The organism is Thiobacillus sp., assembly GCF_018780105.1.
Lineage (GTDB): Bacteria > Pseudomonadota > Gammaproteobacteria > Burkholderiales > Thiobacillaceae > Thiobacillus.
This window is the reverse complement of the sequence record NZ_JADMKC010000005.1, coordinates 283,046-338,690: the sequence shown is the minus strand read 5'-3', so window position 1 is coordinate 338,690 and position 55,645 is coordinate 283,046. Positions and strand designations below refer to the sequence as shown.

The window sequence follows — 55,645 nt, the reverse complement described above, 5'->3', positions numbered from 1 at the left end:
ATCATCCGCAAGGGCTCGATCACCGTGAACGGCGTGTCGCTGACGGTCAATGCCGTGGAGGGCGCGCGTTTCACGCTCAACCTGATCCCGCATACGCTGCAGATGACCACGCTCAAACATTTACAAGCCGGCAGCCGGGTCAACCTCGAAGTCGACATGATCGCGCGCTATGTCGAGCGCCTTTCGCTATTCACCCAAACAACGGACAAAGACTGATGAGCCTCGCCTCCACCCTGGAAATCGTCGAAGAACTCAAGGCCGGCCGCATGGTCGTGCTGGTGGACGAAGAAGACCGCGAAAACGAAGGCGATCTGGTGATGGCTGCCGAGTTCGCCACCCCGGACGCGATCAACTTCATGGCCAAATACGGCCGCGGCCTGATCTGCCTGACGCTGACCGACGCGCGCTGCCGCCAGCTCGGCCTCAAGCAGATGGTCTCCGACAACCAGACGCCGCACGGCACGGCGTTCACGGTCTCGATCGAAGCCGCGACAGGCGTGACCACCGGCATTTCGGCGGCCGACCGCGCCGTCACCATCCAGGCTGCGGTCAAACGCGACGCCAAAGCCACCGACATCATCCAGCCCGGCCACATCTTCCCGCTGCGCGCGCAGCCCGGCGGCGTGCTGGTACGCGCCGGCCACACCGAAGCCGGCTGCGACCTGGCCGGTCTCGCCGGGCTGGAGCCGGCCTCGGTGATCTGTGAGATCCTCAAGGACGACGGCACCATGGCGCGCCTGCCCGATCTGGTGCCGTTCGCGCTGGAACACGGCCTAAAGATCGGCGCCATCGCCGACCTCATCCATTACCGCAACCAGACCGAAAGCCTGGTCGAACGCGTGGCCGACCGCCTGATCCAGACCGTGTACGGCGCGTTCCGCCTGATCGCCTACCGCGACAGCAGCGCACGCGAAACCCACCTCGCGCTGGTCAAGGGCGAAATCCACGCCGACCAGGAAACCCTGGTGCGCGTGCACGAACCCCTGAGCGTGATGGATTTTCTCGACGTCACCGGCGGCGGCCACTCGTGGCCGATCATGGGCGCGATGGAACGCATTGCCGAATCGCAGTCCGGCGTCATCGTATTGCTGCATCGGCCCGAAACGGCCGATGCGCTGCTGCACCGCATCAACCCGGCGCCGGTTGCCGACCGCAAAGTCGACCTGCGCGACTACGGTATCGGCGCGCAAATCCTGCGCGACCTCGGCGTCGGCAAAATGAAACTGCTGGCCAGCCCGCGCAAAATGCCGGCGATGGATGGCTTCGGCCTCGAAGTCACCGGCTATCTCGACAAAGCTTAAAAGGACACGAATATGGGAACCAGCAGCGACATCTCCGAACTCGACCCGGTCTATCAGGGGGCGGGCCTCAAAATCGGTATCGTCATGAGCCGGTTCAACAAGGACATTTGCGAAGGCCTGCTGTCGTCGTGCGAAACCGAACTGGACCGGCTTGGCGTTGCCCGCGACGACGTGTTGCTGGTCGATGTGCCCGGCGCGCTCGAGCATCCGCTGGTGCTGCAGAAAATGGCGCAGTCGGGCAAGTTCGATGCGCTGGTCGCCATCGGTGCCGTGGTGCGCGGCGACACGTATCATTTTGAAATCGTCTGCAACGAATCCGCCCGCGGCATCCTCGACGTGCAGCTGGAAACCGGCGTACCGATTGCCAACGTCATCCTCACCGTCGACACCATCGAGCAGGCGCATGTGCGAATGGCCGAAAAGGGCCGCGACGCTGCGCGCGTGGCCATCGAAATGGCCAACCTGCTGAAGCGGATCTGAAATGGCCGGCTCCCGCAAACTTGCCCGCTCGTTCACCCTGCAAGGCCTGTATGCCTGGCTGGTGGGCGGCGCCGACGTCACCCTGATCGCGGCCAACCTGGCCGAAGACGAACAGTTCAAACGCGCCGACGAAGCCTATTTCCGCACCCTGCTCTACGGCGTGCTGAAGGAGGAAGACCTGCTCGGCAGCCACATCGCCCGCTTTACCGACCGCACCCTCGACGAACTGTCGCCGGTCGAGCGCAGCATCCTGTTGATTGGCGCGTATGAACTGCTGAACTGCCCCGACGTGCCGATGCGCGTCGTCATCAACGAAAGCGTCGAGCTGGCCAAATCCTTTGGCGGCACCGACGGTCACAAATACATCAATGGCGTGCTCGACAAACTGGCGCAGGAAATGCGCGTAGTAGAAGCAGGCCAGGCCAGAAAAAAGTAGGGGATAGGGGTCAGGATTCAGGGGTCAGGGAATGCTGCTTCGCGTTTCTCTATCAAGTCAACGCGGCCAAAGGCCGCACAATGTCCCCTGAATCCTGGCCCCTGAATCCTGACCCCTAAAAATGGAATTCTCCCTCATCGCCAAACACTTCACCCGTGCCACCCCCGGTGCGGTGCTGGGCGTGGGCGATGACTGTGCGCTGCTGGCGCCGACGCCCGGCATGCAGCTGGCGGTATCGTCCGACATGCTGCTCGAAGGCCGCCACTTTTCGCCGCAGGACAGCCCCGCCGGAATCGGTCACAAGTCGCTGGCGGTGAACCTGTCCGACCTCGCCGCGATGGGTGCTACGCCACGCTGGGCGACACTGGCCATCGCCCTGCCAGAAGAAAACGACGCCTGGCTCACCGCCTTTGCCCGCGGCTTTTTTCGCATGGCCGACCAGCACGGCATCGAACTGGTCGGCGGCGACACCACGCGCGGCGCGCTCACCCTCAGCATCACGGTGATGGGCGAAATCCCGCCCGGCCAGGCACTGCGCCGCGATGGTGCACAGGCGGGCGACGACATCTGGGTTTCCGGCGTGCTCGGCTCGGCGGCGATGGCGCTGGCGTATCGCCAGGGGCGGCTGCTCATGGACCAGATCGATGCTGCCAAAGTGCTGCCCGCGCTGTATCTGCCGACACCGCGCGTGGCGCTCGGCATCGCGCTGCGCGGACTGGCCCACAGCGCCATCGACATTTCGGACGGCCTGCTGGCCGACCTGGGCCATATCCTCGAACGCTCGGGCAAGGGTGCTCACCTGGCGTTCAACGCGCTGCCGACCTTGCCCGTAGTGCAAACCTATCTGCACGAAACCGTGGCGCGCGAATGCGTGCTGGCGGGGGGCGACGACTACGAACTCTGTTTCACCGCGCCCGCCGGGCGGCGCGATGCCATCCTCGCTGCCGCGGCCAGCGCAAACGTGAGCATCAGCCGCATCGGCCAGATCACGGCCGAGCCGGGCCTCAGCGTGTTGGCGGCCGACGGCCAGCCGCTCCCTTACGACAAAACCGGCTATGACCACTTTGCGGCCTGATCACAAATTCCTCCTCGCGCACCCGGCCCACCTGATCGCCTTCGGCTTCGGCAGCGGGCTCGCGCCCAAAGCCCCCGGCACGGTCGGCACCCTGCTCGGCTGGCCGCTGTACTGGCTGGTTGTCGCCGTTGTGCCGGACCTGCCGAACCAGCTCATCCTGCTGATTGCCGGCTTTCTGCTCGGCGTCTGGGCCTGCGGCAAAACCGGCCGCGCGCTCGGCGTCGCCGATCACGGCGGCATGGTGTGGGACGAGATCGTCGCGTTTGCGCTGGTGCTGCTGTTCACGCCACCCGGCTGGCTGTGGGCCGGCATCGCCTTCCTGCTGTTCCGCTTTTTTGACATCATCAAACCCTGGCCGATCCGGCTGGCCGACCGCCATCTCAAAAACGGCTTCGGCGTCATGTTCGACGACCTTCTGGCAGCGGGCTACGCGCTGGCCCTGATTAAAGGATTGCAATGGCTCGTGTAAACGACGAAGAACTCCAGCAACTCGCCGGTGAACTGGGCGCCGCGCTGCTCGCCCGCGGCTGGATGGTCGCCACCGCCGAATCCTGCACCGGCGGCTGGATCGGGCAATTGCTCACCGCCATACCCGGCAGTTCGGCCTGGTACGAACGCGGCTTCATTACCTACGCCAATGCGGCCAAGCAGGAAATGCTCGGCGTGCCGGCCGCCACGCTGGATACCTACGGTGCCGTATCCGAAGAAACCGCCAGCGCCATGGCGGCAGGTGCTCTTGCACACAGCCACGCGCAGGCCTCGCTCGCCATTTCCGGCATCGCCGGACCCGGCGGCGGCACCCCGCAAAAACCGGTCGGACTGGTGTGCTACGGCTGGGCGCTGGCAGACGGCACGGTCATGTCGTCTACCTGCCGTCTCGACGGCGACCGCGAGGAAATCCGCTCGCGTGCCGTCGCGGCGGCCTTGCGCGGACTGCTTGAGTTGATCGGCGGAAAGCCCTGAGCGGGTATCAACTGTAGAAGTTCAGACTTGGGCTGACTGAGCGTTCATGCTCAGGTCGTGCTTATCAGGCAGGAACCGGCCATGAGCGGTCATCTGGGCGTGTCTCCCACAGCAGACATTTTGTCCGGATTATCAATACATATACGGACAGACAGCCTCGACAGACCGACCATGGATCAAGCAGTTACGGCTTATCAACATGTTCTGCGAATTTCAATAATTCGGGCTGACCGTCCGGTGAATAACTATTAGGTCTCTGTGCCATGTCGTATTTCTACTTTGACGAGACAATTCGGGAGCGAGGGAACTTCATTATTGGAGCGCTCGTAGTGTCTGAGCACGACCTCTCGCCAATCGTTAGCGAGCAATGGCGTCGGCTAGGGCTAAACCCAGAATCAGCTGAATACAAAAGCTCCGACCCAAAAGAGAATAGCAATTTAGGAGTGGTGCAGCGCCAGGTTATGGCCGAATTGCTACAACGTTCAAAGCTCGCACTAACTGTCGCACCAGTGTCAGAAAGGCTGCGGCTCGGGGAATACTGCACCGATCTTCTCGTTCAACTTACCGATACAGGCTTCTTGCAAGAAGGCGAGCACGTCCTGTACCTAGATCAAAATATCAGGCTAGGGATCGGCGACTTGGAACGACTAAGGGATCTAAACATTTCTTCGTTCCCCGGCTCCGACTCGAAAATGATCGGTGGCATCCAAGCCGCCGACCACGCTGCTCATGCTCTAGGCGGAATGCTTCTTGAAGAAATGGGTTTAATAACAAAGCAAGTACGAGCAGGTGTGAACTCGGGTTACCCACCTGACGACCTATTAGAACTAGGTTTTGAGCTATGGGCATCATTACGCTACGCCCTGATAGGCCGAAACGAGCACATCGAAGGGCTATCCCCACATCCTGATGATCCGGCGAATCCATACTTTTGTATCGACGGCGTAGGATTGCACGTTGCTTCAGCATGTTCCGAAACACTCGCACAACAGGCAAGGTCAAGGTTCGGAGTCAACTATCTTGGCTGCATTCATTAAAGTAAAAAGACGACCTAACAAACGCTTCGAGTGCTCGGCTCCGACAGCAAGTGGAACTTGCTACCGGAGCCCCCTCAAACTGAAAGTTAGGCGCTAAAGGCCCACTACATGTTCTCGGAAAAAGAATTCAAGCTGCTCGCCGTTCTAAAAGAAACGCCCTTCATCAAGCGGGAAAATTTTGCTTCCGACGAAGAGTTCGACTTTTCCTGCGAACTGGCTAGGGAGCTTTTCGCTAATAATGTCATTGTGTCATCGGCAAATAAGCCATTCAGGCGAAACTTCACGGGTCATGGTGCGCAATACGCAATCGTTGGTCCGTTTTCCCTCTCGGCTATAGCACGTGAAGGCCTTGCATTGGAAAGCTATTCGGCCTACAAGAAAGCACAACCTCGAGAATCACAGTGGGGGCTTTCTAATAGACTGGTGGTGTGGTCAATCGTGGCGGCGCTTCTGGGTACGGCAGTGACAATCGTGATCTCGCAAATGGGCGGCATCTAACCATGGCTGACACGTTCGAAGTGACCACCTCGCCGGGACTGAAGTTGAGTGGAGTCTTGCGCCGTTACATGGACTTGGCTAAATACATTGATCTACTGCGGACTGAATCCCTTTACTTCCGTCGAGCTGATAAATTTTCGGACCGGTTTGAGGGGGCACTTACGCCAGTTATTCGGCGCTCTATCGATGAAGCTCATCGCGATGGGCACACGAATGAAAACTCTGAAACCTTCTATCGCCGCGCACGTGTGGGATCACTTGTTTCGTGCTGGAGCATTGGAGCCCGCGACAATATGGCCCTTTGGAAACTGTACGGTGGTGCGGCGACCTCCATCGCTGTCACTACAATGATTGAGCGCCTACTTACCGTTGCATCCACCTGGCCCGATCTGACATACATCTCGAAGGTTAGATATATCAATCATTTCGCGAATCCGGACATGGTTATTGGGCACTACACAGACCCTCTCGAATTCAAACACGAAGCATATTCGTATGAGCGCGAACTTCGGATACTAATATCACGCCACCGTGGCGATTGGGAGAGAACGCCAGAGAGCATCCATCTTCCAATTGCCGACCTCAACTCTTTCGTGCGAAGTGTGGTTGTGGGACCCGAAGCACCGGACTGGTTTTACAATCTGATTGTGGACATCACCAAGCGGTATGGTGTCAATAGTCCTGTAAGGCGCTCAACGTTGACTAATGTGCCAATTTAACCTAGCTAAACAATCAACCGAACCATCCAACAGTTGCACTGCTGGGTTCACTCCACGCTACATGCTCCGGTGGCTGGTTATCTCAAAAGTTGAATGTCGGCTTTCAGAATCGGCCAACTTCCGCTTTGGGTCGATTTGAGACTACCGAACGAAGAATCAGACACGTGCTGTCAGATCAAGCCGGAACCTCTACACATCAGCTCAATCCCGAATAAAACGCCCACGCCGCGAACGGTTCGATCTCGTCGCGGTTCAACAGCATCAACTGATAGGCATTCGGGTTCATCGCGTGGTCCGGCGTGGTGTCGACGTTCATGCGTTGCAGCACGTAGCCCAGCAGGGCGCGCCGCACGTCCACCTCGATCACCCCGTCACTCGCCACGCCGTAATCCAGCAACAGGCTTTCGCGCTTCAGCACATCGAGCCCGCTGTGCGGCGCAAGCTGCAGGCTGACCGTTTCCGTCCAGTCTTCGTCGTACTGCCCGCCGGATTCGGCGGGCGTATCCAGGCATTCGGCATGCGTAATGCGCGACAGCACGAAATCGCGGAAGTCGCAGCTCTCTTCGTGATAGGCACGCACGTGCCAGCGGGTGCCGGTATCGACCAGGGTGTGGGGCTCGAGCATGCGTTGCGCCGGGCTGTCCTGGCCGGTGCGATCCTCGCGGTCGGACAGCGAACGGTAACGAATCCGCAATTTGCGGCGACCGCGAATGGCACGCGTGATCTGCGCCAGGATCTGCGGACTCGGCAGGCGCACCGGCAGGGGCAATGACGCACTCGCCAATCCGTAGATCAGTTCCACCCCGTAGGGCCCGTTCGCGACCGCCAGATTGGCTGCGATGATGGGCAAGGCCCGGGCCGGCGCCAGGTCGGCAAACACCGCAGCGAAATGTTCATTCGGCACGAATCCGAACACGCCGTGCTGGTACACCAGGTTGCCGGGTGCCAGGTCGCTGTAAAGCTTGAGGTCCTTGGTGGCGGCCGCATCCGAAATGCCAAAGGCTTTCGCGACATCGCCACGCGTGACCACGCCCCCATACCAGGCCATCATTTCGATGTACTGCAGACGCTGGCGCGTCGCCCACTTCACATCCAGCCACATTTTTTCTTTTGAAATCATATCGCTTGCTCCGAACAAGCCTGAGACTCGGACGATTATAGGCGCGCGCCCGCCAAATAAAACAACATGATTAGTATTTTATAGTTAGGTGATATTTTTTATTGACATGAATAAATGTATGGCCTAAAGTCACCCCATCGCAACCCACTCTGGAGAGACACCATGGCCACCCCCGCAATGACCGAAGACAAAATGAAGGCACTTGCCGCCGCCCTCGGGCAAATCGAAAAGCAGTTCGGTAAGGGCTCCGTCATGCGCCTGGGCGACCACGATGTCGCGCGCGACATTCAGGCAGTGTCGACCGGATCGCTGGGCCTCGATATCGCGCTGGGGATTGGCGGCCTGCCGCGTGGCCGGGTGGTCGAAATCTACGGCCCGGAGTCGAGCGGCAAAACGACCCTCACGCTGCAGGTCATTGCCGAAATGCAGAAACTCGGCGGTACCGCGGCCTTCATCGACGCCGAGCACGCGCTTGATCCCTCGTATGCGCAAAAACTCGGCGTCGACGTCGACAACCTGCTGGTCTCGCAGCCCGATACCGGCGAACAGGCGCTGGAAATCGCCGACATGCTGGTGCGTTCCGGCAGCGTTGACGTGGTGGTGGTCGACTCGGTCGCCGCGTTGACGCCGAAAGCCGAAATCGAAGGCGAAATGGGCGATTCGCACATGGGTCTGCAAGCCCGCCTGATGAGCCAGGCGTTGCGCAAGCTCACCGCCAACATCAAGCGCACCAACACCCTGGTGATTTTCATCAACCAGATCCGCATGAAAATCGGCGTCATGTTCGGCAGCCCCGAAACCACCACCGGCGGCAACGCGCTGAAGTTCTACGCCTCGGTTCGCCTCGACATCCGCCGCATCGGCGCGATCAAGAAAGGCGACGAAATCATCGGCAACGAAACCAAGGTCAAGGTCGTCAAGAACAAGGTCTCGCCGCCGTTCAAGGAAGCCTTCTTCGACATCCTCTACGGCCAGGGCATCTCGCGCGAAGGCGAAATCATCGAACTCGGCGTCCTCCACAAGTTCGTCGACAAGTCCGGCGCCTGGTACGCCTACAACGGCGAGAAAATCGGCCAGGGCAAGGACAATGCGCGCGAATACCTGAAGGAGCATCCGGAAATCGCCGCCGAAATCGAAGCCAAGGTCCGCGTGGCCGTGGGCGTCAACAGCCAGGCCATGGCGCCCGCCGAAGCCGATGCCTGAACCCGGCGCCAACGTAGCGCAAGCTAACAAGCTGCGCGAACGCGCGCTGGGCTTGCTGGCACGGCGCGAACACAGCCGCGTTGAACTCAGTCGCAAGCTGGAACAGGCGGGTTATCCAGTCGAGGAAATCCGCCCCCTGCTGGACGCATTCGAAGATAAAAAGTGGCTGTCGGATCAGCGTTTCGCCGAAAGCTATGTGGCCGACCACCGCGCGCGCGCGGGCAGCGTCAAGTTGGCCTACGACCTGCGCCAGCGCGGAGTGAGCGACGCCATCATTGCCTGCGTGCTGGGTGACAACCGCGACACCGAACTCGAACGCGCGCGCAGTGTGTGGCAAAAGAAGTTCGGCACACCGCCGAACGATGCTGCTGAAACCGCCCGCCACATCCGTTTCCTGCAGAGCCGGGGATTCACGCCGGACATCATCCGGCGCGTCATCCGGCAAAGCGACGATGCAATCAGCTAAAACCGTGACGACACAGGGGTTTCAGCCATGGCCCGACGCTATCTTTCGTAAAAATCCGCAGCTAGAATGGCTTATCGCGTCATTCTGACGTTCGTTATTTCTGGAGGTCGCATGAACACGCAATACACCACCCTTGATCGCAGCCAGTCTGCTGCCGTATCGACCAACAAGGTCGTTCGCAACACCTACATGCTGCTGTCGATGACGCTGGCCTTCGCCGCGCTCACCGCCGGCGTGACCATGTCGCTCAACCTGCCCTCGCCCGGCTTCATCATCACCCTGGTCGGCTACTTTGGCCTGTTGTTCCTCACCACCAAGTTCCGCAACAGCGGTGCAGGCCTCGGCTTCGTGTTCGCCCTCACCGGCTTCATGGGCTATACCCTCGGCCCCATCCTCAACGCCTACCTGTCGCTGCCCAACGGCACCCAGACCGTGATGATGGCGATGGGCGGCACGGCTGCGATCTTCCTCGCCCTGTCGGCCTACGTGATGACCACCCGCAAGGATTTCAGCTTCATGGGCGGCTTCCTCGCGGTCGGCATCCTGGTCGGTTTCCTCGCCAGCATCGGCGCGTTCTTCTTCGAACTGCCCGGCCTGTCGCTGGCGGTATCGGCCATGTTCGTGCTGCTGATGTCCGGCCTGATCCTGTACGAGACCAGCAACATCATCCACGGCGGCGAAACCAACTACATCATGGCGACCGTCACCCTGTTCGTGGCGATCTTCAACCTGTTTACCAGCCTGCTGCAGCTGCTGGGTTTTGCCAACAGCGATTGAGCCTGCATGTCCGATGCAAGCAAAACGGCGTCTTCCAGGACGCCGTTTTTCATTGACACCCACAGCCACTTCGACGCGGCTGAATTCGACGCCGACCGCGACGCCGAGTACGGGCGCGCCCAGGCTGCCGGCGTCGCCCTGCAGATCGTGCCCTCGATCACCCGCGACAATTTTGCCGCCGTTGCCGCCACCTGCACGGGCTATCCGGGCTGCCTGCCGGCATGGGGGCTGCACCCGATGTACATCGCGACTCACCGGCCCGAGCACCTGGTAGATCTGCGCGCGCAAATCGCGGCGCACCGTCCGGTGGCGATCGGCGAAATCGGTCTGGATTTTTTCGTGCGCGGACTCGACCCGGCCACGCAAACGCATTACTACGTCGAGCAGCTGAAAATTGCGCGTGATTTCGACTTGCCGGTACTGCTGCACTGCCGCAAGTCGAGCGACGAACTATTGAAACACCTGCGCCAGATCAAGCTGCCCGGCGGCATCGCGCATGCCTTCAACGGCAGCGCGCAGCAGGCGGCGGAATTCATCAAGCTCGGATTCAAGCTGGGATTCGGCGGTGCCTTCACCTGGCCGCGCGCCAATCATCTGCGCAGGCTGGCAGCCGAGCTGCCGCTCGAGTCCATCGTGCTGGAAACCGACAGCCCCGACATGCCCCCCGTGTGGATCGGCCAGGGCCGCAACGCCCCGGGCGAGCTGCCGCGCATTGCAGCGGAACTGGCCCTGCTGCGTGGCATGACGGTCGAAGACATCGCCGCAGCCACCACCCGCAACGCCCGCGAGCGCCTCAAGCTGGCTTGAGACGGCTTCAGTTGGGTAGCCGAAGCCCCCCCTACCGTTGCGGAAGTCAATCGTCAGCCAGTTAGGGACATCGAGACGCGGGGGGGTTGGCGATGGGGAAATCATCGGAAGGCGGCGCTTCGCCTCCGCCGTCTCAAAAATCGCGCTCGACCTTGAAGCCATTGATCAGGATGTCGGCCGCCACCATACGCGCGCCGTGGTTGACTGCATCCAGAATGTCGCCATCCGTCCAGCCCGCTTCGCGCGCACCCTGAACGTCCAGCGCGGTGACGCTGTTGGAATCGCGGGTTGCCTTCAGCACCAGTCCCAGCAGCATCTTTTCATCCCCGGACAGCGGACTGTTCCTGAAATCGGCCCGCGTTGCGGCCACCTGCTCGGGTGTCCAGCCGGCCATGTTGATCAGCATGCCTGCATTCATATCGATGCAATACGCGCACTGACCGCCCTGCGACACCAGCATGCGGATGCACGCGGTCAGCGGAAAAGACAGCCGCGGATGTTGCATCATGCTGCTGTAGTACTCCCACTGATGACGGAGCAGGAACGGATTGGCGCTGAACACCTGGATCGCCGTCGGCACATGTCCCCATGCCTGCTTGATCTGCGCATAAATCTCGGCCACTTCACCCGTTGCGGTCTCGGGCGTCATCGTTTGCAAAATACTCATTGAACTCTCCTTGGGGTTTAGATCCAGCGTCTGACACGGCGTTTGTATTGCCGGTAAGCCTCGCCGAATTTCGCTTCGAGATGGGCTTCTTCATGCCGGATCACGCCGAAGCGCAACATGACCCAGATCAGGGGCGCGAACAGCAACGGCCACAGCGTGTTGAGCAGCAAGGCCACGCCGACCAGAATGAACCAGTCGCCCAGGTAGATGGGATTGCGGCTAAAGCGGAACGGGCCGTCCGTGCAGAGCGCGGATGCGCCTGCATAGGGATTGACCGTGGTGTGATGGCGGTAAAACGTCCACAGCGTCCAGCTGAACAACATCAGGCCGACGGCCAGCCACAGCCAGCCAAGCGGACGCGAGGCGGCCCCGCCATCGAAGGCCAGCGGCAGCACATGGCGATCCAGCCACCAGCCGCCCAGAAGGGCAGCCGCGTAAGGCGCGGGCGGCAGGATCAGCGTACGCGGACGTTGCAGTTCACTTTTCATGCGCATCCCCTCCGGTTGCGAAATTCATGATTTCAGGGTGTCCAGATAGTGGCTCAACTGCCCGAGGCAGCCTCGATACGCCGCGACCGACTGCGTGTTCTTGCTCATCCCGATACAGCCTTCGAGCGCGGACACAATGAAAAATGCGGTATCGCCAGGCTTGACCGCTGCATTCACTTCGCCCGATTTGAGGCCGCGCTTCAGCGCCGCCGTCACCACGCCCACCCACGCCTCGAACAGGCTGTTCAGCTGCAGCCGAAAGGCTTCGTCGACCGGGCTCATTTCCTGCATCAGATTGTTGAGCGGACAGCCCAGCGTCACCACCCAGGGGTCGGGCTCGCTCGCCTTGCCTTTGAGCAACGCCTGCATCGCTGCCAGCGGCTGTTGAGTATCGGCCAGCGGCGCGAACATCATTGCCGCCAGTTGTGGCCGGATCACCTCCTCGATGACCGCCAGCCCCAGCGCTTTCTTGTCGGGAAAATGGTGGTACAGCGCACCTTTGGTCAAGCCGGTATCCGCGAGGATATGCGTCAGTGATGCCGCCTGAAAGCCGTTGCGATGAATTTCAGCGAAGGCCGCTTCCAGCAGTTTTTGCCGGGTCAGGTCGGGGGTTTTGATCGATGCGTTCATGAACCTGATCATACATACCGGTTGGTATGTGTCAAGACAAAGAATCAGGGCGGATCAGCACGGCGACGCGTCGAGCTTCTGGCAGACCCCGGCCGCAGGCTCTCCCCGGGTCAGCGTATCCAGGGTCTGAGCCAGCGCGGTCGGGTACGTCCAGCCGGTCGATTCGATCGACCCGAACGGCGGCACCCCGACCAGCAGGTTCTGCACCGCCACGGCACAGAACAGCGGCGCCGTAAAGCCGCTGGCCTGGATGCGCTGTTCGATCAGGGCGAACGCATCGGGCTGCAGGCGAAACCGATAGAGGCGGATGTTGGGGCCGTCGACTGTCTGATAGCGCGCGTAGTCCGCCAGGCTCGGCCCCGGCCAGTCCTTGTCTTCACTGCGCACCCCCACATAGCTGCCCGCCGGATCGAGCAGCCGCTTGCCGGCAAACAGGCCGGCATGGTTGCCGCCCAGGGCGTTGTCGTTGATCACCACCACCACTTCGTCGGCAGCCGGCTCGCTCAGGTTGACTAGCACGCTGGGTGCAGGTTCGGTATTCCAGTTGGGGGCTTCGGCGGCCTGCGCGGGCGTGGCCGCCAGCAAGGCAAGCGACAGGACGGCAGACTTCATGCGGGTACGAGGCGCAGGGACAATCAAAACCAGACCGCTGCGATCAGCGCAAATCTGAGTGCGACACCGCGCGCAGAAACTCGTTGCGCTGCTGATCGCTGCTGCGGAAGCAGCCGGTGAACGCCTGCGTCACCACGCGTTCGTCGCCGCGCCGGTCTTCGCCCAGCAGCAGGCATAGTTGCTCGGCCTCGATGATGCACGCAGCGCCCTGCGCCAGACCGTGCGTCACCAGGGCTTCCGCGATGTCGCGCGTCATCCATTCCTGGTAGGTGAAGCGATGGCCGATCGCATCGACCATGCGCGCGATGCGCCCGAAGCCATGCAGCCGGCCGCCCGGAATATAGGCCACGTGTGCCACCCCGCGAAACGGCACTAGATGGTGCGGACAGACGCCATGCACGGCGATGCCGCGTACCACCACCATGTCGTCGCGCGTGTCGGCGAAGCCTTCGCCCAGCGCATCGGCCGGGTGCATGGCGTAGCCGCCGAGCAGGCGCTTTTGCCACAGTTCGCGCACACGCTGGGCGGTGCGCCCGGTATGTACCGAATCCGGCGCCACGCCACAGGCGACCAGCATGTCGTTGACCGCCCGCTCGAACGCCGCCGGATCGAACTGCCCGACCTGCGGGATGCCGAGACTGCCCGAAGCCGGGTGGGCGTGGCCGTCGTGGTCGCAGGTGTCAGTCATTGTTCAGGGTCGACTTGAGGAATTCGAGCGTGCGCGTCCACGAATCGGTGTCGGCCGCGTTGTCGTATTTGAGCGGCAGGCCGAACTGCGCTGCGTAGCTGTCGGCTTCGCGGTTGGTGAAGGTGTGCTTCACCCCTGGATAGGCCACGAACATGTAGTCGGCCTTGGCGGTGTCCATTTCGAGCTTGAACGCTTCGACCTGCTCCGGCGGCACCACCGGGTCGGCCTCACCGTGGAACACGCGCAGCTTCGTCTTGATGCTGCCGGGCTTGACCGCGACGTCGGTGGCCAGCACGCCGTGATAGCTGACCGCCGATTTTAGCGGCTCGCCCGCGCGCGCCATGTTGAGTACCACGCCGCCGCCAAAACAGTAGCCCAGCGCGGCCAGTTCGCCCTTCTTCACATTGGGCTGCTTGCCGAGAAACTGCTCGGCCGCCTGGAAGCGGCCCAGCGCCAGCGGCGGATTCTTGTTGACGCTGCCGGCCAGCTTGCCAGCATCCGCCGGGTTGTCGGCCGTCTGGCCGTTGCCGTACATGTCGACCACCAGCGCGACATAGCCTTCGCCGGCCAGCATGCGCGCCCGCTTCCGTGCGTAGTCGTTGACGCCCCACCATTCGGGCACCACCAGCACCCCGGCGCGCTTGCCCTTGACGGCGTCGTCGTAGGCCAGATAGCCGCGCATCGTGGTATCGCCCGCCGGATAGCTGACATCCTTGCCGATCACGGCAGCATGGGCGGACGCTGTGAACAACAGCAAGGTCAGAGCAAGGGTGGTTTTCATGGTCGTCTCCAAAGAATGATCCAAAAGCATACCGCGCCCGCATCCGCAATAACAACCGGCCGGCGTTAAACTCGCTGCCTCGTTGGAACTCGCCCCCCGCCATGACAGAACCCGTCCGCCTTGCCAAACGTGTCGCCGAACTGCGCGCCTGCTCGCGCCGCGAAGCCGAGCAGCTCATCACCGGCGGCTGGGTGCGGGTCGAGGGTGTGGTGGTCGAGGAGCCGCAGGCGCGCGTCGCGGCGGAACGCATCGACATCGACCCCGCCGCCAACATCATGCAGGCCGAACCCGTCACCCTGCTGCTGCACAAGCCGCCCGGCCATCACGCCATAGAGGGCGACCCGGCGGCGGCGCAGCTGCTCGACGCGGCCCACCACTGGGCAGAAGACGCCTCGGGGATCGCACGGCTGAAACGGCATTTCACCCAGCTCACGCCCTGCGTCCCGCTCGAAACCGACGCCAGCGGCCTGGTCGTCTTCACCCAGGACTGGCACGTCTCGCGCAAGCTCGGCGAAGACGCCGCCCTGATCGAGCACGAACTCATAGTCGAAGTAAGCGGCGAAGTGCTGCCGAACACGCTGAAAAAATTGAACCAGGCCATCCGCTACAACGGCCGCATCCCGCCGACGATCAAAGTCAGCTGGCAAAACGAAACCCGCCTGCGCGTGGCGCTAAAGGGTGCGCAGGTGGGGCAAGTCGCCCATCTGTGCGAAGCCGTCGGTTTGCAGGTAGTGTCGATGAAGCGCATCCGCCTCGGCGGGGTGTCGCTGGGCAAGGTGCCGCAGGGGCAATGGCGTTATCTGCGTCCGGACGAGCGATTCTAGGAGCCTGTCGGACTTGAAAAATCGAAGCGAAAATTCGGCTGGTCGAGGACAGATTTTGACGATTTCGCAGGGCAATAGTCATTCTATTGCTCAAGAAAGCGGCGAAATATGGACCGGCCAGGCGGATTTGCAGCCGATTTCCTTCTAGTCCGACAGGCTCCTAGTCAGGCCGCTCAGGCCGCAGCCAGCATCTGTTTGCGGTAACGGTTGAGGTCGCGCACGTTCTCGAACGTCTGGCCGAGCAGACTGGACAGATTGCGCAGGATGCCGCCGACCACCTTGTTTTCCCAGGTTTCGTCAAAGCGGATCTGTTCGTCGAGCCAGCGTTCCAGCCATTGCGGATCGGGCAGGCGCGACTGGATCGTGTCCTGCGGAAACAGCGCCTCGTTGACGTGCAGGTTGGTGGGGTGCAAGGCCTTGTCGGAGCGCTGGCTGGAGGCCATCAGGAAACCGATCCTGGCGAACGCCGCCGCCACGCCGGGCCCGCCCTGCTTCAGCGCCCGCTTCATGTATTGCAGATATGCGCCGCCATGGCGGGCCTCGTCGCGCGAGATGGTTTCGTAGATGTGCTTGATCACCGGCTCGGTATGCCACGCCGATGCGCACTTGTACCACTGGGTGAGGCGCACCTCGCCACAGAAATGCAGCATCAGGGTTTCCATCGGCGGCGCCGGGTCGAACGGGAAGCGAACAGCGTGCAGCTCGTCCTCGGTCGGCACGTACTCGGGTTTGAAGCGGCGCAGGTATTCCATCAGCACCAGCGAATGCTTCTGTTCCTCGTAGAACCAGATCGACATGAAGGCGGAAAAATCGCTGTCGTGCGCAAAGTCGCGCAGGAACATTTCGGTAGCCGGCAGCGCCGCCCACTCGGTAATCGCGTTGAGCTTGATCGTCAGCGCCTGCTCGTCGCTCAGCCTGGCGGCATCGAAGCTGTCCCATGGAATATCGGTTTCCATGTTCCAGCGGGCGCGTTCAAGCGATTTGAAAAGGTCGATATAAAGCATGTCGGAGCAGGCCTGATGTATCGGGGCGTGGCGTATCGGAATGTATAGACCCATGACGGCCGAACAGATTCGACCGTGTGGAAGTTTAATTCCGGCTCATGTCACGCATTCGATCGCGGATCAACCTTCATCCAGGGCCGAGATAGCCGGGCAGTCCGCCAGTTCGACCTCCGCCAGCATCAGCGCCTGCGCCAGCCGCACGCCGCTTTCCCAGGCGCGCTCGACGCCGGCGCCGGCAATGCCGTCGCCGATCAGGGCGACCCGGTTTTCACGGTCGCCCAGCCAGAAACCGCCGATCGTGGATTCCGGCTTGGCATGCCGCCACAAATGCGAGGCTTCGACCTCGACCGGCCACGGCAGGCCCAGCAAACCCATCACGGCCGAGGCGGCGCGGGTGCTGGCCTCCATCTCCGAGGCCTCCAGATAGGTTTCGGCGAATTCGTGGCTGCTGTGCACCGTCCACAGGCCTTCGCCGCCGGCTGTTTGCCGCACCGCCAGGTCAATCAGATGGTCGTCGAAACGGATAATGTCAGCCTCAGGCCCGCCCTCCCAGCGCATCAGAAACGACCAGATCGGACGATAGTGCACTTCACCGAGACGTTCGCTCAGACGCGGCAAGGCATCGAGCAGGGGAATTGCCTGCGGCACCGGCACGCTGCAGACGACGCAGTCGTAATCGCCCATGACCTGGCCGTTTTCCAGAATGATCGTGCGCGGACGAACCGCGCTGACGCGCGACTCGGTATACAGATGCGCCGTGCCCAGCAATTTGCGCACGATCTGGGACGGCTCGATCAGTGGGAGGTAATGGTTTTGCAACTGCGCGTGTGCCCAGCCCTTGTTGGCGCGGCCATGCAGCACCTCGCCACGCACCGGTGCGAGCCAGCCCTGACGCGCCCAGTCGCGCAGCTGGCTACGGAACGGATCGCGCTTGGCCGAAATGAACGGCGTACCCAGCGTGGCCCAGCCCGGCTCCAGGCGGCGGGTCGACAGGCGACCACCCGCCCCGCGTGCCTTATCGAATATATCCACGTCCCAGCCTGCTGCTGCGAGCGTGCCCGCGCAACTGGCTCCGGCTATTCCTGCGCCAACAATGCCTGCTCTGAGAGGTGCCATGCTTGATTGATCCTTTGATAGGGCCGCGCGGGCCAGCGATAAACGAATTGAATTGAACTCTATCAGTAAATACTTAATTGCCAAGCCGCCAAAAACAACTGGCTTGATCAGCTGCTCAATTCAACCCGGATAATCCATCAGGACGCGCGATGATGGCGAGACGGTTTGCGAGGCAGTTTTGTTGCTTGGGAGAAGCCCATGGTTGTTCCATGGGCGCCGAGCAAGCGGCAAAAATGACCGCAAAGCGGCCGCCAGCGCGCGCGTAGGCGCTAAGCGCCGCCTGATGGATTATCCGGGTTTAAGTACTTCTGCATGGCGACATGCGGAATACCCGCCTCTTCATAAGGGTTGCCCACTGCCATGAATCCGGCTGCAACATAGAAACCAGCCGCATGGGTTTGCGCGCTGAGCAGGACGCAAGCGTGGCCCTGCGACTGTGCCAGATGGACTGCCGCTGCCAGCAAGGCTTGCCCAACCCCGTGTCCGCGCCATTCCGGCAGCACCGCCATGCGGCCAATATGGCCGTCGGGCAGCAGGCGCGCGCAGCCGATCGCCGTGCCGTCCGCCAGGGTGACCAGCAGATGCAGCGAGCCGGCATCGTCGGCATCCCATTCCAGCGCCTCGGGCACCCCCTGCTCGTCGATGAAAACCTTGCGCCGCACCGCACCCAGACGCACGGCATCGCGCGCCCAGTCGGTTTCGTGGATGACGAAGCGACTCATGCGCCCTGCCCGACCTGCGCAAAGCGCCGCGCCGCGCGATGGCCGCGTGCCGCCTGCACACCCCGCAGCGCCCACAGGCCGGCGACGAAATAGCTGCCGGTGATCAGCAGCGCCTGACGATGGTCGCCTGCGGTGATCCAGCTGGCCGCACCGTAAGTCAGCGGGCCGAGTATCGACGCGAGCTTGACCGCCAACCCCCACAAACCGAAAAACTCGGCCTGCTGCGCCGGCGGCGCCAGCAGGCCCACCATCGCCCGTCCGGCCGACTGCGAAGCGCCCATGCACAACCCGGCCAGATTGGCCGCCACCCAGAACATGCGCTCGTCCGGCGCCATCCAGGCCAGCAACACCATCACGATCCAGCCCGCCAGCGTCAACGCGATCGCCCGCACATGGCCGATCCGGTCCTGCACGTGGCCGAACACGAAAGCGCCGAGCGCCGCCGTGATATTGACCAGCAACACCAGCAGGATGGTTTGCTGGGTGGTGAAATGGAACACCTGGCTAGCGTAGATCGCCGCCAATGTGATCACCGCCTGGATGCCCGCCTGATACAGCACGGTGCACACCAGAAAACGTTTGAGATCGGGCAGCTGTCGCAGATGGCCCAGCGTGTGCCGCACCTGCGCCCAGGCGTTGCGCGCAATTTGCGCCGGCTGCGGCGTGGCGCGTTCGCGCAGCATCGTCAGCGTGGGCAGACTGGCCAGCATGAAAATCGCAGCGGTGATCAGCATGGTCACCGGAACAAAGTCGCTTGCGCCCTGCCCCTGGGCCTGCGCCCAGCTGATATAGGCCAGGCTCGCCCCCAGCGACACCAGCCCGCCGACATAGCCCAACGACCAGCCCCAGCCCGACACCCGGCCGAGTGCGCGCGGACGCGCGAGTTCAGGCAAAAACGCGGCGATCAGATTTTCGCCGGTACCGAAGAAATAGTTGGACAGCACCAGCGCGACGATGGCCAGAATCAGCGCGCCGGGCGCGGCAAACACCAGCAGCGCAGTAAAGCCTGCGCAGCCCAGGGTAGTCAGCCATAGCAGCTTCTTCTTGCTGGCGTGCGCGTCGGCATAGGCGCCAATCAGCGGCGCGGTCAGCATCACCAGCGCATAGGAAACAGAGAGCGCCAGCGTCCAGGCAAACGTCGCCCATGGCGCATTGCCGGCCACGGCCGCCACGAAATAGGCGCTGAACACGGCGGTGATGACCACCGTGGTGTAGCCAGAATTGGCGAAGTCGTACATTGCCCACGCCCATACCTCGCGGCGGCGCACGCCGGGTTGAAACAAGTCATTCATCTGGGAAGTCTGGAGTCGGTTGTAGAAAAAACGGGGTCAGCGGAAATCCACATGATGGTCAAGGCTCAAAGAAGCTGACCCGATTGCGTCCACTTTCCTTGGCTTGGTACATCGCCTTGTCGGCCCATTTCAGGATGTCATCCTGAGTTGCTTCGTGATCGATGAACAGCACCACGCCGATGCTCGAGGTGCAGCGATGTTCCACTGTGGTTTCCGTGCCGTCCTCTTGTTTGCGCGTCAATAAATAGGGTTCGGCCAGCTTGGCGCGAATTTTTTCGGCCGCGATGCCGGCCTGCACAATGGATCGTTCTCTGTCAGCATCCAGCTTGCTGAGTATCACCACGAACTCATCGCCGCCGAAACGCGCGATGGTGTCCATTTCACGCACGCAGTGGGTGAAGCGATGCGCGACTTCGGTCAACAGCAAATCGCCCATGTCATGGCCGTACGTATCGTTGAGCGGCTTGAAGTTATCCAGATCGAGGAACATCACCGCGCCGTAACAGCCACTGCGTCTGCTGGCAGCCATCGCTTGCCCCAAACGGTCATTCAACAGGCGGCGATTGGGCAGTTGCGTCAGGGCATCATAGAAGGCCAGGTTGCGGATCTGGTTTTCGCTTTCCCGCAAGTCACGGGTGATTTTCTCGTTCATCCGCATGGCCGCTTCCAGTTCGTCGGTGCGGCGGCGCACTTGGTCTTCCAGCGTAATCGCGGTCTGGAACAGGTTGAAGTCCGACCCTTGAATGCTCGCGTTGCGTTCTGCGCGATTCATCAGCGACTGAATGATCTTGTTCAGGCGCACGATCTCGGCCTGCAAGGTTTCGACTTGATCACTCACCGCGCGGCTGCCCCGGAACAGCTTCGGGAGCGGCGCCGATGGCGATCCCGGTGAGCGTCTGGTTGACGTGCATGCCCTTGAACTGCTCGCCATAGCAGCTGAAACCGATGGTGTTGTTGCGCCGGAAAAGCTCCCCGACGCAATCTTTTAAATTGCTCTGGGATATTTCCAGATTGCGCAGGATGCAGTCGCAGCCGAGGACGAGTTGCGGCGGTCCGATTTCCGCGCGGATTTTTCCGAAAGTCTGTTCCAGGTTATCCAGCAGATCCACGCCATGCGCCACCCTGAACACCAGTCCCTCTTCGATGGCGCAAAAGAAAGTCAGGCTGCCGTCGGCATTCGCTTTCTGGATGGAACGCACATAGTCCGTGCCGTCTATCATCACCACGACGGGCGATGCGGCAAAACACATGGGGTTGAGATCATGCACGGCCACGCCCACCAGCCGCGCATACTCCGCAGCGGCGGGCAGCCCGTTAATCTCCTTGACGATGCGCCCGCTGGCGTCGGCTTCCGTGACCACCAGCCGTTCGTCGGTGGAAACGAAATGCTGGGTTTTGAATACGCTGAAGGGCAAGGTGGTCCGCACCAGAATCAGCACGGCGCTATCGGAGTGGAAGCGCCCGTCGCTATAAACGCTGGTTTGAGTGAATTTCAGATCGTCGCCCGCCGAACCGCCAATCAGCGTGATCTTGCCCAGCGCATATTGCAATGCATGCGCCACGAGTTCTTCGCGAACCGATAAACCGTCAATCAGCATCAAAGCGAAGCTGTTGTCCGGGCTTGCGTCTGGAGCCCTGCTTTCAAGCTGCTGCAACAGGTTCTGGGTAAAGTCATGTCCCCTGCCGATATCGAACTGCCTCAGACGATCCAGCAATCCGCTGACAACCACGCAACTGCCTGCGGGAAAGCTCGCCCCCGACAGGCTGTGCTGGCGATAACCGGCCGGCCCGATTTCTCCCGCCGTGGTACAGCCCACCACATGAACCCCGGCAAACAAACGACTCATTTCCTCAGTCAGCACGCCCAGGTCGTATTCGCTGGAACAGAAGAAGACCACCAGTGCCATATCAGGCTGTGACACCGCCGCATGAAACTCATGCACCGCCTGGCGAGCCCCCGTTGCGCACGTTTGCGCCCTGCGTATACGCTGATCACTCATGTCGATCTCCTGTGTTCCACCCTGAAGGACTCAAGCCCCGCACCCCGGTGCAGACCAGCGACTGTATTCCATCTGTTTATAGCCACTTCCGTCAAATAGTTCTTGGCAACCACCGCACGATGCCGCCGCAAACCGAACAGCTTCCGCGCATGATCTGGTTATGATTACCATGGAATCTCGCTGCCGTCATGGCGGAAAAATCGTCCGTTCATCTCCGGCTTGAAATCTTCCACCAGGGCGCGCATGCCGTGCACGCTCTGCTCGGGGGTGAACGGCGCATCCGGGCCGCCCATGCGGGTCTTTACCCATCCCGGATGCAGCAGCAGGACGCCAATGCCGCGTTGCGCGAGTGCCAGCGAAAGCCCCTTCATGGCGGCATTCAGCGCCGCCTTGCTGGAGCGGTAGGCGTAGTTGCCGGGCGTAGCGATCTCGGCAATGGAGCCCATATGACTGCTGATCGCCACCACCCGTTTTTTATCGCTGCGGGCCACCTGTCCGATGAAGGTCTCGCTCACCCGCATTGGCCCCAGCGTGTTAACGGCGAAAGTGCGCAGCCAGACTTCGGAATCGATGCCCGCGACGTCGCCTGTGAACTTGTCCAGATACACGCCCGCGTTGTTGAGCAGCACGTCGAATCGGGCTTCTTCCAGGTCGAGTTGCAGGGTGCGCAGTTGCTCGCTGTCTGTCACGTCTAGCCGATGCACGCTGACGCGCGGATAACTATCGGCCAGGGCCCTGAGGTCGCCAGCCACCTCAGGGCGGCGGCAGCTGGCGAACACCCGCCAGCCGGCCTCGGCATACTGCCGCGCCCACTCCAGCCCGAGGCCGCGGTTGGCGCCGGTGATCATCACGCTGGGCGTCGTTCGCATCGGATGTCCTCCACAGACCATGCATGCCATCCTTTTATAGATGGCAACCGAAAGCAGCGGAAAAGCATGGGCTACTTCCTTCGCGCTCGGCGTCGTTTTTATTGAAGCAAGAGCCCCCGCCACGAAGGCATACACGGAGTGATCATAAGGTCCGGCCGCTGCGGATCACGCCGACAGCAATGCCCTCGATCACCAGCTCCTGACGCGTAAGGTCGACCACGATCGGCTCGAAGTCGGGGTTCTCCGGCAGCAGCCGCACGGTGTGGCCGCGCTGCTGAAAGCGCTTGACCGTCACCTCGTCGCCGATGCGCGCCACCACTATCTGTCCCGCCTTGGCCTCGGCGTGCTTGTGCACCGCGAGTAGGTCGCCGTCGAGAATGCCGGCGTCCTTCATGCTCATGCCGTGCACCTTGAGCAGATAGTCCGCGCGCGGCGAAAACATGGCGGGGTCGAACTGGTAATGCCGCTCGATGTTTTCCTGCGCCAGAATCGGACTGCCCGCCGCCACCCGGCCCACCAGCGGCACCCCGCTGTCGCCCTTGAGGCGGATGCCGCGCGACGTGCCCGGCACCAGATCCAGCACGCCCTTTTTCGCCAACACCTTGAGATGCGCCTCGGCCGCGTTCGGCGAGCTGAAGCCAAAGTGCTGCGCGATCTCCACGCGCGTCGGCGGCAGGCCAGTGGTTTCGATCCACTCCTTGATCAGGTTCAGGATTTCTTCCTGGCGTGCGGTGAGTTCTTTCATGGGGCTTCCTTAAAATACTGTATGCATGTACAGTTGTATGCGTATACAGTATAAATACCGAATGGCTAAAACGCCAAGCGCGATCTGCCAGCGCCAGGCCAAAGGAGAACCCGCATGATGAAACTCGGAAAGATCAGCCCCCTCGCCTTCAGCCGCATGAAGCAGCGTGGGATTTCCATCGCCGCCCTCAACCATCTGCTCACCCACGGCCAGGTCGAAAAACAGTTCGATGGCGCGCAAGTGGTGTACCTGGACAGCCCCATTCCCGGCCCCACCTGGGCCGGCCGTCCGCAGCCGCGGCTGTATGCGGTAGTGGATGCGGGGGGCGACGTGCTGACAGTAGAGAGGCGGGTACGGCTGAGAGGGTGAGTGGGGTTTGCCGTTATGCACCATTTCATAGCCAATTTATAAATATCAGATAGTCTCGTTTAAACGAGAGACGGGGCTCCAATCAGGCGCAAACAAAGCACCCATCAGGCCATCCTTCGGGGTGGCCTTTTGCTTTTCAGGGCTCTATACAGAAAGCCATGAAATCGATGGTTTGTCAGCAGGCCGGATCAATAATCCATTAAAAACAACGCTCTATTGAGACGGCACAACGAACCGTGGCGGAACCGGTCAGCCTCGTGAGCTGCTGCGGCTTCATACTTCTTCGAGCCGTCTCAATAGTTAACCGAGGTTTGCCATGCCCCAGTCATACCCGCTCCTTCCCAGATCTTGCATGGCAGTGGTGCTCGCGTTAGCGCTGTCGGGCTGCGGGTCGAATGCGCCGCTGGAGAACGATACGTCGTCCGTCGAGCAACGCCTGCTCAAACTCGAGCAACAGGTGGAAAGGCTGGAAGCGCGTTTTGCGGTTCAACCGCCTTACCGGAACAAGGCAGAAATCCAGGCACACATCGAAGCACTTGAAGCGGAGCGGAACGAACTACTGACCCGCCACCTCCCCCAACACCCTTACATCAAGGATATCGACCGCAGATTGGGCATTCTCAACAGTCAGTTGAAGATGCTGGAGTAAGCATCGCATCAATGTTTGTCCAACAGCGCGGTGATCTGCTCGAACGGCAGCGGCTCGCTGAACAGATAGCCCTGCATCTCGTCGCACTTCAGCAGTTTCAGAAATTGCGACTGTTCTTCGGTTTCCACGCCTTCTGCAATGACCTTCAGCCTGAGCGAATGCGCAAGCGAAATGATGGTGGATACAAACGCCATGCTTTCGGCATCCCTGGTCATCGCGATAATGAAAGAGCGGTCGATTTTCAGCAACTGGACCGGCAAGCGCGCAAGATAGCTGAGAGACGAGTAACCGGTGCCGAAATCATCGATGGCGATATTGACGTTCATGTCGCGCAGCGTCTCGAGTTTCCTGATGCTTTCCTCGACGTCTTCCATGATCAGGCTTTCCGTAATTTCCAGGTCCAGCCCGTGCGGCGTCAAGTTCGCGTCCATGATCGCTTCGCGCACCGTTTCCACAAAATTCGTTTGCCGCAGCTGGATCGCCGACACATTGACTGCGATGCGCGGCGCCTGCAGTCCCCGCATGCGCCATTGTCGCTGGTCAGTGAGCGCTCGGCGTATGGCCCACGCGCCGACTTCGAGGATCATCCCGGTCTCCTCGAGTAGCGGAATAAACTCGCCTGGCAAAATGATGCCGTTGTCCGGATCCTGCCAGCGAATCAACGCCTCGAGCCCGCTGATATTGCCCGTGGCCAGATTCAGCTTGGGCTGGTAGTACAGGGTGAACTCGTTGTTGTCGATCGCCCGGCGCATCTTGTTTTCGAGCAACAGGGTCTCGGCGACCCGCTCGTTCATCGAGGGTTGATAGAACGTATAACGTTCCCCGGACAGCTTCCCTTTTTTCAGCGCCGCCTCGGCATTTTTGAACAGGGTTTCCGCGGTGTCGCCGTCTGCAGGGAATACTGCGATTCCAGCCGACATCGAAATTGCCAGCTCCTTTTCACCGATGGTGTATGGGGAGCCTGTCACGACTTTCAATGCCCGCTCCAGCGCGTGCACTGCCACGGCCTCGTCCTTGATTTCGACTAGCGTGCCAGCAAAACAGTCTGCGTTGATGTGCGCCAGACTATCCGGATTGGGCCAGCCAAGCCTGGCACGCTCGGCAATCTCGCGCAGCAGCATATCGCCGTTCTGACGCCCGAACGACTCATTGATCAGGCGGAACCGCTTCACGTCCCCTATCACGAGCGCAACCTTGGTTCCATTCTGCTCGGCATTGACCAGCTGCTGGCTCAGGCGATCGGCAAGCAGTGCGCGATTGGGCAGTCCGGTCAGGGCATCGTAAAAGGCGAGGTAATTGAGTTTCTCGCCTTTGGCGAGATAGTCGAGCGCAAACGCAATGTCGCCGGCCAGTTCGGTGAGCAGCCGTATCTCCTCATCGTCGAAAACCCCTGCATCTGCCGCATACAGCGCAAGCACACCCGCTGTCTCGCCATCGAGCAGGAGGGGGACGAAGGCCAGCGAGCCGATTCTGCGTTCGTCCAGGCTACGGAGCTGTGCCTGCAAGCGAGGATCCCGCTTGACGTCGTTCGAAATGACCGGCTTGCCGCTGAACACTGCCTGTTCGACCAGTTCCCCTCTCTGCCCTATCTGCAGTGCTGTCTGTGGCATGGCATCGAAGAAGTCGCGCACATCTCCGGCCGATGCGACGGGCTTCACCACGTCTTCGTCGCGATCGACAAGGCCGACCCAGGCGATGCGAAAACGTCCCGGATCGATTGCGATCCGACATGCCTCATTCAATAATCCGTCGCGACTCTTGGCGCGCACGATCAGCGTGTTGATGCCGCTCAACACGGCGTAGATACGGTTGAGACGCTCGATCCTTTCTTCAGCCCGTTTGCGCAGGGTGATGTCGGAAGCGACACCCGCGATGCGTTGCAGGCGTCCGGATTCGTCCCATATCGGAAACACGCGGTCGCTAATCCATCGCAAGGTCCCGTCCTGCCGCACGATTCGATACTCATAATCCAGACCAGTAAGGACTCTTTCCTCGTAGGATCGGGCGGTTTTTTCCTTGTCATCGGGATGAATGGCGTCGCGCCAGGCATTGATGTTTTCGTACAAGCTGGCGCAGCTTTCGTTCCAGATTTCCTCGTAGGCATGGCTGACGTAAAGCACGCGTTGATCGCTCACATCAATCAGAAAGAAGACGTCGCGAATGTTTTCCGCCAGCTGGCGAAAGCGTTCCTCGCTTTCGCGCAATGCCGCCCGGGCATGTTGCAGCACCACCCGCTTCATGGCCTCCTGCAACGCCCGCTTGACTACGGGCACCAGCCGATCCATGTGTTCCTTGAGGACATAGTCGGTCGCGCCTTTTTTCAAGGCATCGACCGCACGGTCCTCGCCGATGGTTCCCGACACGAAGATGAAGGGAATGTCCATCGACTTCTCTTTCAGGATGGCAAGTGCCGTGAGCCCATCAAAAGCGCCGGGAAAACTGAAGTCGCAGAGAATCAGGTCGGGCGCAAAGTCATGAAGAGCCTGCTCATACGCCTCGCGCGACCATACCCGTTCCTTGATAAATTTCAGTCCTGCACGATCGAGTTCGCGCCAGCACAACTCGGCATCGAGTTCCGAGTCTTCCACGTTCAGGATACGCAATGCTTTTCCGTTCATTTCTGTCCTCCGCGAAGCCGAATGTCCAGCGGTACACCTCATTCGATTCGGGTCGCTACATGCAAAAATTACATTACAGGTGGCTGGTTGATTGCCAGCCAGTAATAACCTGCCTGCCTGGCAAGATTGGTCATAGCGGTGAAATCGACCGGCTTGACGACGTAGCTGTTGACGCCAAGATCGTAGCTTTCAGCGATATCGCGTTCCTCCTGCGAAGAGGTCATGACAACCACTGGAATCTTCCGAGTGCGGGGATCGGCCTTGATGATCCTCAGCACCTCGATGCCGCTTACGCGCGGCATTTTCAAATCCAGCAGAACCAGTTGCGGCATGTTTCCAGCGCGCCCGGTATAGCCGCCCTCGTGGAACAGGTAATCCAGCGCCTGCTGCCCGTCCTTCACCCAATCAACCGTGTTGGCGAGCTTGCCGTCCTTGAGCGCGCGGATGGTGAGTTCCGCATCCAGGGGACTGTCTTCGACCAAAAGAATGTTCACCTGTTCAAACGTGTCCATCGCTGTGCTCCTTCGGTAAGGTGAAATAAAAAGTCGCGCCTGCATCAGGCTTGCTTTCGGCCCATACGCGGCCGCCATGACGGTCGACGATACGATGCACCAGGGCCAGACCGACGCCCGTTCCCGGAAACTCGCTGGAATCGTGCAGACGCTGGAAGACCTCGAACAGTTTCGACTGGTAACGGGGGTCGAATCCCGCGCCGTTGTCCCGCACGAAATAGATGCATTCCTTGTCGTCGCTGATCGCATTCACCTCGATCCTCGGCAACTCGCGATTCGAGCTGAACTTGAGCGCGTTGGACAGCAAGTTGGCCCAGACCTGCCCAATCAGGATGCGATCGCCTTTGGCTGGTGGCAGGGAGCCAAGATGGAAATCGACCGATGCGCCGTGTTGCTGGATCAGATCTTCAAAGGTGCTTCGGGCCAGCTCCGTCATATCCAGCTCGGTGACCTGCATGACTTTCCGGCCCAGACGGGAAAATGCGAGCAGGTCGTCGATAAGCGCGCCCATGCGTCCGGTCTCGCTGAGAATGACACCCAGCTTCCTCTGGGCCTCCGGGTCGAGCTGCTTGCCGTGATCCTCGATCAGCATGGTCGAGAAGCCTGTAATAGCGCGCAGGGGTGCACGCAGATCGTGCGACACCGAATAGCTGAATGCCTCCAGCTCCTTGTTGGCGCTTTCCAGTTGCGCGGTGCGATCGGATACGCGCTGTTCGAGCTCGAGATTCAGGGTGCGGATTTCGCCCTCGGCGCGCGTGCGCTCGGTGATTTCGTGCTCGAGCTTGCGATTCGACGCCGCCGCGGCTTCCGTCCTGCGGCCTATCTCGGCCAACATGTCGTTGAACGCATCCACCAGAAAGCCGATCTCGTCGTCGGTCGTCTTGCGCACCCGCTGCGAATAGTCACGTTTGGTGATGACCTGACGCGCCGCATCGGTCACGGCAAGAATGGGTCCGGTCACCCTTGCCTGCAGCCACATCACGATGAGGAATGCCACCAGCAAACTGAAAGTCATGACGGCAGCGAGAATGCCGAGGTATCTCGTCAGCCGCTCATACAGCTGATACTGCGCGCGCATGTAGACCGTGCCGAGAATTTCGTTGTTTTCGACGATTCGGGTGAACAGCGTGATCTCGCTTCCGTCGACCCGGTGGCCATCAGCCTCGGGGAGCGCAGGCAGGGCGGCGGCATGCACGCCATCCCGCGCATAGCTGGCAAACAGCTTGCCCTTGGCGTTATAGATGGCTGCGGCCGTGATCCGCGGCCTGGTCTCGAGCAGCGCCAGATACGCATGGGCAGATTTGGGGTCGTCGAACTCCAGGGCCGGCGCGCTCGCCCGCCCCAGAATCGTGCTCTGAGCGGCCAGGTCGGTGACCCAAATGTCCTTGTAATTGCGGAGTTCAAAGATGACGAGCGCGATGCCCGCCACGGACAGCGCAGCAAAATTGGTGGCGAGCACCACCAGAATCACCTTGTATCGCACCGAGTTCATGATCGCACGCAACATCATGGCGCTCCCGTATAAACACGCTGGGCAACGGAGAGCAGTCGTGAACTCATCCTGAGGCTGCTTTTTTCAGCAGCGTCGAGTGAAATTTCGAAGCGCACGCGGCGGTCGGCCTGAACGAAGTTGATTGCGCTGCCCTGCCCCAGCGAACCCTGCATATCGGTCACCATCAGGATCGAATGCGCTTTGGCTTCCTGAACCCACTGCGCGAGCCGCTCTGATTCGCTTCGTCCGACGAACAGGATGTGCACGCCGCCAAGCGGGTCTCCGGGCGCGATCCGTTTGACCGTGATGGAACGTCCCTGCGCCGTACGGCCGGCCACCAACTGGACGAGCTCAGCGGCAATCGTCTCGGATCCCGTGACGGCAATCGTGAACGGGGTATCCGCTTTGGGGAATGCGATTGCCGGCCAGTCCACATAGCTGGCGAACTTGTAGAGGAAAGCGGCCTTGACGCGCTGCTCGATGTCAGTGCCATCGTTTGCCCCGTAGGCCGGAAATGCCATGAGCCACACGAGAAGCAGGAACAGGGCCACGCTCACAAGGAGGGTGCGACGGCTGAGGCAAATCTTCTGGATCAAGCATGACTGTGGGTAGCCAAGACGCTTGTCCATTTCTCTCACTGCCGCCAGGTCAGCTGCAAAAACACACTGCGCCCGAATTCCCCTTGGATCCCCGATTGCGTGTACTCGGTATGGGCCTCGTCAAACAGGTTTTGCAGCGACAGGGCAAGCTCGGTGTTACGCGTCGCTTGCCAGCCCAGCCGTGCGTCCACCGCGGTATACGCGGGCGTGTGCGGGTTGGGTAGCTCACCGATGCGGCGGACCAGGATGTCGAGTGCGTGTGTCGGCGTCAGATCCCAGGACGAGCGCAGATTCCATTGATAAGCGGGATCGTTGCCCAACACGCTCGGGCCAAACGGGTCCGTGCTGCCAGGCTTGCGCTGCAGGTCCATGTCCAGAAGCGTCAGACCGGCGCTCAGCCGCCACGTGCGCATTGCCTGGTAGGTACCCCACATCTCGACGCCGTGCGTGGTGCCCTCCATCTCGTTGCCATAAAACAGAAAGGTCCCGCTGGAGTCGATTTCCTGGCTGCGTAAATGGTCATAGATGGCACGGAATGCGGTCACCGAATACGAAACCTGCGGCGCGAACTGCCCGCGATAGCCGATTTCGTAGACGTTTGCGATCTCGGAACGCACATCAGGTCCGCCGGCCAGGAGGTAGGGAGGGACGCCCGGCACGAAGGTGTCGTGGTCGAGCCGCGAGGGTGCACGCACCGCGCGCGAGGCCGCCGCCCACAGCAGATGAGCGGGAGCGGGCTTCCAGGCCAGCCGGACACTGGGCAGGAATTCCATGCCGGTGTAGTCGTTGCGTTCAAACCGGGCGCCCAGCGTCAGGCGCAGGTCATCGTGCAGGCTGATTTCGTCTTGCACAAACACATTCGCCCAGGCCTGGTTTTCCCGGGCAGGGAGAAAGGCAACGTATTGGCTATTGGTCACCCGATCCTTGCTGTAGCGATAGCCTGCACCCCAGGCCAGACTGTGCACGCCTATCGGTTGCAAGGAATGCTGGAACTGTAGATCGACGATGTCGAGCAGCTCCGAAAAGGTGGGCGGCACATCGCGCTCGGTGCGGTCGTAATAGGCCTGCAACATGAGCTGGGCGCCGTCTTCCAGCCGATGATCCCAGCGCGCCGTCAGGTTTGCCCCTGAAACCTTGATGGTGCCGAGCGTGAAAGGCACGCCCGTCGAAATGGTCCCCGGCGCGGGCTGGCCTTCCGAGCCGCGGTAGGCATTGCCCTGAACCGAGAACTGATCGCGCCCGTCATCCCAGTCGGTACGAAATCCGATCTGGCCCTTGTGCCAGGCATCGTCGCGCGGAATGCCAGTCGTCGTCTCCGTATGATCGATGTCGAAATACTTGCTGTAGACGCGGTAATGACCGTTGGTGCCAAAGGTTCCGCCATGGCGCACCGCGCCCTCGTATTCGCGATTGCCCGCGCCGGCTTCCAGCACTTCGCCCTGCGTGTTTGCCGCGGACCGGGTGATGATATTGATGACGCCGTTGACCGCGTTGGTGCCCCACAAGGTCCCCCCCGGCCCGCTGATGACCTCGATACGTTCGATATCCTCGAGCATCACATCCTGCACATCCCAGAACACCCCGGAAAACAGAGGCGAATAGACCGATCGCCCATCGATCAGAACCAGCAGCTTGTTTCGCGCACTGCTGTTGAAACCGCGTGCGCTGATCGCATATGCACTCGCGCTGACGCGTGCCACTTGCAGGTTGGGGGCCAGGCGCAAGGCCTCGGGCAGGGAACGGGCACCGGAACGGTGGATGTCGTCGTGGGTGATGACGAAAATGGAGGCGGCCGCATCGGTCAGCCGCTCGGCACGTTTCGATACCGACGTGACCTCGATATTGACGAGTTCCTCAAGCGACAGGTCGGCCAGATTCGGGGCCACTGCGGCGGCAGCTTGCCCCAGACTGAGTATCAGAATTGCCACGCTCATGAGACCGAGCCTGATATGGCGAATCGATAGGCTGTGATCGGACATTCCGCTCCTTCCGCTAACCCGAACATTCCTGGCGCCAGTCAGCGCCGTGAACCCAGGTTGCCCATGATGGGTTCCAAGCACGTTAGCGAGCGGAAGCAAAGAGGGGAATCAGGGAAACCCTACAAACACCCCAGGAAAATCCCTACAGCTTTGGCGAGAGCAAATCGCCTGAACTCAGCTTATTCGATCGTCGTCAAACCGTGCTGAATCGCGAATTTCACCAGACCGGGCATATCGCCGATATCGAGTTTCTGCATGACGCGTGCGCGATAGGTTTCGACGGTCTTCGGCGAAAGCGATAGCGATTCTGCAATAAGCACGGTTGATCTTCCCTCGACCAGCAGCTGCAGTACCTGACGCTCGCGGGAACTGAGCGAATCGAGCGGGTCATCTCTGCCGCTGCGGAGATAGTCCTCGATCACGCTTTCGGTGATTTGGCTGCTCAGATAGCGCTGGCCTGAATACACCGAACGGATTGCCGTCAGCACTTCGGCGGCGGCATTTTTCTTCAACACGTAGCCACGTGCGCCCGCCTGCAGGGCGCGCAGGACGTATTCACGGTTCGAATGCATCGAGAGCATCACGACCTGCGTGTCGGGCGACCGCTCATGGATCAGATGAGTCGCCTCGATTCCGTTGAGCTCGGGCATCGCAATATCCATGACCACCACATCCGGCACGCGTTCAAGGACCTCACGCAATGCCTCGCGGCCATCATTCACGCAGCCCACCACGGCAAGGTCGTTCTGCGCGTCGATCAGGTAACGCAGCCCCTCCGCCATCACAACATGATCGTCTACGATCAGGACATTGATTCTCATGGCTTCCTCGTGAGTGTTACCGTCACACGCGTGCCCACCCCTGGCTTGGAGTCGATCGCCAGTGTTCCGCCCAATGCCACCGCCCGCTCGCGCATGGTGAGCATGCCCCAGCCCACGCGACCACTGTACTGCGGCTGCATGTTCGGATCGAAGCCGATGCCGTCATCGGAAATCGTGAGCGTGACCTGATCAGGCGGCAGCGCGACCTCGATTTTGACGTTCCTGGCGTGCGCGTGCTTGGCCAGATTGGTCATGGCCTCTTGCGCGATGCGGTACAGCGAGAGTTCCACCTGCTTGGTCAGACCGTCGAGATGGGCTGGACAGCGCACCTCGACGCCGATGCCCATTCGCCTGCTGAACTGCTCCGCAATCGATTTCAGGGCGGGCAGCAGGCCGTAATCATCGAGCAGCGGTGGGCGCAGATCGGCCATCACGTCGGTAATGACATCGACGGTGGCCTCGACAAGCCCCTGCGAATCCTTCAGCCGCGCCCCAACCTGGTATTTGGCCGCATCCGGCAACTGGCTTAGCACGATGCCGAGATTGATATTGAGTGCGCTCAAGTTCTGGCCCACGCGGTCATGCAACTCGCGTGACAGCGAAAGTCGGCTTTCTTCATGTAATTCCACCAGGCGGCTGGACAAGACCCTCAATTGATCGGCGTACATCTTCAGTTCGTGTTCGGCGAGCTTGCGCTCGGTAATGTCGATCAGGCAGTTGATGGCGCCCGTCATGGCGCCGTGCTCGTCCAGCCGCGGAATGATGTTGACGACTGCTGCGCGACGGGAACCGTCGGGACGCTCGATGATGATCTCGCGGTCAACCACCGCCCGCCCCGTTCGCAGCACTTCGCCCATCGGGCAGTCTGGGTAGGGCATATACACGCCATCATGCGTGTAAAGGCGATACGCGCCGCAAAACCGATCGGCTTCGTCCCCCAGGCTCGGCTCGCGTCCCCACAACTCCGTCGCCTGGCGATTATGGCCTTCGATGAGCCCGGATGCGTCGCAGGTATACACGGCGATGGGGAGGATATCCACCAGCTCACGAAAGCCTTGCTCGCTGATCCGCAAGGCTTCCTGCACACGCTTGTATACGGTCATATCCGTTGCTATGCCGCCGATTCCGATGATCCGCCCGGCCGTGTCGCGCACCGGAAACTTGCTGACCACGCTGATGCACAGACCATCCTCATACTGCGCGGTTTCTTCGAATTCCATGGGCACGCCGCTCGTCATCACCTGCTGGTCATTGGCGCGGAATGTTGCTGCTTGTTCCGGCGCAAAAAGCTCGGCGTCAGTCCTGCCGATGACCTGCTCCGTGTTCAACCGGAAACGTTGCTTGAATTTGGCATTGGCATGCAGATACCGACCCTCGACATCCTTCAGGAAGATGACCGCCGGGCTGTGGTTGAGGAAGGCCTGCAGCCGCGCCTCGCTTTCGCGCAGGCGCTCTTCGAGCTGCCGGCGCACGGTGAGATCGCGCGTCACCTGGGCAAAGCCACGCAAGGCGCCGGATTCATCGCGCATCGGCGTGATGATCACGTTGGCCCAAAATGCCGAACCGTCCTTGCGCAAGCGCCAGCTTTCGTCCTCGTAGCGACCGTGTATCAGCGCGGCCTGCAGATCGTGCGCAGGATTGCCCTGCTCGATGTCCTCGCGCTGATAAAAACACGAGAAATGCTGACCAATGATCTCGTCAGCGAGGTAACCCTTGATCCGCTCCGCACCCGCATTCCAGCTGGTCACCCGCCCTTCCGGATCGAGGATGAAAATCGCGTAGTCGGTCACGCTTGCCACCAGCAGGTGGAAAGACTCGGTTCGTTCATGCTGCCGTGTCCGCCGCTGCCAGCTTTCGGTCACATCCTCGGAACGCGCAACAAGGTACAGCGGCACGCCCTGACGGCCATTCAGCAGCGAAACCGTGCTACGAATCCAGGCTGCCGCCCCCGTTTTCGTCCGGTGGCGCATGACCAGCCTGAAGGCGGCTCTCTGGCCCTCCAGCAACTCCTCCCGCAAGCCCCGGTACCGCGGGAAATCCTCGGGATGCGTCAAGGACTCGCAGGTTTCGGCGCTCAACTCAGATGCGCTAAAGCCGGTCATCCGTTGAAAAGCCGGATTGGTTCTGACAAACCTGCCGTGCAGGTCCGTCAGCGTGATGCCGATCGGGGCCGAGTCGTAAATAGCGTGTAGCAACGCCACGTCTTCGTGTCCGGCATGGCGATCCGAGCTGAAAATGCTGCGTGCAGCATGAACGATTTGCAAAATCCTGCGCATATCCGCTACTCAGTCCTTGGATGGCGGGTGTGCTGACCAATATACCTGCACAGGCGCCTGCTTATAAACAGGATGGTGGAAGGGGCATTATCAGGAAAGCACACTGCGTAGACGACAGGAAAATCAGATACGACCTGGAAAAATCAGCCCTCTCGCCTTCAGCCGCATGCGCGGGATACCCATCGACGCCCTGAACGACCTGCTCGCCCGCGGACAGATCGAGAGGCCGTTCGACGGCACGCAGGGGGAATACCCGCACACCCTACCCTGGCCCTGGCTAGAACGGCAGACCCGCCATCCAGATTGGCCGCATGGGCGGTTACTATTACGCCTTCGCCTTGTATCCACCCTGCGCACCCGCCGCCACCGTGCCGATGAACCATCCGGTCAGCGACCTCCCCATTCCGTTTCTGCAGCCCTCGGTTTTCCCCTGCATCATCGGCAGTCATGACTTGTCGGCAGTCCCTGCAGGCCATGCATCCTGCTTGCGGCAGCGCACATGAACGCCCCCGCCAGCCCGTGCCTGCAGGATTGCATCGCACGCTATGCCCCCGCGATTCCCGGCCTGGCCGAACTCGGCAAACAACTGACCACCCCGCGCGACGCTGACGCGCTGATCGAACTCTACGAACACGCCTATCCCCTGCTGGAACAGGCGATGTGGTCCGACGGAGCGGATTTCCCCCCACTGCTGACAAGCTACCAATCGCTGTTTCGCGAACAGGACGCCCTGATCCGGCAACGGGGCCAGAACGCGCATACCGGCGACACCCGGCATCACTTCATCCTCGGCATCCCGGTGGCGGACCGCCCGCCGCACCTCAAGGCCTGCCTCGAAAGCATCCATCAGGTCTGCACCCGGTTCGATTACGGCGGCCATGCCTCCGGCGTGTGGGACAAGATCCGGATCATCGTCAGCGAAGACAGCCGCGACGCAGCCAACATCCGCCGGCATATCGAACTGGTGGATGAATACCGGCAAAAAGGCCTGCAGGTCATCTACTACGGGCTCGACGAACAATACGCCCTGCTGCACGCCCTGCCGCAGCACACGCGCGCACAACTGGGCCATCTGCTCACCACCCTGCCCCGGGAAAAGTTCTACCTCAAGGGCCAGGCCGCCAACCGCAACCTCAGCTACCTGAAGTTTCTGCAGCTCACCGAAGACACGCACAACACGCTGTACTACCTGATCGACAGCGACCAGTCCCTGTGCGTCAACCGGCAGACCGCCTCCGGCGAAGAAACCGTCTACGCGCTCAACTACTTCCACGCCATCGACCGCATCTTCCGCACCACCGACACCCTCATGCTCACCGGCAAGCTGGTGGGCGACCCGCCGGTTTCGCCGGCGGTGATGGCGGCCAATTTTCTCGACGACGTCAGCGCCTTTTTCACCCGCCTGGCCACCCTGCACGCCGGGCAGGCCTGCCAGTTTCACGCGCTGCCCGATCAGCCGGCAGGCGACGCCGCCTATCACGACATGGCCGGACTGTTCGGCTTCGACACCCAGCCGGCCACGTTTCCCTACCTGTGCCGGCTCGGCGGCGCGCACGACCATGTCGCCTGCCTGGCGGACTTTTCCCGCCGGCTCAACGCCTTTTTCTTTGGCGAGCATCTCACGCGCAAAACCTGGTTTCGATACGGCGCCGGACTTCGCCCGCTCGCCCCCGCGCGCACCGTGTATCCCGGCAACTACATCGTCAACTACGCCGGCCTTCGATACATCATCCCCTTTGGCCACCTGCGCCTGCGCATGTCCGGCCCCACCGCCGGGCGGCTCATCGCCGCCGAAATCGGGCCGCGCTTCGCCTCCTTCAACATGCCCAACCTGCACCGCCGCACCACCGAGGCAGGCTTGGCCGACGACTTCCGCCCCGGCGTCGACATGGACGAAGCCCGCGTGGACGTATCCAACGAATTCGAACGCCAGTTCTTCGGCGACCTGATGCTGTTTTCTACCGAAGCCCTGGTCAAGCGGGCCGACGTGACGCAGCCGTTCGCGCAGGGCGCGATCGAAACCGTCGTCAATGAGAAAGAAACCGAACTGCTGGCGCTGTACCAGCACAAGCACGACGCCATCGTCGCGAAGAACCGCCAACTGAACGCACTCGTGTTCGAAGCCGGCCACTGGTGGCAGCACGCCGCCGGGCATGCACCCGACCTCGCCCAGGCGCTGCGGCACGTGCGCGCCTTCATCGACAACATCGACCACAACTTTGGCGAGCATGCGCTGGCCTGGCGGCAGATCCAGACCTTTGAACACCGTGCCGGGCGCAAACGGCAGATCGTCGAAGCCCTGATGAACTACCGCGCCGAGCGGGACGCCTGGGACAGCCTGTTCTAAAGCGTCACCGAATCCGCCGCACCGGAAACAATCTGCGCCCGGCATTCCCGATACGCCTCGCGTGCCGCCCGCAGCGCCGCCTCCGGAATTGCGATATGCGAATAATCCATCCGGCTCCGGTCGATGCGCCCGCTCCGCATCCGCGCCGACGTATCCCCCCGGCGCACCTTGCCCGTCTGGCTGAACACCTCGTAGCGCTCGCTCAAGGGCGAATCCAGTTCCAGCCAGCCCGATAGCCTGGGCAGCAGCCGTTCCGGCGCACCTTGCAGCAGCTCCGCATCGAAGTAGTGGTAATCACGCCCGGCCGTGCGGCAAAACTCGGCCAGTGCCTGCACCCGTTCGACGTAGTACCTGGCCGCCTGCTCCGGCGAGGCATACAAATCCGGGTCCGGCTTCTGCGCAAACAGATGCACGATGCTCCGGATCGTGTGCGCCGGCTCCGCCAGCGCGACCAGCAGCTTGATATCGGCAGACCCCAGCCGCCCGGGATTCAGCACATAGTCGTTGTGCAGCAACTTGTCGAAAAGGTAGCGGCTGTTTGCCTTCAGCACATCGCCCTGCTGGAACGCCGCCAGTTGCCTGCCCAGCGCCGCGTCATCCTCATAGCTGAGATGCATTTCGTAATAGCCATTGATCTGCGGATGCGAGCCGAGAATATGCCCCGCCAGACTGGTGTAGGCGCGCATGTGGCTCAACAGGAAGATTCGGGCGTAGGGGTCAGGCGAAGCGCTCATGATTTCAATTCGTGGTCGGCCATCAGCATTCTCATTTCAAGAATTGGGAATAGCTGAGAACCCCCATCTATTTGCCATTCGCGAATGGCGAATACAGCCCCCGGTATCAAGAAGCAAGCGCCCCCGTCAAAACGACAAACCCGGCATCAAGCCGGGTTTGTCGTTGCAGCAAGGCCTAGCAAGCTGCCTTTCTGTCGGATGCGGGTGTCGTATTCCGCTTGCTTGCGTCGAGCACTTCAACGCCGGCCACCTTACCGTTCTCGTCAAAGTCCAGAATAATTCCAGGCTGCACTTCCTCTGACTCAATGATTTTGGCTTCGTTGAGCCGAATGTACAGTGCATCCACTTGGGGATCGTAATCGAATCTCATCGTTTGCCTCCTGCGGTTCGGTCGAAGTAAGCCGTCACGATATGCGAGCGTAAATTCCATCGTCGGCAGTCTACATCCTCATGGAACGGTCACGCCAACCCATTTGACCTGTTTGTTTTAATGAAACAGCGCGAATTCAGCCATGGCCGTTTTCAGCGCGATCGCGATGCCGGCCCACCCACTCTATCGCCGCAGCGATCAGCAATATTGCGAGGAACAACAGATAGGGTGCGTACTCATTGACGGCCGACGCCCATACATTGAGCTCGTTCAACAGCAGCGCCCACACGCCAATCGCGATATAGGTCGACACCAGCACCACCGCCAGATTCACCCAGGGGCGCAAGCCGATCAGAAATCCGATGATCGCCCCCACCACCGGGCCCGTCATCCAGAACGGCGCGAACACGAAAACAAACAGGCCGGCGATGCCGAACTTGCGCACCACGCCCCCGCCGGACTGCGCCGCGTGGTGAATGCGCGTGATGAAAGGCTCCAGCGTGCGCAGCTTGATCAGGTGCCGCGTGCTCTGCACGAACAGCGGGTAGATCACCAGCACCTGGATCGTCTCGATCAGGATATTGAGGGGCACCACCTGGGCATGACCGAAACCGCTTGCATAGCCGAAGGACATCCCCGCCTCACGGCCGATGATCAGGTTCAGCCCCGTCATGATCGCGTAGGGAAGAATGCGGTCCGGATACAGGTGCCAACCGATCCCGAACGCCAGCAGCATCAGCCCGGTGAGCGCCAGGCCGACGCCCAGCATGCGGCCTTCTGGGCTGGTGAAAAGGGTTTCATGCATGCGGGTGCCTTGGGCCATCTGGATATGCGCGGAGAATTTGAACTGACCCCAATTAATAGTCGCGGGTTGCAGTTCAGGTACTGCGGCCTTGTTCGCTGGTGCGGATGAAACGCGATAAATGGAAGCTGGCCAGCTTCACCTCATCAAGCGCTAACCTCTGGGGTGCCTTCGCCAGAAACTTGGCCAAGGCCTTGGGCTCAAGTACCCACATATTCCGTAAAGTGCCCTCGCCCTGCTTGATAAACCAGCCGGGGAAGACCACAACGGGAAATACCTCGTATGCGCATCCCGTGCTTTCGGCCAGCAAACCCTTCAGCCAAGCAGCCTGCGCTCGTGCCTGAATAACGGGATCACGCTCGGGCTCGCGTCCGTCTACTGTGATCTGCTCACCATCGAACTTGATCATCGGATCGCCGCGTAAAGGTTTGCTCCAGGTCTTCGTTTCAATTGTGAAAACACCCCCCGGCCCAATCAGCACATGATCGACGTTGAACCCAGTGCCAATCAGGTCATGGAAGACGTGGTAACCACTTTCCCGTAGCCGCTCAAGAAACTGGCCGACCGCTTTTTCGCCTTCGATGCCTTGTTTGATTGCATGTACTTGTGGGCGCGTCTTCCAAAATCGCCATGCTGTGAACCCAGCCAACAAGACTGCGCAAATTGTGAAAATGATCGGGCTGGGGGGCTGCTTAAAGTAATAACGCCACCATTCCATGGCCGCCATCAAAGAAAAAAACAGCGCGAATAAAAAGGGCGTCTCGATCTTGTCTTCGAACAACTTGCGCCGTGCCTCCTCGAGCGACTGCCCAGGATTACGCAAAGGTTTGTCCGTGATTGGAGACTTGGTTGGCGCGCTCATGTACGAGAAAGTCCTTTTGTTTCAGGCTGGGCTGCAGCTCCCCTGCCCTCATATGCCATCAGGATCAGCGGCTTGGCCACATCCAGATCATGGGCGCTGACCATCGAAAGCTCCAGGTCACCTGTCCCCCAATGGCCGTGTTGGCGTACGTCCCTACCGATGGCTGGCAGCGGCGAAACCTGATCCGGGTTCAGGTGCAAATAAAGCAGCAGCCGGTTCTTTTGCGGCACGACCGTCGCAAAGTTCTTCAGCCGCTTGAACGCCACGTAGAGTTTCAACTCCTTGCGTTGAACGTCATCCCCCAGCGATACGATGTAATCCTCAAGTGATGCCAGCAGTTCGCACAAGGGTGCCGGCAGCATCTCCATCCATTCCGCAAAAGTCCTGTCACCGCCGTTGGGCTTCGCTTCTGTCTTTATGGGCTTCACGCTCTTTGCGCCAGCCTTGTTTCCATTGCCCGCGCTGGTGGCATTTGCAAGCTCCAGCAACAACAACTCTTCGCCAAACATGCGGTAGCGGATCAATTCAATATTGCGATTGATTTGTTGCACTGCGTGAGCGTCGTACTTGGTGAAATCCGCTGCGATGCAAACCAGGCGCGGCGCACTCCAATCGATGCGGTCGGCCGCATCCTTGCCCAGCCTGTCCATCACCAGCAGCTTGAACTCAGCTTGGTGGTCCATCAGCCAGTCCAGATAGAACAACCCCTGGTTGATGACGTTCTCGGCCATCGACCGCTTGTATTCGAGGATCACCGGGCAATCGTTCTCGTCGAGGCCCAAGGAGTCGATGCGCCCAGCGTGGGTTTTTCCGGTGGAGTATTCGGTGGCAAGGAAACGGATACCAAGCAAAGGTTCGAGATTGTTCTCGATCAGTGTCTGCAAGGGCTTTTCAAGGTCTGAAGCATCGCCTTGAAGTTCAGAGGCTTGGCCTTGTGTAAGGCGAAAGAGTTTGATGTCGCTCATCGGCTACCTTATTTTTCCCAACAGGGTTTCACGTAAAGTCTCGCCGCCCTTTCCATACTGGAAGTCAATGCCGGTAGTGCGGTCTGCTCCGGCACCGAGGATCAGCAGGTGTTGGCTCATTGCGGTGTTATCTCTCTGTTGAGGAATTCGAGTGCACTTGCTTCGCCGGACTCGATAGCGATTTCAACGGCGCGTTTGGCAGCGTCGAGGAGGCGCGTTGCATTGCGCTTCGCGGTGAAAGCATCGTCAATGGCTTTGCGGATGGCTTGTTGAACCTCGGTTGGGGCGATCCAAACGAGAAACTGGGCGATGTCGTTGGGGTAAAGCTCGATCTGTCCGGATGAACCACGCAGCCATTTACTGACCTGGTATTGCCCGGCCAAGCTGTTGAGATAGACGGAGAGATAAACCGAGTCAATGGCGCCGGCTTGGGGACGCAAAATTGTGACGTGGTTGTCGGGCAGCGCTTCCGCATCGTGCAAGAAAGGCGCGGCGCGCCCAATGGTGCCAACGCCGGTGCCGTTCATCAGTACATCGCCCTGTTTGATCTTCATGGCATTGCTGCCAGCCATAGCCACGCGGTTGCCGTCGTTCAGCCGCACCTCGCCATTGGCGACGTGCTTGGAGTTGATGACGGGCAGGCCGCTCTCGGCGTAGTCCGGCTGGGTGCCGCGCTCGTTGATCGCCAGCAGATTTTCCAGCGTGGTGAAGCTGCTTGTAGCGCGAATATGGGCTTCCAGGTCAACGTATTTTGGCTTGAAGTGTTCCGCATCCAGCCGTCCGGCGGCGAAGGCATCGCGGCTGGGGCGGGTGTAGGCCAGGGGTTCCGGCGGCTGCCAGTTTTCTAGGCCGAGGGTGCGGAGGAGAGTTTGTTCAGCAATCGCCAAATGCTCACTGGCAATCTCAAACGATTTGTGCGCAGCCCTAATTGTTCGCTCGGTAGCATCTTGCAGAACATTGCCGAACGTCGGTATCAAATATTGCCGAAGGTCTGGGAGATTCAGCCCAAGTTGGACTGATCCGCGAGCGCAACGAAGCAGCAGAGATTTACCTGGCTCCGAATTGAGATAAGAGACAAGGTAATAAGGATTAACCTCGGGTTTCCGGATGACTGTGCTCTTGCAGCTAAAAATGGCGGGGGTGTCGCGCTCGGTGGCAATGCACGAGTTACCCAAGGTTCCAACCACGGAAATCAGAACGTCACCCGCTTTAATGGAGTGATCGTTTAACCGATTGAAGTCCGGCTCAGGCAAATAGACGTTGTCTGTGTTCTCGATAAAGAACGACTTAACGTCCTTGCCACGGACGTAACGGTAGGGAGACCGCTCATCGTAGTTGTCGACGTGAAACTCCGAGCCAAACGGCCCGGCAACAAAGCGCGACTTCGCGCCAAGCGTGGTGTGAGGTAGCGCCTCAAGTCTCTTTTGCAGGCTGATCAACACTGGACGAAAATATTCAGAATCCAAACGAGTGACTGAATTTGACTCGCTCAACAATACTTCGCTGACCTCCAGCCCCTCCAACAAGCCCCGATACCGGGCCTCGTCAAAGGGGCGACTCAAAAAAAACCTAGTCGCTCCCTGGCGGCGAACTCGGCGAAGGCTTCGGCGATGCCGTCCTGGGTCAGCCCTTCGTGGTTGAACAGGTCGTGCTGAATCACCCAATGGCCGTGGCTGTCGCGCAGTAATCCACCCTCCGCATCCTTGGCGATAATCTTCTCGCCGCTGGTGTCCTTGGACTCCAGTTTCTGGGTGGCGAAGAAAATCGGGTAGTCGTCGACCTTGGGGCAGTGGTAGCGCGGCTCGCTGGCATCGTCATTCCACTTCTGCACGAACAGCACGCTGGTCTTGGTGCTGGTGTGGGGCTTGAAGGTGCTGGGGTGCAGGCCGACCACGGCGAGGATGCGGCAACGTTCGGCGATGAATTCGCGCACGCGTTTGTCGCTGGAATTGTTGAAGCGGCCTTGCGGCAAGACGACCGCCATGCGTCCGCCGGCGCGCAGGAAGTCGAGATTGCGTTCGATGAACAGGAGGTCGCGGCCGACCTTGCTTTCCAGCTTGCCGTTGGCCTTGTGGCCCAGCTCGTAGGGCGACAGCATGTCGCTTTGCTTGATGTCGCCGGCAAAAGGCGGATTGGCCATCAATACGTCGAACTTGAAAGCGCGGTTGTCGTTTTTCACCGCGCGCAGCTTCTTGAGCTTGGTCCAGCCGGGGCCGTAGGTTTCCTGCCAGTCCTCGTCCTGTTTGATGCGCTCGTCCCACTTGGGCCAGTCCAACGTGTTCATGTGCAGTACGTTGGTTTGCCCATCGCCGGCGATGAGGTTGAGACAGCGCGCCACGCGCACGCTCTTTTCGTCAAAGTCGATGGCGAAAACCTTGTCCTGCACGTAGTCGGTGCAGCGCTGCGGCTTGTCTTCCATGGTGAACAGGTGGGAGACGGGTAGGCCTTCGGCTTCGAGGATCTGCTTCCAGACATGGAAGATGGCGTGGACGGTGAAGCCGGCGCTGCCGGCGGCGGTGTCGATGACGGTTTCCGCTTCGTGCGGGTTCATCATCTTCACGCACATGTCGATCACCCAGCGCGGCGTGAAGTACTGGCCTTTTTCGCCCTTGGACGATTTGTTGACCAGATATTCGAAAGCTTCATCCACCACGTCCAGGTTGGAGTTGAACAGCTTCCACTCTTCCAGCGAGCCAACGCAGACCTGCAGGTGTTCCGGGCCGAGCTTGATTTTTTCGTCGTCGGCGAAGACACCGGGCCATTGCTTGCGAGCGTCGTCGAACAGGCCCTGAATGTTGGCCTTGAGCTGGGCGGCGGTGTTGCTGTTGCGGAAGCGCAGGTACTTGTGGCGGCCCCGGTAGCAATACATCTCGTCGTAGAGTTTGGTAAAGATGAGCTTGAAGACTTCTTCAAACACGTCCACGCCGGCATTGGCGAGCACTTCATCTTCCATGTCCTCGATCAGCTGCTTGAGGCTGCGCGCGCCCTTGCCTTCGGCCTCGCGCTTTTTCTCAATGTCGATGAGTGCATCCACTGTCCAGGGTTTGCCGGCGATGTCGTCGATGGTCTGGGTGACGCTGGGGATGTCAGGAATTTCGACGAAGTAATTGGGGTTCTTGCGGTGCCAGGTAATGGACTGAACGCCGTTGCACCACATGGCCAGCGGTGCGCCAGTAGCATGGGTATAAGAGCGCAGTTGTTCTTTGCCGTCCTTGAGCTTGCCCTGTTTGACCTCGACAATGAGGTAGGGAACGGTAGGCCGGTCGGCGTCGTACACCACGATGTCGGCGCGCTTGGAACTGTCGCGACCGAAGGTGATGGGGTATTCGACGCTTAGGCGAGGGACGGGATATTTGTATTCGCCCGCCAGACGATGCAGCCAGAGCTGTCGTACCAGTTCCTCGCGCTTGGCCTGCACATCTTTCTTGCGCACCAGACATTGCACATAGGCTTTGCCGGATTTCTCCGATAGCGCGGCTTCAACATCCATAACGGCGGAGAGGCCGAACAGATCGATGAGTGCATCGCGGTTGAGATCGTCGAGGAGTTGAGTAATGAGCATTAGGTTTCTTTCCCACATTGCTGTAGAGGGCGTAGTTCCGGCAGTGGAACCAGAGCGCTCCTGTGCTTGTTATCAGCCGAATCTTCGCACAAGCCAGCGGCGTTTCGTCCAGCCTGCACCGGTAATTTCAGGGCCGCAGTTCAAGCGACGCGCCCGCTAGCAAACAGGGCGGCGACGTTGAACGGGATGCCCTGCCCGTTGTGCAGGGCGCCGATTTCGGCGAGGTGTTCCTGCTTGAAGCGGGCGAGTTCGGCCTCGCCCAGCTGCGCGACCAGGCCTCTGAAACCGGCGTACCAGATGACGCGCCACCAGGCATCGGCATGGTCGAACAGGGTGCCGACGTCGTGGCGGTGGGTGCGCACGTCGGTGAGGCCGGCGCGGGCGTAGAGGGCGTGGTAGTGCTCTTCGAGGCAGAGCTGGCGCCAGGTGAATTCGGGCGGGTTGACGCCGTAGCGCTGGATGCGTTGCAGAAAAAGATCGACGAGGGGTTCGAACGAGCCTTGGTAGAACGAGCAGGTGACGATCTGGCCGCCGGGTTTGACCTTGCTGACGATGTGCTGCAGCAGGCCGGCCATGTCGGGCAAAAAGAACAGGCCAAACGAGCAGTTGGCGGCGTCGAAGCGGGCATCGTCAAAGCCGATGGCCTGCATGTCCATGGCATGCAGTTCGACGTTGCCCAGCCCCAGCGCCTGAACGCGGGCGCGCGCCTGGGCGAGCATGCCATCGGAAAGGTCGATGCCGGTGACCCGGCCCTGCGGCAGGTGCGGCGCGAGAGCGGTGGCGGCAATGCCGGTGCCGGTGGCCACGTCGAGCAGCTGCTCGTGGCCCTGCAGGGCGAACACGCGCGGCAGGTGCGCGGCGGCCTTGTGGAAGAACTCCATGCCGGCGCTGCCGTAGCCTTCGGCGACGGTGTCGAAGGTGGTTCTGATCTGGGCTTTGCGTTGTGCGTCGTCCATGGGTCTTCTGTGCAAGTAAACGGAGAGCCTGGGTGCTACGGTATGCAGTGCCTGGCCAATATCCTAGCGATACAGTTCAAACGCATTGTGCTCTTGCATCAGTAACTGCATGAGTTTGGGATGAATAAACAGCTTCTCCCTGCCTGCCTGCTGTTCCACCAGCACGCCGATCTCGGCCAGCTTTTTTAAATAGACCGAGGCGGTCTGGCGTTTGGCGATACCTTTTTCAACCAGGTTGTCGATGCGGCAATAAGGCTGTTCGAAAAGGGTGTCGACCAGCTCGCGGCTGTAGATGCTGGGCAGATGGTCGCGCACGTGCGCGGCAGTGTGGTCGGCCAGCGCACGGATGGCGGCGATCTTGGCGGTGGTCCAGCGGGCGGTGTCTTCCACGCCGCGCAACACATACAGTAGCCATTCTTCCCAGCTTTGCCCGGCGGTAACCTGGTGCAACAACCGGTAATAGTCGGCCTTGTGCTGGATGATGTAGCGGCTGAGATAAAGGATGGGCAGGTTGAGCAGCCCTTCCTGAATGAGAAACAGGCTGTTGAGTACGCGCCCGGTGCGGCCGTTGCCATCGTCAAAGGGGTGGATCGCTTCGAACTGGTAATGCCCCACGGCCATGCGGATGAGCGGGTCGAGATCGGTGGCCTCGTGCATGAAGCGCTCCCAGTTGGCGAGCAGGTCGCGGATGACCGTTTCGCCCACGGGTGGGGTGTAGATGATTTCGCCGGTGCGGTCGTTTTGCAGGGCGGTGCCCGGCACTTTGCGCACGCTCATTTCGCGGCCCTTGATCTGGCTGCAAATGGCTTCGGCAGTGCGGGTGACGAGTGGCCTGTCCTGCAAGGACTGGAAGCCTTCAAACAGGGCGCGGCGATAACGCAAAGCTTCCTTGGTGGCGGGGTCGGCCTTTTCGTCCGCCTGACTATGCTGAAACAGTTTGTCGGTTGTGGTGACGATGTTTTCGATTTCGGAACTGGCGCGTGCTTCCAGCAGCGGCAGCGTGTTGATGAGCATGGCCTGATTGGGGATCAATTCGGCGGCCTGCTTTAGCTCCGCCAGTGCAGTGTTGGATTTGATGCACTGCTTGAGCACGGTTTTGGTGTCGAGCTCAACGGCCGGCGGCAATGGCGGCAGGTCGTTGTAAGGCTGATCCGGTTTCCAATTTGGGGCGGCGCTCATGTTTACGTTTTTCGTTTTAATCGACACGTTTTCAGGATATGTCGATGACGTCGACACGTCAATAAAATGTGTCGATTAAATTAGGTTGAATCGACATATCGATCTCACAGCACCTGATTCACCTCGAACACCGCCCCGATGCCCTGCCCGTTCCACTGGTATTCCAGGTGGGCGGCGTGCAGGCAACTCTTGACGATGCCGGTGCGCAGGGCGGCGAGGCATTCGCCGCCGGGGTGGCGCACCGATGGGTAGACGATGCCCAGCGCGCCTTCGGCCCGCAGGCTGCGGCCGATGGCCTGGGTGTGGCTGTAGTCGTCGGGGGCAACGATGCGGGGGTCGTTTTGGCTGGCTGCGCGCAGGTCGGCGGCCTTGCCCTGGGCTTCCACGCTGTAGAGCCGCATCTGCAATCGCATGGGCGGCTCGGCGGTGGCGGCCATGAACAACGCGGCGTGGTGGCGGGTTTCGGCGATGGCGGTGTCGCGCTTGCGGGCGCAGTAAAAGACGCCGTAGCTGCCGTCGCTGAAGCGGCTGCCTTGCGGGTTGGGGTGGGTAAAGGCGGCCATGATGCAGGTGCTGCCGGGGCCGAACAGGCGTTCTTCGGCAGGCACCAGGCTGATGTCGCCGACTTCGTCGCGCAGGCGGTCGTTGGTCAGGGCTTCCAGCGCGTAGAGCGAGTCGAAATCCTCGGGGCGGGCGACGCGTTCAAACAGGCCGACGGCGGGAAAACGGCTGGGGATGACCCGCCAGGCCGGGTGCCACTTCAGCCGTTCAACGGGGTAGCTCAAGCCCAGCCGCCGCGCTGCACGTCCAGATATTGGCGCACCACCATCAGGTCGGCGACGTTGCCGCCGAGCATGCGGTCGAGCGCGCTCTGGCCGCCAAACAGCGGCGCGGTGTTGGGCTTTTTCACCCAGGCGTCGGCGGCGGTGGTGTCGGGCAGCAATATCTGCAGCGCCTTGTAGATGCCCAGGATGTAGGACAGGCGTTCGAGGGTGTCGCGCTTGAGGTCGGCGGTTTCGGGCGCGGCCTTCCATTTAAAGAAAGTAGACCGGCCCGGCGTGCCCAGCAGCACCATCTGCGCGTCGGTGTTGAGCCCCCAGTCGCGCGCGATGTTGAAAAAGGCGCGCAAGCCGGCGGCGGCCATGTTGCGGCTGTTGGGCTTGGCTTGTGTTTTGACGGCGCGTGCGGCGTTGGGCATCTCACCCCCAGATTGTTCGTTTATGAATCTGGATTTTAATTTAGTCCATTTGTGGACTTTTCGCAATGCGAACCGGAGACGCGGCTATTTCCCTCCGCCCTCCTCAGCCTGCTGCTGCAGCGCCCACATGTGGGCGTACATGCCGTTCAGCGCCAGCAGTTCGGGATGGCGGCCGCGCTCGACGATGCGGCCGGCTTCCATCACCAGGATCTCGTCGGCCTCGACCACGGTGGATAGCCGGTGGGCAATGATCAGGCTGGTGCGGCTTTTGGCGATTTCGAGCAGTTCGGCCTGGATGGCTTTTTCGGTTTTGGTGTCGAGCGCCGAGGTGGCTTCGTCGAGGATCAGGATGGCCGGGTTTTTCAGCAGGGTGCGGGCGATGGCGACGCGCTGCTTTTCGCCGCCGGAAAGCTTGAGCCCGCGCTCGCCGACGATGCTGTCCCAGCCCTGCGGCAGGCCTTCGATGAAGTGCAGGATGTGGGCGGCGCGCGCGGCTTCGATGACTTCGTCGCGGCTGGCGTCGGGGCGGCCGTAGGCGATGTTGTAGAAGATGCTGTCATTAAATAGTACGGTGTCTTGCGGCACCACGCCGATGGCGGCGCGCAGGCTGTCCTGGGTGACGTGGCGGATGTCCTGGCCGTCGATACGGATGCTGCCGCTGCCCGTATCGTAAAAGCGGAACAGCAGACGGGCCAGGGTGGATTTGCCGGCGCCGCTGGAGCCGACGGCGGCGACGGTTTTGCCGGCCGGGATGGTGAAGCTGACGTCGTGCAATATCGGCCGGTCGGCGTTGTACGCAAAGCTCACGTGGTCGAATGTCACTTCGCCCGCTACCACGTCGAGTTCGCGCGCGTCGGGCGCGTCCTCCACTTCGCGCGGCCGGTGCAGCAGCGTGAACATGCGCTCGACGTCGGTGATCGATTCCTTGATCTGTCGATACATCACGCCCAGAAAGCTCAGCGGCTGGAACATCTGCAGCAAAAAGGCGTTGACCATCACCAGGTCGCCCAGCGTCAGCGTGCCTTCGACCACGCCATCGGCGGCGCGCAGCACCATGAGGGTGACGCCGATGGCGATGACCCCGGCTTGCGCGGCGTTCAGGTAGCCGAGCGAACGCTGCGATTTCAGCGCCATGTCTTCCCATTCGATCAGGCTGTTGTCGTAGCGCGCGGCTTCGTATTTTTCGTTGCCGAAATATTTCACCGTTTCGTAGTTGAGCAGGCTGTCGATGGCGCGGCCGTAGGCTTGGGAATCCAGCGTGTTGGCGCGCCGCACGAACTGGGTGCGCCACTCGGTGATGGTGACGGTAAAGCCGATGTAGGCCGCCAGCGTCACCAGCGTGAGCACGCCAAACACCCAGTCGAGCTTGACGAACAGGATGCCGGCGACCAGCAGGATTTCCAGCACGGTGGGGGTGATGCGAAACAGCAGGTAGCCGACCAGGCTCGACATCGCCTTGGAGCCGCGCTCGATGTCGCGGGTGATGCCGCCGGTCTGGCGTTCGAGATGAAAGCGCAGCGACAGCGCGTGCAGATGCTTGAATACCGCCATGCTGATGCGACGCATCGCGCGCTGGGTGACCTTGGCGAAGATCACATCGCGCAGGTCGGCAAAGGTGGTGCTGGCGAAGCGCAGCACGCCGTAGCCCAGGATAAAGGCCAGCGGCAACACCAGTTCGGGACGCGGCTTGTCGAGCGCGTCGATGATTTCCTTGAGCACCAGCGGCACCGCCACCGAAGCCAGCTTGGCGCCGATCAGCAGCGCCAACGCGACCAGCACGCGGCCGCGAAACTCCCACAGATAGGGGAACAGGCGGCCGATCGAGCGCAGCGTGGGTTCCTCGGCCGGACCGGCGGCGGGCGACGAAGGCGAAGAATGGGCGGACTCGAAGCTGGATGACATGGGGTCGGGGTGGGTCGAAGTCGGATGCGCCGATTTTACGACCTGACACGGGCCCGGGAGTCGGTCGGGTAAAATCCAGGCTGACTTTTTCCGCGTTTGCGTACGGATGCTGGCTGGCCGGCCCGGACGTTCCAACGATATAACCCCCCGCGATTCCCATGAAACTCTACGGCATTCCCAACTGCACCACCGTCAAGAAAGCCCGCGCCTGGCTGGCCGAACGTCAGCTCGACGTGGTGTTTCACGATTTCAAGAAACAGGGCGTCGACCCCGACTGGCTCGCCGGCGTGGCCGCGCAAACCGGCTGGCAGGCGCTGCTCAATACGCGCGGCACCACCTGGCGCAAACTCAGCGATGCCGAAAAAGCCGCTGCAGGCAACGCCGCCGGCGCGCTGGCGCTGATGCAGGCGCAGTCCAGCGTGATCAAGCGCCCGGTGCTCGAAGTCGAAGGCAGGTATCATCTGGGCTTCGACGAGGCGCAATACCAAAGCCTCTTCAAGCATCTATAAAAAAATCATTACGGAGTTTCTGCCATGCGATTGCCCCCCCGCTTCGCTTCGTTGATCCACGCTTTCGGACTGGCGTTGATGTTGGGCTTTGCCCTGCCGGCCACGGCTGCCGCCCCTGCGATCTATACGCACAGCGCCCGCCTGCCCGCCGACGCGGCCTACACGCTGCTCTACGCCACGCTGGAAAAGAACGGCTTCTATGTGATTTTCGAGCCCGACATGGGGCGCAGCCTGGCGGGCATGAAGGACACGCTCGGCGCGGACTACAACCGCAACCAGCTCAGCACCATGAAGAGCCTGGTGTTCTGCAAGCCGCGCGCCACCAATGAAATCGCCAACGCCGACCCGGCCTTGCTGGCCTTGTGCCCGCTGCACATCACGCTGACCCACAAGGACGGCGTGTCGACCGTGTATTTCGCCCGGCCGTCGGCGATTGCCGCCGGCAGCCCCGGCGAGGCGCTGGCCAAAAAGCTGGAAGCCGACATCGTCAAAGTCATCGAGAGCGCGTTCGATGGCAAATGAAACTTTCGAACTTGCCGTCGAGCTGCTGCGCCGCAAATCGCTGACGCCGGATCACGCCGGCTGTCACGACCTGATCGCGCAGCGGCTGCAGGCGCTCGGCTTTCACATCGAGCGGCATTGCCACAATGGCGTCGACAACCTGTGGGCGCGCCGCGGCCACGTCGCGCCGCTGGTGTGCTTTGCCGGCCATAGCGACGTGGTGCCGACCGGGCCGGTGGAACGCTGGCAGTCCGATCCTTTCGAACCCACGGTACGCGATGGCCAGCTCTACGCGCGCGGCGCGGCCGACATGAAAACTTCGCTCGCGGCTTTTGTCACCGCCACCGAACGCTTCGTCGCCGCCCATCCCGATCATCCGGGCTCGCTGGGCTTTCTGATCACCTCGGACGAGGAAGGCCCGGCGACCGACGGCACGGTCAAGCTGGTGGAAACGCTGAGGGCACGCGGCGAGTTTCTCGATTTCTGCATTATTGGCGAGCCCACCAGCGCCGCCGAGTTCGGCGACACCATCAAGAACGGACGGCGTGGCTCCCTGTCCGGCAAGCTCACCATCAAGGGCGTGCAAGGCCACATCGCTTACCCGCATCTGGCCAAAAACCCGATCCATCTCGCCGCGCCCGCCATTGCCGAACTGGCCGACACCATGTGGGACGAAGGCAACGCCTATTTCCCGGCCACCACCTGGCAAATCTCCAATATCCACGGCGGCACCGGCGCAAGCAATGTGATCCCGGGCACGCTGGTGATCGATTTCAATTTCCGCTTTTCCACCGCCAGCACCGCAGAAGGCCTGATGGATGCGCTGCACGAAATCCTCAACAGCCACGGCCTCGACTTCGAAATCGACTGGCACCTTTCGGGGCGGCCGTTCCTGACGCCGCGCGGCGTGCTGTGCGAGCACCTCTCCGACGCCATCCGCGAGGTCACCGGCGTGACGCCCGAGCTGTCCACCACCGGCGGCACCTCGGACGGCCGCTTCATCGCCGATATCTGCCCGCAGGTGGTCGAGTTCGGGCCGCTCAACATGAGCATCCACAAAATCAACGAACACGTCGCGGTGGAAAACATCGAGCCGCTGGCGGCGATCTACCAAAAAACTCTGGAAAAACTGCTGACATGACTGGCTCCGACGACATTGGATTCGACGACACCGAATCCCTCATCACCCTGCGCGACTGGCTGCGCTTTGCGGTGTCGCGTTTCAATGAATCGAAGCTGTTTTTCGGCCACGGCTCCGACAACGCCTTCGACGAAGCGGCCTATCTGATCCTGCACACGCTGCATCTGCCGCTCGACCGGCTCGATCCCTTTCTCGATGCCAGCCTCACCCACGCCGAAGCCGAACAGGTGAAAACCGTGATCGAGCGCCGCGTGCGCGAGCGCATCCCCGCCGCCTACCTCACCCACGAAGCCTGGCTGGCCGGCAGCCGGTTTTACGTGGACGAGCGCGTGATCGTGCCGCGCTCCTTCATCGCCGAGCTGCTGCCCGAGCAGTTGTCCCCGTGGGTCGAGACGCCGGAAAACGTCAGCCGCGCGCTCGACCTGTGCACCGGCTCCGGCTGCCTCGCCATCCTGGCCGCGCTGGCGTTTCCCGATGCCCGCATCGACGCGGTGGACCTGTCGCGCGACGCGCTCGATGTCGCCGCGCGCAACGTCGCCGATTACGGCCTGCAGGACCGGATCGAGTTGATCGAGTCGGATTTGTTCAAGGCGCTGTCGGGCCGCCACTACGATCTCATCATCAGCAATCCGCCGTATGTGAACGCCGAATCGGTCGCTGCGCTGCCCGCGGAATACCAGGCCGAACCCGCGCTGGCGCTGGGTTCGGGCATCGACGGTCTGGACGCCACCCGGCTGATCCTGGCGCAGGCCCAATCGCACCTCAATCCGGGCGGCCTGCTGGTGGTGGAAATCGGCCACAACCGCGACGTGCTCGAAGCGGCCTACCCCACCCTGCCCTTCACCTGGCTGGAAACCGAAAGCGGCGACCAGTTCGTTTTCATGCTGCGGCAGGAAGATCTGCCGGGCTGAATCCACGCCCGCATCGCTGACCGGACAACGTAACAAGGCCGGCAATCGGCTGCGTCTATAATGTCCCGGCCACAACGGGGCCCAGGCTGGCCGCCCTGCATTCTTCCCCTCTGACACAGGAGCAAACCATGCAACAGCAACTCGATGTGTTCGTCGCTTCACTTACCTCTTTCTGGACCCAGCTGGCTGGCTTCGTGCCCCAGCTGATCGCCGCGCTGGTGTTGCTGTTTGTGGGCTGGCTGCTCGCCAATCTGGCAAAGACCGGCGTGATGAAGCTGCTCGACATGCTGAAATTCGACAGCCTGGCGGAGAAGACCGGCATCGAGGCCTTCCTCAAGCAAGGCAATCTCGATGTGTCGCTGTCGCGCCTGCTCGGCAAACTCACCTACTGGATCATCATCTTCGTGGTCATCGTCACCGTCGCCAACAGCCTCGGGCTGCACATGGTGGCCGAGCTGTTCAACAAGATCGTGCTCTACATCCCCAACATCATCGTCGCCATTCTGGTGCTGGTGTTCGGCACGCTGGTGGCGCGTTTCATCAACCGCCTGGTGTTCGCCTATCTCAACAACATGGGCGTGCAAGGCGCGCTCACCATCAGCACGCTGTCAGAATACGGCGTCATCATCTTCGTGGTGTTCGTCGCGCTGGAACAGCTGGCGATCGGCACCACCCTGCTGACCGCCGCCTTCCAGATCGGCTTCGGCGCGATCGGCCTGGCATTTGCGCTGGCGTTCGGGCTGGGCGGCCGCGAGTGGGCGGCGGGCGTGATCAAGAAACTGACCGAAAAATAAGCCCGTCCAACTCCAGACCATGGCCTGCGTCGTTATGTGCGCAGGCCTTTGCATTTCCGGGCTGGCCAGGAGGCTTGTTCAATCACTGAAGCCGGCCTACCATGTGCATAGATATTCGAAAGGATACACATCATGCGCACCAATATCGTGATCGACGACCAGCTCATGGAAAGCACCCTGCAGGCAACCGGATTGAAGACCAAGCGGGAAGCCGTGGAACTGGGACTGCGTACCCTGTTGCGGCTCAAGCAGCAAGAGGAGATCAAACGCTATCGTGGCAAGCTCGATTGGCAAGGCGATCTTGATGCCATGCGGATAGACAAGTGATTCTGGTCGATTCCAGCGTCTGGATAGACTATTTCAGGGGAACCGTGACGCCCCAGACAGACAAACTGGATTCGCTGCTTGGCATTGAGCCCATCGCAACGGGCAACCTCGTCTTGACCGAAGTGCTGCAGGGTTTTTCCAGCGACCGGGATTTCAAACAAGCCGAGAAGCTGATGACATCTCTGGTGATCGTGGACTTGGCGGGACAGGCAATGGCCATCCAGGCTGCAAAGAATTTTCGTACCTTGCGATCACTTGGGATAACCGTTCGCAAGACCATCGATACGGTGATTGCCACGCGCTGCATCGAGAGCGGGCTACCCCTTCTGTACAGCGACCGGGATTTTGATCCTTTTGTCGAACACCTCGGTCTACGTTCAGCGCTAGTGTCGTAAACCAGAAATATCAAAACATAAAACGGCGTCTTTTTCCGCATGGCGGCGTTGCTCGTCGTTGCCATAGAGCCAGCTATGTCGCCTCCTCGCGCCTTGCCCTGCGAAAAAATCCATCCGTTTTATTTGTTCCGCTATTTCCGGTTCACGACACTAGCCGAAAGCTGACCGGCACGCTGTTTCAGCGAATGCGCGGCTTGCGCGTGTGTTTGTCGGGCACGCCGCGCATCTGGCGGCGCGGGCTGGGCGCCATGCCGGCCCATTCGAGCACGCGGGCGACCAGTTCGTCGTCGATTTCCATTTTCTGTCCACGCCGCAATTGCGGGGGCAGTGCAATCGGGCCGAAGCGGACACGGGTGAGCCGCGACACGGTCAGGCCGAAATGCTCGAACAGGCGCCGCACTTCGCGCTTGCGGCCTTCCTTGATGATGACGCGATACCACTTGTTGACGCCTTCGCCACCGCCGGCAAAACAGCTTTCGACGTGCGCCGGGCCGTCGTCGAGTTCCACGCCGGCCATCAACTGCGCAATCATCTCTTCGGTCAGCTCGCCCAGTACCCGCACGGCGTATTCGCGCTCGACTTCGAAACGCGGGTGCATCAGGTTGTTGGCCAGCTCACCATTGGTGGTGAAAATCATCAGGCCGTCGGTGTTGTAGTCCAGCCGGCCGATCGCGATCCACTTGGCGCCGCGCAGTTTGGGCAGGGCGTCGAACACGGTGGCGCGCCCCTTGGGATCATCGCGGCTGACGATCTCGCCGTCCGACTTGTGATAAATCAGGATACGGGTGCGTTTCTCGTCAAAACGCAGATAAATGCGGCGGCCGCTGACCTTGACCACGTCGCGCGGGCCGACCTTGCTGCCAATGGTCGCGGTTTCGCCGTTGACCTGCACCCGGCCTTCGGCAATCCACTCTTCCATTTCGCGACGCGAGCCGACGCCGGCGGAGGCCAGGGCCTTTTGCAGCCGCTCGCTGCTGGCCTCGGGCGCGACGGCCTGCTGCAGGCGGCTCGCCGCCCGCCCCATGGGGGCATTCGGCGAACGGCGGATGGGGGATAAGGGGCGTGCCATATTCAGGGAGTCTCGATGACAGCGCAGGCAGTCTCGATTACTGCGCCAAATGTCTGGGGGGTGCCATTGTCCAGCAATTCGGCCCGTAATTCCGGAATCAATGCAGTTTCGTCCGGCGTCACCAGGGTGCCCAGCTCTTCCAGCGGCGGCAATTCGGACAGGGCGCGCAGGTTGAGGTCGCTCAGAAAGTGGTCGGTGGTGCCGAACAGCGTGGGCCGGCCGGGCACATCGCGGTGGCCGATGGGCTCGATCCAGCCACGTTCTTCCAGCGTCTTGATGATGTGGGGATTGACCGATACGCCGCGGATATCCTCGATGTCACCGCGCGTCACCGGCTGGCGGTAGGCGATGATGGCCAGCGTTTCCAGCACGGCGCGCGAATAACGCGGCGGTTTCTCGTTTTTCAGCCGCGCGATCCAGGTCTGCATTTCGGGGCGGGTCTGGAAACGCCAGCCGTCCGCCACCTGCACCAGTTCCACGCCGCGA

General features: G+C 60.9%; 61 protein-coding genes (2 of these 61 cut by a window edge). 25 read left to right on the top strand and 36 right to left on the bottom strand.

Annotated features, from left to right (window positions below; all coding sequences use genetic code 11):
* From IV098_RS05970 to IV098_RS05925, 10 genes are all read left to right on the top strand, one after another.
* Nucleotides 1-216 carry the 3' end of a riboflavin synthase gene (locus IV098_RS05970; protein WP_296886999.1) on the top strand. It extends 390 nt beyond the left edge of the window, so 216 of the gene's 606 nt are visible here — the last part of the coding sequence; its start codon lies off the left edge, out of view; it ends in the stop codon at nt 214-216.
* The gene (gene ribBA / locus IV098_RS05965; protein WP_296886997.1) at nt 216-1,301 is read left to right on the top strand and encodes a bifunctional 3,4-dihydroxy-2-butanone-4-phosphate synthase/GTP cyclohydrolase II; all 1,086 of its coding nucleotides are present in this window, start codon (nt 216-218) and stop codon (nt 1,299-1,301) included. The genes IV098_RS05970 and ribBA overlap by 1 nt, the downstream gene beginning before the upstream one ends.
* A gap of 12 nt (nt 1,302-1,313) precedes the next feature.
* Nucleotides 1,314-1,781 (top strand): 6,7-dimethyl-8-ribityllumazine synthase, encoded by a 468-nt coding sequence (gene ribH, locus IV098_RS05960; RefSeq protein ID WP_296886995.1) that lies wholly within the window; start codon nt 1,314-1,316, stop codon nt 1,779-1,781.
* A gap of 1 nt (nt 1,782) precedes the next feature.
* On the top strand, nt 1,783-2,217 hold the full coding sequence (gene nusB / locus IV098_RS05955; RefSeq protein ID WP_296886993.1) for a transcription antitermination factor NusB: 435 nt from the start codon (nt 1,783-1,785) through the stop codon (nt 2,215-2,217).
* A 121-nt stretch (nt 2,218-2,338) separates the two neighbouring features.
* On the top strand, nt 2,339-3,292 hold the full coding sequence (thiL, locus tag IV098_RS05950; protein ID WP_296886991.1) for a thiamine-phosphate kinase: 954 nt from the start codon (nt 2,339-2,341) through the stop codon (nt 3,290-3,292).
* Complete coding sequence (locus tag IV098_RS05945; RefSeq protein ID WP_296886989.1) at nt 3,273-3,761, top strand: phosphatidylglycerophosphatase A; 489 nt, start codon at nt 3,273-3,275, stop codon at nt 3,759-3,761. Before thiL ends, IV098_RS05945 begins: the two co-directional genes overlap by 20 nt.
* The gene (locus IV098_RS05940; RefSeq protein ID WP_296886987.1) at nt 3,749-4,255 is read left to right on the top strand and encodes a CinA family protein; all 507 of its coding nucleotides are present in this window, start codon (nt 3,749-3,751) and stop codon (nt 4,253-4,255) included. Before IV098_RS05945 ends, IV098_RS05940 begins: the two co-directional genes overlap by 13 nt.
* Before the next feature lie 329 nt (nt 4,256-4,584).
* Nucleotides 4,585-5,292, top strand: coding sequence for a hypothetical protein (locus IV098_RS05935; RefSeq protein WP_296886985.1), 708 nt, complete (start codon nt 4,585-4,587; stop codon nt 5,290-5,292).
* 108 nt (nt 5,293-5,400) lie between these two features.
* On the top strand, nt 5,401-5,790 hold the full coding sequence (locus IV098_RS05930; protein WP_296886983.1) for a hypothetical protein: 390 nt from the start codon (nt 5,401-5,403) through the stop codon (nt 5,788-5,790).
* Between the two features lie 2 nt (nt 5,791-5,792).
* Entirely contained in the window at nt 5,793-6,509 is a 717-nt protein-coding gene (locus IV098_RS05925) for a hypothetical protein (RefSeq protein WP_296886981.1), read from the top strand.
* Between the two features lie 196 nt (nt 6,510-6,705).
* On the opposite strand, the gene IV098_RS05920 is transcribed toward IV098_RS05925, so the two are convergent.
* Nucleotides 6,706-7,629 carry a YafY family protein gene (locus IV098_RS05920; protein ID WP_296886979.1) on the bottom strand — a complete coding sequence of 308 codons (924 nt, stop codon included), beginning with the start codon at nt 7,627-7,629 and terminating at the stop codon, nt 6,706-6,708.
* Between the two features lie 177 nt (nt 7,630-7,806).
* Between IV098_RS05920 and recA the strand changes: the two genes are divergently transcribed.
* The 4 genes from recA (at nt 7,807) to IV098_RS05900 (ending at nt 10,882) form a co-directional block, all read left to right on the top strand.
* Complete coding sequence (recA, locus tag IV098_RS05915) at nt 7,807-8,832, top strand: recombinase RecA (protein WP_296887093.1); 1,026 nt, start codon at nt 7,807-7,809, stop codon at nt 8,830-8,832.
* Nucleotides 8,825-9,298, top strand: a complete 474-nt coding sequence (recX, locus tag IV098_RS05910; RefSeq protein WP_296886977.1) for a recombination regulator RecX — start codon at nt 8,825-8,827, stop codon at nt 9,296-9,298. The genes recA and recX overlap by 8 nt, the downstream gene beginning before the upstream one ends.
* Nucleotides 9,299-9,409: 111 nt before the next feature.
* Nucleotides 9,410-10,075, top strand: coding sequence for a Bax inhibitor-1/YccA family protein (locus IV098_RS05905; protein WP_296886975.1), 666 nt, complete (start codon nt 9,410-9,412; stop codon nt 10,073-10,075).
* 6 nt (nt 10,076-10,081) lie between these two features.
* Nucleotides 10,082-10,882: a TatD family hydrolase gene (locus tag IV098_RS05900; protein ID WP_296886973.1), complete on the top strand. Its 801-nt coding sequence runs from the start codon at nt 10,082-10,084 to the stop codon at nt 10,880-10,882.
* Nucleotides 10,883-11,015: 133 nt separating this feature from the next.
* Here IV098_RS05900 and IV098_RS05895 read toward each other — a convergent pair whose 3' ends face one another.
* From IV098_RS05895 to IV098_RS05870, 6 genes are read right to left on the bottom strand one after another with little or no spacing between them, the layout of a single operon-like run.
* Nucleotides 11,016-11,549 carry a hypothetical protein gene (locus tag IV098_RS05895; protein ID WP_296886971.1) on the bottom strand — a complete coding sequence of 178 codons (534 nt, stop codon included), beginning with the start codon at nt 11,547-11,549 and terminating at the stop codon, nt 11,016-11,018.
* Nucleotides 11,550-11,566: 17 nt separating this feature from the next.
* On the bottom strand, nt 11,567-12,037 hold the full coding sequence (locus IV098_RS05890) for an isoprenylcysteine carboxylmethyltransferase family protein (protein ID WP_296886969.1): 471 nt from the start codon (nt 12,035-12,037) through the stop codon (nt 11,567-11,569).
* Nucleotides 12,038-12,061: 24 nt separating this feature from the next.
* Nucleotides 12,062-12,667: a TetR/AcrR family transcriptional regulator gene (locus IV098_RS05885; protein ID WP_296886968.1), complete on the bottom strand. Its 606-nt coding sequence runs from the start codon at nt 12,665-12,667 to the stop codon at nt 12,062-12,064.
* Between the two features lie 54 nt (nt 12,668-12,721).
* Nucleotides 12,722-13,279, bottom strand: coding sequence for a hypothetical protein (locus IV098_RS05880; RefSeq protein ID WP_296886966.1), 558 nt, complete (start codon nt 13,277-13,279; stop codon nt 12,722-12,724).
* A 43-nt stretch (nt 13,280-13,322) separates the two neighbouring features.
* Nucleotides 13,323-13,967, bottom strand: coding sequence for a GTP cyclohydrolase I FolE (gene folE / locus IV098_RS05875; protein WP_296886964.1), 645 nt, complete (start codon nt 13,965-13,967; stop codon nt 13,323-13,325).
* Nucleotides 13,960-14,748: a dienelactone hydrolase family protein gene (locus IV098_RS05870; RefSeq protein WP_296886963.1), complete on the bottom strand. Its 789-nt coding sequence runs from the start codon at nt 14,746-14,748 to the stop codon at nt 13,960-13,962. Before IV098_RS05870 ends, folE begins: the two co-directional genes overlap by 8 nt.
* 101 nt (nt 14,749-14,849) lie before the next feature.
* Here IV098_RS05870 and IV098_RS05865 point away from each other — a divergent pair, with 101 nt between their 5' ends.
* On the top strand, nt 14,850-15,572 hold the full coding sequence (locus IV098_RS05865) for a S4 domain-containing protein (RefSeq protein ID WP_296886961.1): 723 nt from the start codon (nt 14,850-14,852) through the stop codon (nt 15,570-15,572).
* Between the two features lie 173 nt (nt 15,573-15,745).
* Here IV098_RS05865 and IV098_RS05860 read toward each other — a convergent pair whose 3' ends face one another.
* The 8 genes from IV098_RS05860 to lexA all read right to left on the bottom strand — a co-directional run bounded on the left by IV098_RS05860 (nt 15,746) and on the right by lexA (nt 23,320).
* Nucleotides 15,746-16,576, bottom strand: a complete 831-nt coding sequence (locus IV098_RS05860) for a ferritin-like domain-containing protein (protein WP_296886958.1) — start codon at nt 16,574-16,576, stop codon at nt 15,746-15,748.
* A gap of 120 nt (nt 16,577-16,696) precedes the next feature.
* Entirely contained in the window at nt 16,697-17,692 is a 996-nt protein-coding gene (locus IV098_RS05855) for an NAD(P)-binding protein (RefSeq protein WP_296886956.1), read from the bottom strand.
* Nucleotides 17,693-17,961: 269 nt separating this feature from the next.
* On the bottom strand, nt 17,962-18,414 hold the full coding sequence (locus IV098_RS05850) for a GNAT family N-acetyltransferase (RefSeq protein WP_296886954.1): 453 nt from the start codon (nt 18,412-18,414) through the stop codon (nt 17,962-17,964).
* Complete coding sequence (locus tag IV098_RS05845; protein WP_296886952.1) at nt 18,411-19,706, bottom strand: MFS transporter; 1,296 nt, start codon at nt 19,704-19,706, stop codon at nt 18,411-18,413. Before IV098_RS05845 ends, IV098_RS05850 begins: the two co-directional genes overlap by 4 nt.
* 58 nt (nt 19,707-19,764) lie before the next feature.
* The gene (locus IV098_RS05840) at nt 19,765-20,544 is read right to left on the bottom strand and encodes a GGDEF domain-containing protein (RefSeq protein ID WP_296886949.1); all 780 of its coding nucleotides are present in this window, start codon (nt 20,542-20,544) and stop codon (nt 19,765-19,767) included.
* On the bottom strand, nt 20,537-21,706 hold the full coding sequence (gene nosP, locus IV098_RS05835; protein ID WP_296886947.1) for a nitric oxide-sensing protein NosP: 1,170 nt from the start codon (nt 21,704-21,706) through the stop codon (nt 20,537-20,539). Before nosP ends, IV098_RS05840 begins: the two co-directional genes overlap by 8 nt.
* Before the next feature lie 164 nt (nt 21,707-21,870).
* Nucleotides 21,871-22,575 (bottom strand): SDR family oxidoreductase, encoded by a 705-nt coding sequence (locus tag IV098_RS05830; RefSeq protein WP_296886945.1) that lies wholly within the window; start codon nt 22,573-22,575, stop codon nt 21,871-21,873.
* A 142-nt stretch (nt 22,576-22,717) separates the two neighbouring features.
* Entirely contained in the window at nt 22,718-23,320 is a 603-nt protein-coding gene (gene lexA, locus IV098_RS05825) for a transcriptional repressor LexA (protein ID WP_296886943.1), read from the bottom strand.
* Between the two features lie 114 nt (nt 23,321-23,434).
* Here lexA and IV098_RS05820 point away from each other — a divergent pair, with 114 nt between their 5' ends.
* Nucleotides 23,435-23,689 (top strand): DUF4258 domain-containing protein, encoded by a 255-nt coding sequence (locus tag IV098_RS05820; RefSeq protein WP_296886941.1) that lies wholly within the window; start codon nt 23,435-23,437, stop codon nt 23,687-23,689.
* A 352-nt stretch (nt 23,690-24,041) separates the two neighbouring features.
* The gene (locus IV098_RS05815; RefSeq protein WP_296886939.1) at nt 24,042-24,338 is read left to right on the top strand and encodes a hypothetical protein; all 297 of its coding nucleotides are present in this window, start codon (nt 24,042-24,044) and stop codon (nt 24,336-24,338) included.
* A gap of 8 nt (nt 24,339-24,346) precedes the next feature.
* Here the strand turns inward: IV098_RS05815 and IV098_RS05810 are convergent, their stop codons facing one another.
* The 7 genes from IV098_RS05810 to IV098_RS05780 form a co-directional block, all read right to left on the bottom strand.
* A complete protein-coding gene (locus IV098_RS05810; protein WP_296886937.1) occupies nt 24,347-26,941 on the bottom strand; it encodes an EAL domain-containing protein in 2,595 nt (864 codons plus the stop codon).
* Nucleotides 26,942-27,024: 83 nt separating this feature from the next.
* Nucleotides 27,025-27,468: a response regulator gene (locus IV098_RS05805; RefSeq protein ID WP_296886935.1), complete on the bottom strand. Its 444-nt coding sequence runs from the start codon at nt 27,466-27,468 to the stop codon at nt 27,025-27,027.
* Entirely contained in the window at nt 27,455-28,978 is a 1,524-nt protein-coding gene (locus IV098_RS05800) for an ATP-binding protein (protein ID WP_296886932.1), read from the bottom strand. Before IV098_RS05800 ends, IV098_RS05805 begins: the two co-directional genes overlap by 14 nt.
* Entirely contained in the window at nt 28,975-29,589 is a 615-nt protein-coding gene (locus IV098_RS05795; RefSeq protein ID WP_296886930.1) for a YfiR family protein, read from the bottom strand. The genes IV098_RS05800 and IV098_RS05795 overlap by 4 nt, the downstream gene beginning before the upstream one ends.
* Before the next feature lie 5 nt (nt 29,590-29,594).
* Nucleotides 29,595-31,538: a TonB-dependent receptor gene (locus tag IV098_RS05790; RefSeq protein ID WP_296886928.1), complete on the bottom strand. Its 1,944-nt coding sequence runs from the start codon at nt 31,536-31,538 to the stop codon at nt 29,595-29,597.
* Between the two features lie 179 nt (nt 31,539-31,717).
* Nucleotides 31,718-32,359: a response regulator transcription factor gene (locus IV098_RS05785; RefSeq protein WP_296886926.1), complete on the bottom strand. Its 642-nt coding sequence runs from the start codon at nt 32,357-32,359 to the stop codon at nt 31,718-31,720.
* On the bottom strand, nt 32,356-34,635 hold the full coding sequence (locus IV098_RS05780; RefSeq protein WP_296886924.1) for a PAS domain S-box protein: 2,280 nt from the start codon (nt 34,633-34,635) through the stop codon (nt 32,356-32,358). Before IV098_RS05780 ends, IV098_RS05785 begins: the two co-directional genes overlap by 4 nt.
* Before the next feature lie 499 nt (nt 34,636-35,134).
* Between IV098_RS05780 and IV098_RS05775 the strand changes: the two genes are divergently transcribed.
* Complete coding sequence (locus IV098_RS05775) at nt 35,135-36,982, top strand: hypothetical protein (RefSeq protein ID WP_296886922.1); 1,848 nt, start codon at nt 35,135-35,137, stop codon at nt 36,980-36,982.
* Here the strand turns inward: IV098_RS05775 and IV098_RS05770 are convergent.
* The 12 genes from IV098_RS05770 to IV098_RS05715 form a co-directional block, all read right to left on the bottom strand.
* Entirely contained in the window at nt 36,979-37,716 is a 738-nt protein-coding gene (locus tag IV098_RS05770; RefSeq protein WP_296886920.1) for a hypothetical protein, read from the bottom strand. The two genes, IV098_RS05775 and IV098_RS05770, sit on opposite strands and share 4 nt — an antisense overlap.
* A 175-nt stretch (nt 37,717-37,891) precedes the next feature.
* Nucleotides 37,892-38,086: a DUF2283 domain-containing protein gene (locus IV098_RS05765; protein ID WP_296886918.1), complete on the bottom strand. Its 195-nt coding sequence runs from the start codon at nt 38,084-38,086 to the stop codon at nt 37,892-37,894.
* A 136-nt stretch (nt 38,087-38,222) separates the two neighbouring features.
* Complete coding sequence (locus IV098_RS05760; protein ID WP_296886917.1) at nt 38,223-38,891, bottom strand: small multi-drug export protein; 669 nt, start codon at nt 38,889-38,891, stop codon at nt 38,223-38,225.
* 73 nt (nt 38,892-38,964) lie between these two features.
* Nucleotides 38,965-39,750 (bottom strand): nuclease-related domain-containing protein, encoded by a 786-nt coding sequence (locus IV098_RS05755; RefSeq protein ID WP_296886915.1) that lies wholly within the window; start codon nt 39,748-39,750, stop codon nt 38,965-38,967.
* Complete coding sequence (locus IV098_RS05750) at nt 39,747-40,715, bottom strand: DUF5655 domain-containing protein (protein ID WP_296886912.1); 969 nt, start codon at nt 40,713-40,715, stop codon at nt 39,747-39,749. The genes IV098_RS05755 and IV098_RS05750 overlap by 4 nt, the downstream gene beginning before the upstream one ends.
* A gap of 116 nt (nt 40,716-40,831) precedes the next feature.
* Complete coding sequence (locus IV098_RS05745; RefSeq protein ID WP_296886909.1) at nt 40,832-42,241, bottom strand: hypothetical protein; 1,410 nt, start codon at nt 42,239-42,241, stop codon at nt 40,832-40,834.
* Nucleotides 42,242-42,273: 32 nt separating this feature from the next.
* Nucleotides 42,274-44,277, bottom strand: coding sequence for an N-6 DNA methylase (locus IV098_RS05740; protein WP_296886907.1), 2,004 nt, complete (start codon nt 44,275-44,277; stop codon nt 42,274-42,276).
* Nucleotides 44,278-44,417: 140 nt separating this feature from the next.
* Nucleotides 44,418-45,233 carry a class I SAM-dependent methyltransferase gene (locus IV098_RS05735; RefSeq protein WP_296886905.1) on the bottom strand — a complete coding sequence of 272 codons (816 nt, stop codon included), beginning with the start codon at nt 45,231-45,233 and terminating at the stop codon, nt 44,418-44,420.
* Nucleotides 45,234-45,296: 63 nt separating this feature from the next.
* Nucleotides 45,297-46,412: a protein adenylyltransferase Fic gene (fic, locus tag IV098_RS05730; RefSeq protein ID WP_296886903.1), complete on the bottom strand. Its 1,116-nt coding sequence runs from the start codon at nt 46,410-46,412 to the stop codon at nt 45,297-45,299.
* Between the two features lie 104 nt (nt 46,413-46,516).
* Nucleotides 46,517-47,197, bottom strand: coding sequence for an RES family NAD+ phosphorylase (locus tag IV098_RS05725; RefSeq protein WP_296886901.1), 681 nt, complete (start codon nt 47,195-47,197; stop codon nt 46,517-46,519).
* Nucleotides 47,194-47,610, bottom strand: coding sequence for an MbcA/ParS/Xre antitoxin family protein (locus IV098_RS05720; protein WP_296886899.1), 417 nt, complete (start codon nt 47,608-47,610; stop codon nt 47,194-47,196). Before IV098_RS05720 ends, IV098_RS05725 begins: the two co-directional genes overlap by 4 nt.
* Before the next feature lie 84 nt (nt 47,611-47,694).
* Nucleotides 47,695-49,512: an ABC transporter ATP-binding protein/permease gene (locus tag IV098_RS05715; RefSeq protein ID WP_296886897.1), complete on the bottom strand. Its 1,818-nt coding sequence runs from the start codon at nt 49,510-49,512 to the stop codon at nt 47,695-47,697.
* A gap of 158 nt (nt 49,513-49,670) precedes the next feature.
* Between IV098_RS05715 and IV098_RS05710 the strand changes: the two genes are divergently transcribed.
* From IV098_RS05710 to IV098_RS05680, 7 genes are all read left to right on the top strand, one after another.
* The gene (locus IV098_RS05710) at nt 49,671-50,021 is read left to right on the top strand and encodes an ArsC family reductase (protein WP_296886895.1); all 351 of its coding nucleotides are present in this window, start codon (nt 49,671-49,673) and stop codon (nt 50,019-50,021) included.
* Between the two features lie 24 nt (nt 50,022-50,045).
* Nucleotides 50,046-50,543, top strand: coding sequence for a DUF302 domain-containing protein (locus IV098_RS05705; protein WP_296886894.1), 498 nt, complete (start codon nt 50,046-50,048; stop codon nt 50,541-50,543).
* On the top strand, nt 50,533-51,663 hold the full coding sequence (gene dapE, locus IV098_RS05700; RefSeq protein ID WP_296886891.1) for a succinyl-diaminopimelate desuccinylase: 1,131 nt from the start codon (nt 50,533-50,535) through the stop codon (nt 51,661-51,663). The genes IV098_RS05705 and dapE overlap by 11 nt, the downstream gene beginning before the upstream one ends.
* Complete coding sequence (gene prmB / locus IV098_RS05695; protein WP_296886889.1) at nt 51,660-52,574, top strand: 50S ribosomal protein L3 N(5)-glutamine methyltransferase; 915 nt, start codon at nt 51,660-51,662, stop codon at nt 52,572-52,574. The genes dapE and prmB overlap by 4 nt, the downstream gene beginning before the upstream one ends.
* A gap of 128 nt (nt 52,575-52,702) precedes the next feature.
* A complete protein-coding gene (locus IV098_RS05690; RefSeq protein WP_296886887.1) occupies nt 52,703-53,368 on the top strand; it encodes a hypothetical protein in 666 nt (221 codons plus the stop codon).
* 132 nt (nt 53,369-53,500) lie between these two features.
* Complete coding sequence (locus tag IV098_RS05685; protein ID WP_296886885.1) at nt 53,501-53,695, top strand: type II toxin-antitoxin system VapB family antitoxin; 195 nt, start codon at nt 53,501-53,503, stop codon at nt 53,693-53,695.
* The gene (locus tag IV098_RS05680; RefSeq protein ID WP_296886883.1) at nt 53,692-54,090 is read left to right on the top strand and encodes a PIN domain nuclease; all 399 of its coding nucleotides are present in this window, start codon (nt 53,692-53,694) and stop codon (nt 54,088-54,090) included. Before IV098_RS05685 ends, IV098_RS05680 begins: the two co-directional genes overlap by 4 nt.
* Before the next feature lie 178 nt (nt 54,091-54,268).
* On the opposite strand, the gene IV098_RS05675 is transcribed toward IV098_RS05680, so the two are convergent.
* Both IV098_RS05675 and scpB read right to left on the bottom strand, forming a co-directional pair.
* Nucleotides 54,269-55,159, bottom strand: a complete 891-nt coding sequence (locus tag IV098_RS05675) for a pseudouridine synthase (RefSeq protein WP_296886881.1) — start codon at nt 55,157-55,159, stop codon at nt 54,269-54,271.
* A gap of 2 nt (nt 55,160-55,161) precedes the next feature.
* Nucleotides 55,162-55,645 carry the 3' portion of an SMC-Scp complex subunit ScpB gene (gene scpB, locus IV098_RS05670; protein WP_296886878.1) on the bottom strand. The gene runs 188 nt beyond the window's last position, so 484 of the gene's 672 nt are visible here — the last part of the coding sequence; the start codon falls outside the window, past its right edge; it ends in the stop codon at nt 55,162-55,164.

Coding starts and splice junctions, on each gene's coding strand:
- ribBA (WP_296886997.1), top strand. CDS start 216: ATGAGCCTCGCCTCCACCCTGGAAATCGTCGAAGAACTCAAGGCCGGC.
- ribH (WP_296886995.1), top strand. CDS start 1,314: ATGGGAACCAGCAGCGACATCTCCGAACTCGACCCGGTCTATCAGGGG.
- nusB (WP_296886993.1), top strand. CDS start 1,783: ATGGCCGGCTCCCGCAAACTTGCCCGCTCGTTCACCCTGCAAGGCCTG.
- thiL (WP_296886991.1), top strand. CDS start 2,339: ATGGAATTCTCCCTCATCGCCAAACACTTCACCCGTGCCACCCCCGGT.
- IV098_RS05945 (WP_296886989.1), top strand. CDS start 3,273: ATGACCACTTTGCGGCCTGATCACAAATTCCTCCTCGCGCACCCGGCC.
- IV098_RS05940 (WP_296886987.1), top strand. CDS start 3,749: ATGGCTCGTGTAAACGACGAAGAACTCCAGCAACTCGCCGGTGAACTG.
- IV098_RS05930 (WP_296886983.1), top strand. CDS start 5,401: ATGTTCTCGGAAAAAGAATTCAAGCTGCTCGCCGTTCTAAAAGAAACG.
- IV098_RS05925 (WP_296886981.1), top strand. CDS start 5,793: ATGGCTGACACGTTCGAAGTGACCACCTCGCCGGGACTGAAGTTGAGT.
- IV098_RS05920 (WP_296886979.1), bottom strand. CDS start 7,629: ATGATTTCAAAAGAAAAAATGTGGCTGGATGTGAAGTGGGCGACGCGC.
- recA (WP_296887093.1), top strand. CDS start 7,807: ATGACCGAAGACAAAATGAAGGCACTTGCCGCCGCCCTCGGGCAAATC.
- recX (WP_296886977.1), top strand. CDS start 8,825: ATGCCTGAACCCGGCGCCAACGTAGCGCAAGCTAACAAGCTGCGCGAA.
- IV098_RS05905 (WP_296886975.1), top strand. CDS start 9,410: ATGAACACGCAATACACCACCCTTGATCGCAGCCAGTCTGCTGCCGTA.
- IV098_RS05900 (WP_296886973.1), top strand. CDS start 10,082: ATGTCCGATGCAAGCAAAACGGCGTCTTCCAGGACGCCGTTTTTCATT.
- IV098_RS05895 (WP_296886971.1), bottom strand. CDS start 11,549: ATGAGTATTTTGCAAACGATGACGCCCGAGACCGCAACGGGTGAAGTG.
- IV098_RS05890 (WP_296886969.1), bottom strand. CDS start 12,037: ATGAAAAGTGAACTGCAACGTCCGCGTACGCTGATCCTGCCGCCCGCG.
- IV098_RS05885 (WP_296886968.1), bottom strand. CDS start 12,667: ATGAACGCATCGATCAAAACCCCCGACCTGACCCGGCAAAAACTGCTG.
- IV098_RS05880 (WP_296886966.1), bottom strand. CDS start 13,279: ATGAAGTCTGCCGTCCTGTCGCTTGCCTTGCTGGCGGCCACGCCCGCG.
- folE (WP_296886964.1), bottom strand. CDS start 13,967: ATGACTGACACCTGCGACCACGACGGCCACGCCCACCCGGCTTCGGGC.
- IV098_RS05870 (WP_296886963.1), bottom strand. CDS start 14,748: ATGAAAACCACCCTTGCTCTGACCTTGCTGTTGTTCACAGCGTCCGCC.
- IV098_RS05865 (WP_296886961.1), top strand. CDS start 14,850: ATGACAGAACCCGTCCGCCTTGCCAAACGTGTCGCCGAACTGCGCGCC.
- IV098_RS05860 (WP_296886958.1), bottom strand. CDS start 16,576: ATGCTTTATATCGACCTTTTCAAATCGCTTGAACGCGCCCGCTGGAAC.
- IV098_RS05855 (WP_296886956.1), bottom strand. CDS start 17,692: ATGGCACCTCTCAGAGCAGGCATTGTTGGCGCAGGAATAGCCGGAGCC.
- IV098_RS05850 (WP_296886954.1), bottom strand. CDS start 18,414: ATGAGTCGCTTCGTCATCCACGAAACCGACTGGGCGCGCGATGCCGTG.
- IV098_RS05845 (WP_296886952.1), bottom strand. CDS start 19,706: ATGAATGACTTGTTTCAACCCGGCGTGCGCCGCCGCGAGGTATGGGCG.
- nosP (WP_296886947.1), bottom strand. CDS start 21,706: ATGAGTGATCAGCGTATACGCAGGGCGCAAACGTGCGCAACGGGGGCT.
- IV098_RS05830 (WP_296886945.1), bottom strand. CDS start 22,575: ATGCGAACGACGCCCAGCGTGATGATCACCGGCGCCAACCGCGGCCTC.
- lexA (WP_296886943.1), bottom strand. CDS start 23,320: ATGAAAGAACTCACCGCACGCCAGGAAGAAATCCTGAACCTGATCAAG.
- IV098_RS05820 (WP_296886941.1), top strand. CDS start 23,435: ATGATGAAACTCGGAAAGATCAGCCCCCTCGCCTTCAGCCGCATGAAG.
- IV098_RS05815 (WP_296886939.1), top strand. CDS start 24,042: ATGGCAGTGGTGCTCGCGTTAGCGCTGTCGGGCTGCGGGTCGAATGCG.
- IV098_RS05805 (WP_296886935.1), bottom strand. CDS start 27,468: ATGGACACGTTTGAACAGGTGAACATTCTTTTGGTCGAAGACAGTCCC.
- IV098_RS05800 (WP_296886932.1), bottom strand. CDS start 28,978: ATGATGTTGCGTGCGATCATGAACTCGGTGCGATACAAGGTGATTCTG.
- IV098_RS05795 (WP_296886930.1), bottom strand. CDS start 29,589: ATGGACAAGCGTCTTGGCTACCCACAGTCATGCTTGATCCAGAAGATT.
- IV098_RS05790 (WP_296886928.1), bottom strand. CDS start 31,538: ATGTCCGATCACAGCCTATCGATTCGCCATATCAGGCTCGGTCTCATG.
- IV098_RS05785 (WP_296886926.1), bottom strand. CDS start 32,359: ATGAGAATCAATGTCCTGATCGTAGACGATCATGTTGTGATGGCGGAG.
- IV098_RS05780 (WP_296886924.1), bottom strand. CDS start 34,635: ATGCGCAGGATTTTGCAAATCGTTCATGCTGCACGCAGCATTTTCAGC.
- IV098_RS05775 (WP_296886922.1), top strand. CDS start 35,135: ATGAACGCCCCCGCCAGCCCGTGCCTGCAGGATTGCATCGCACGCTAT.
- IV098_RS05770 (WP_296886920.1), bottom strand. CDS start 37,716: ATGAGCGCTTCGCCTGACCCCTACGCCCGAATCTTCCTGTTGAGCCAC.
- IV098_RS05765 (WP_296886918.1), bottom strand. CDS start 38,086: ATGAGATTCGATTACGATCCCCAAGTGGATGCACTGTACATTCGGCTC.
- IV098_RS05760 (WP_296886917.1), bottom strand. CDS start 38,891: ATGCATGAAACCCTTTTCACCAGCCCAGAAGGCCGCATGCTGGGCGTC.
- IV098_RS05755 (WP_296886915.1), bottom strand. CDS start 39,750: ATGAGCGCGCCAACCAAGTCTCCAATCACGGACAAACCTTTGCGTAAT.
- IV098_RS05750 (WP_296886912.1), bottom strand. CDS start 40,715: ATGAGCGACATCAAACTCTTTCGCCTTACACAAGGCCAAGCCTCTGAA.
- IV098_RS05740 (WP_296886907.1), bottom strand. CDS start 44,277: ATGCTCATTACTCAACTCCTCGACGATCTCAACCGCGATGCACTCATC.
- IV098_RS05735 (WP_296886905.1), bottom strand. CDS start 45,233: ATGGACGACGCACAACGCAAAGCCCAGATCAGAACCACCTTCGACACC.
- fic (WP_296886903.1), bottom strand. CDS start 46,412: ATGAGCGCCGCCCCAAATTGGAAACCGGATCAGCCTTACAACGACCTG.
- IV098_RS05720 (WP_296886899.1), bottom strand. CDS start 47,610: ATGCCCAACGCCGCACGCGCCGTCAAAACACAAGCCAAGCCCAACAGC.
- IV098_RS05715 (WP_296886897.1), bottom strand. CDS start 49,512: ATGTCATCCAGCTTCGAGTCCGCCCATTCTTCGCCTTCGTCGCCCGCC.
- IV098_RS05710 (WP_296886895.1), top strand. CDS start 49,671: ATGAAACTCTACGGCATTCCCAACTGCACCACCGTCAAGAAAGCCCGC.
- IV098_RS05705 (WP_296886894.1), top strand. CDS start 50,046: ATGCGATTGCCCCCCCGCTTCGCTTCGTTGATCCACGCTTTCGGACTG.
- dapE (WP_296886891.1), top strand. CDS start 50,533: ATGGCAAATGAAACTTTCGAACTTGCCGTCGAGCTGCTGCGCCGCAAA.
- prmB (WP_296886889.1), top strand. CDS start 51,660: ATGACTGGCTCCGACGACATTGGATTCGACGACACCGAATCCCTCATC.
- IV098_RS05690 (WP_296886887.1), top strand. CDS start 52,703: ATGCAACAGCAACTCGATGTGTTCGTCGCTTCACTTACCTCTTTCTGG.
- IV098_RS05685 (WP_296886885.1), top strand. CDS start 53,501: ATGCGCACCAATATCGTGATCGACGACCAGCTCATGGAAAGCACCCTG.
- IV098_RS05675 (WP_296886881.1), bottom strand. CDS start 55,159: ATGGCACGCCCCTTATCCCCCATCCGCCGTTCGCCGAATGCCCCCATG.